Origin of the sequence: Chromohalobacter beijerinckii (assembly GCF_023061185.1) — a bacterium.
Taxonomy (GTDB): domain Bacteria; phylum Pseudomonadota; class Gammaproteobacteria; order Pseudomonadales; family Halomonadaceae; genus Chromohalobacter; species Chromohalobacter beijerinckii.
Map to the genome: position 1 here is coordinate 1 of NZ_JAKGAK010000016.1, position 55,149 is coordinate 55,149.

A 55,149-nucleotide genomic window follows, 5' to 3' on the forward strand; every position below is an offset into this window, starting at 1 on the left:
CACCGGGCCGAAGGCGCCGGCGGGTGGCGCCCAACTGGGCTGCGTGAGTTCGGCGTAGAACTGCGTGGCATCCACTGATGCGATGGCGCCGATCCCGGCGGTAATGAAGCTGACCACCAGCCAGCCGATCAGACCGAGAACCTGGTGGCGAGTCGAAAATGCTTGCATGGCGGTATCCCTTCCCCGTCGAAACGGTCTTCAGAATGTGCGATATGGCGATGATATGCCAAGCGTTTTTCAGATATTGCGCTGAAACGTCGCAGTGCGTTTGCTTTTCCCTATAAATCGCAAGGGATTGTTAAACCTTGGTTATTCATTCGAAGCATGCTCGCAGAGTATTAACCGCCACGATACTGATCAATCTAGGTTAATTTTTGCTTTATTTTCAGGTAGTTATTGTTATTCAGGGGTGTCGGGTATAGGCTGTTTGAAAAGTTGACAAAAATAATCGGGTTTAGGGAGTGAAGATGCGTTCTCAGCATCGCCTGCTGTGCATTATGGAGACCACATGAATCCTGCGTCGTTGATTCTGTTGGCATTCGCCATGTCGACAGACGCCTTTGCCGCTTCTATCGGCCGGGGCGCCGAGTTGAGCAAGGTACGCTTCATCAGCGCGCTACGCATAGGCATTGTGTTTGGCGTGGTGGAAGCGATCATGCCGTTGGTGGGGTGGGCGCTCGGCCATGTCGCGATGCGTTTCGTCTCCGGTGTCGACCACTGGATTGCCTTTGCCATGCTGGCGTTGCTGGGCGGGCATATGATCTGGGAAGGATTAAAGAACGGCGGTGCCGATGCGATAAAGGTCGCCGGGGTTCAGCAGGAAGACAAGTCCATATGGTTGATTGCCGTCACAGCCCTGGCCACCAGCATCGACGCCATGGCCGTGGGGATTACGTTAGCGCTGACGGATATCAACATCGTCGTGGCCTCCCTGGCCATCGGCCTGGCGACGACCTTGATGGTCACCTGCGGCACGTTGCTCGGTCGTGCTATTGGCACCGTCGTCGGCAAGTGGGCTGAGGTGCTGGGTGGCCTGATCCTCATCGCCATTGGCGTTGCCGTGCTCTATGAGCATCTGGCCGGCGTTGTATCGGCGTGAACGTTTCATAGCCTGTTGGTCGGGGCTACAAGATCTGACCACAAAGACGCGAGCCAATAAAAACGGGGTGGGCCCATTTGGGCCCACCCCGTCTGCTTTCTACGTTACTGCTGTCTTGCCTTCTATCGCTGACCGTCAGACGTTACTCGTCGTCTTCCGGCAGCGCGTAGACGACGACCTGGTCGCCGACCTGATCCTTCAGGATCGAGTTGCCGCCTGCCACGAAGGCGACGTATTCGCGGCCTTCATACTCGTAGACGGCGGGATTGGCGACGGCGGGCGCTTCGGCCTGGTCTTCCCACAGCTCTTCGCCGCTGTCGAGCGAGTAGGCGCGCAGTTTGGCGTCCATCGAGGCACCGATGAAGACCAGGTTGCCGGCCGTGACTGCAGGACCACCGATGGTGGGCGAGCCCCAGCTTTCAGGCATGAAGAAGCCGTACTGCTGCGAGGAGCCGATCGGACGACGCCATTTCACATCGCCGGTTTTCATGTCGAGCGCGACGACTTCGCCGAAGGGCGGTTCCCAGCACGGCATGCCGAGCCAGTTACGTGCCACTTCGAGACGCATACCGTAAGGCGCCCCTGTCTGCGGTGCGAAGCCACTTTCGTTGCCCGAGCCACTATCGGCTTTCTCGTACGCTTCACGCTCGTAGAGCTTTACGTACTGCACGATGTGCGAGGTGTTGACGATGGCCGTCTGGCTGACGGGATCAAAGGCAACACCGCCCCATTGCACGCCACCGGAGCTATCAGGATAGGTCAGTGCACCTTCACCCTTGGTGGTGGGCGGCGTGTACATGCCTTCATACGTCAGGTTGTCCCAGAGCTTGGAACACTGGCCACCGCCAACGACATCGGCGAGTTTCCAGATCTTCGGCTTCTCGGATTGGTCGAGCAGCGGGGCGGGCTTGGTCGGGAAGGGTTGCGTATCCGCGTATTCTTCGCCTTTGACGGAGCCATCACCCTGCGGTACCGGACGCTCCTCGATCGGCCAGACGTCCTCACCGGTCAGGCGGTTGACGACGAACAGGAAGCCTTGCTTGGTGGCCTGGATCAATGCCGGAATTTCCTCGCCATCCACCGTGATGTCCATCAGTGTTGGCGCGGAGTTGATGTCATAGTCCCAGACGTCGTGGTGGACCCACTGGCGTGACCAGACGACTTCGCCGGTATCGACGTCAAGCGCGGTGGTCGAGGTCGCCAGGGGCGCTTCCTCGGTGCGGTTGCCGCCCCAGTAGTTGGGCGACGGTGAGGAGATCGGCAGATACACGAGGCCGTTTTCCTCGTCGGCGGACATGTGCGTCCACACGTTGGCGGTACCGCTCTTCTCACGCATCTCTTCGGAAAGGGCGTTGAAGCTCCATTCGCGCTCGCCGGTGCGGGCATTGATGGAGAACACGGTGCCGGGAGGCGCTTGCTCGAACGCCCAGTCTTTGCCGGCCCAACCGATAAGCAGGTGATCGTCTACCACGGTCGGTGGCTGCAGCAGCGACAGCGGCCACTTATTGTGGGTGTCGTTCCACTGGTTGACGTCGAGTACGCCGTTATCGGCGAAGCTGGTGCACTTCTCGCCAGTGTCGGCATCGACGGCGAAGAGCTGCGCGTCCATGGTGCCGAGATAGACGATTTTCTGGCAGGACTCGCCTTCGACCGGGTCATCCGCTTCCCAGTAGGCGACGCCGCGGCTCTTGAGCGCGGGCTGCGTCATTGCTTCAAGCGTGGACTCGGTGTCGAAGCTCCACTTCTGCTCGCCGGTGGCGGGGTCGAGCGCGAGAATGCGATAGAACGGCGTGCCGATATAGAGCGTGTCGTTGGCGAACACCGGCGTCGCGGACCAGACAGTGGGCGGCAGGTCGCCGGAGCCGTCGGAGACATCGCCAGTGTGCACTTCCCAGACCTTTTCCAGGTCACCGACGTTATCGGCGTTGATCTGGTCGAGGGGGCTGTATTTCTGCGCGTTGAGCTGGCCGTGGAAGCTATCCCAGGTCGGTGTGCCGGGGACCAGCGGTATCGATTCGGACGAAGCTTGTTGGGATGAAGCTTGCGACGTCGCGCCCTCTTGTGCACTCGAGGCGTCCTGATCGGCGTCCTGATCCTGCGCCAGAAGCGGCAAAGGCGTCAGGAAAAGCGCCAGCGCCGTGGCCGTGCCCAGGCGTTGCGCGGTGGTTCTCAATGTCGGCATGGGACGGCTCCTTATGGTTGGGCGGGATGAGCGGTGCGGTTCGCGAGGGCCACATCTAGAATCAGCCCGATTAGGCCGACCACCATGGCGACACAGATCCACCATTGATGTAGGAGGAGGGCTGCGAAGAAGGTGCCGGCCAGGCCCAGCAAAATCAGCACGCGCCACACGTTACGCGAGGCGTTCCCTTTCAATGCAGGCAAGATGAGCGCCATGACGGCCAGGGCGATGTTGGCCAGGATGGCGACAAGCGCGCCAAGTGTGCCATTGACCCCGGTCAGCGGGGTGAAATAGGCATAGAGTGCGATGGCAAACCCGACGATCGAGGCTACCAGCAGCACAATGGCGCCCAACCTTTGCGAGCGAGATTGTGGCATGGCGTTGTTGTCTCCTTGTGGGACAGGAATGATCACCTGGCTCTTTTATTCCGCCGTTGGGCTGGGGCACATAGCGCCAAGCTCAAAGGGGATGAGCGAAATGGTTGAGCCTTGGCTACGTCTTTGGTCGTAGCTCTCGGCTCCCATTTTAGTAAAAAACGTAGGACTTTTGTGGCCTTGTTTCAAAAAATTATTTTTCTGCTAACGAATTTGTGCGTGGAGGCGCCGTAAGGCGGTACATGGGGCTTGATGATCGAGAAGAACTTGACGCGCAGTGAATCTTTTAGCATGCTAATTGTGTAATGCGACAAAACGCCGCATCACCACCAAAATCCAGGAGTGGTCATGAAAGCACTCAACAAGCTGTTCTCGATGTTGGCAACCATCGTCGTCTCTGCATTGCTGCCGTTCTCTATGGTGGCGGAAAGCGAGGCTAATCAAAACGTTAGTGTCCATAACGACACGGCGAACGTCTCCACTCTGAACGCCAAACAGCGTCAAGATGACGAATCCCTGTAAGTTGCGTCGACTCCCGAGGCGCCGCCAATAGTGTAGTCTGTCGCGCATCATTCACGCGTCGTGCTCGGCGTGTCATGTCACGAGGGCTACACCATGCTGAGGATCTCCGATACGGTGACGCTCGCCGATTGGGAAATCGATATCAGCCAGATTCGCGCGCAAGGCGCCGGCGGCCAGAACGTCAACAAGGTCGCCTCGGCGGTGCATCTACGTTTCGATATTCCCCGCTCGTCATTGCCGCCGTTCTACAAAGAACGCTTGATGGCGCTGTCCGATCAGCGTATTAGCAAGGATGGTGTGATCATCCTCAAGGCGCAGCGTTATCGCACGCTTGAAGCCAACAAGGAAGAAGCGCTGGCGCGTCTCAAGGCACTCATCCAGGACGCGGTAAAGCAGCACAAGGTGCGCCGCCCCACCCAGCCTTCCAAGGGCGCGAAGCGCCGCCGTGTCGACAAGAAAACCCGCAAGGGCAAGACCAAGGCCTTGCGTGGCAAGGTAGAGACGTAACACCGCTGTCAGCCGGCGGAGCGCTTCACGCCGGCTAATCTTTCAGAAAATCAGTAAAGGTCTGCATTTAGTGGCTTGATACTGACGTCAAAAAATGAAGGCTCTAGTTTTCGGTCCAGCGGTTCGAACATTGCATGCATAAAGTCCATGAGCTCATGGTTGGCGGAGATAGCAGAGGAGACGTCACGATTGAGGACCGCATCAAGAATTTTAATGTGAATTAGTATGTTCTTGTTGATTGAGGTGGCGTCTCCTAAATGGCTTTGGTAAAGAAAGCCTAAGCGCCGAAATATGGTATGTAATGGTCGTAGTGTGCGTGCTACAAAAGGCTCGTTGGCGGCTTCAAGAATGAGTTGATCCATCCGCTTATCAAGGTCGTTGAATCGACGCAAGTCATTATTCGACTCGGCTTCGTGCAAAGCTTGAATTAAATGGTGCATTTGGTTTCGCACTAAACCGCTTTCATTCTCAATAGCCATCTCAAGTACAAAACATTCAAGATCACGCCGGATCTTGAGTAATCGCTTCTCTCTTGCCAGGTCGATAGGAGTGATGCGTATCCCAATGCCTGCCTGCATCTCCAGCAAGGTATCATCAGTCAATTTGCGAGTAGCTTCCAAAACTGGGGTGCGGCCCAGCCCTACCTGCTTCTGCAAGTCGGCCATGGTCATGAAGGCGCCTGGCTGAATATCCATATGAGCAATGCTTGATTCAAGCCGCTCATAAGCCAGATTTCCCTGGGACTTACTGTAAGTTGCTGATTTTTTTGTATCAGACATTGTTTTACCTGTCCATCGTTAATCTTAAGTATTATGGAATACTTTGAAATTTGGCGATATATTTCTTATTAGACAACGAAATCTAAGGGCATAAAAGCAGCGTTAGACAAAGGTGGCATGTAGTGAATGCTTAGCCTTGGCTGCTCGGGGAATGACCGTGATGCTCCTTCTGAAGCCTTGAAAATTAGGGGTGACGATGCGGTTATTCAACAGCTTTAACTATCCTGATGCAAGGGAGTAAGCGGCTTATGACGCTTTTTGATCTATCGGGCAAGACAGCATTGATCACAGGCTCATCTGGTGGCCTGGGTTTTGCTATGGCAAGGGGGTTGGCACAAGCCGGGGCCCAAGTCATTTTGCATGGGCGCAACCAAGACAAGCTGCATGAGGCTCACTTAGCACTGTCCGGTGAAGGCTTCAATGTTTTGAAGATTTCCTTCGATATTACGGATGAAGCCGCTATCGAAAAGGCCCTTGGTAACCTCAAGGAGGATGGCGTATATGTTGATATTCTAGTCAACAACGCTGGCATGCAGCTGCGAAAGCCGCTGGTAGAGTTGACTCGCAATGAGTGGGATACGGTCATCAATACGAACTTGTCGAGCGCTTTCTTACTTGGCCGCAATGTCGCACGCCAAATGATAGCGCGCGGTCAGGGTGGCAAGGTAATCAATATTGGTTCGCTAATGAGCTCCGTAGCTCGTCCTACTGTAGGCGCCTATACGGCTGCTAAAGGCGGGGTACGGTTATTGACGCAATCGATGGCGGCGGAATGGGCAGAGCATGGTATCCAGTCTAACGCGATTGGTCCTGGTTACATGATTACCGAGATGACGCAACCGCTAGTCGATGATCCCGATTTCAATGGCTGGATCACTGGACGTACACCATCGCGGCGCTGGGGAACGCCTGAAGACTTGGTCGGGACGGTGGTGTACTTAGCGTCGCCTGCTTCCAACTATGTCAATGGACAGATTATCTACGTCGATGGCGGCATGCTCGCCGTACTTTGATGAGCTCCTACACAAGGGTTAGTGAATAGAGCTTACGCTCATGACAATGACAAGTTTCCTAACCTACACGTTGTAATGTAAACATAAGATCAATAGGACGTATCATGAAAATCAAACACTCCTTGCGTGGCCTACCGGTAATTACTGCACTGTTATCGACATTGGCTATTTCCGTTGCTAGCACATCGGCATTGGCAGCCGAGTACAACGCCAAGCTTTCGCTTGACGTGCCAGAGGGTAACACTAAGTACGTTGCGGCTAAAAAGTTTGCCGATATGGTGCGCGAGCGAACCGATGATAATGTCGATATTAAGCTGTTTCCCAACAGTGTCCTCGGCGGTGAGAGCGAATCGGCAGAAGGCATTAGGCTTGGCTCCGTACAGATGGGGATCATTACTAGCTCGGTGCTGACTTCTTGGGTACCCGAAGTTCAGGTTCTTGATCTACCTTATTTGATCAACAGTGACGAACAGGCGGTAGCGATTAACGAGCCTCTCACTGATGAATTGGCGCCCAAGTTTGAGGGTGAAGGTTTCCACCTCATGGGGTTTTCGGTCAATGGCATCCGTCAGTTGATGAGCAGCACTCCAATTCATTCGGTTGATGACGTTAAGGGGAAAAAGATGCGCGTCATCCAGAGTCCACTGCACGTCGCTATGTGGAAAGCCGCCGGTGCTAACCCTACGCCAATCCCAGCTCCCGAGATATATAACTCAATGCAGACAGGGGTGATCGACTTTTTTGATAATACAGCGACCAATTACCTTACCAATCGCTTCTATGAAGTTGCGCCTTACTACGTAAAAACTGGGCACGTTTATGCGATGGGGACTTGGGTAGTGTCACAAAGCTGGTGGCAGCGTTTGCCGGAGGAATACCAGCAAGAGATCACCAAGGCTGCCAACGAAGTTCAGGAGCAACTGCCTGCTATGCGTCAGCAAGATGATAAGGCGGCTCTAGCCAAGACTGTTGAGGATGGCGCCACCATCATTGAGATCGATGATAAAGGTCCGTGGAAAGAAGCCATGCAGCCAGTCAGGGAGGAGTACACCAAGAAAATTCCTAACGGCAAGGCACTCGTCTCGCTGATTGAGAACGCCGACTGAACCTTGGAAGCGATCCCGCCACCATGGCGGGGTCGCACGTTCCATCCCACCTCAATGGCGTTGCCATTCTGGAGCGTATCGAATGTCAGCCTATCGCCTTTCTCACACGCTGCCTTTGCTGAGTCTTGGTCGCGCCGCTGCTGGGCTGGAGTCGGTGGTCCGCCTGCTGATCTTCGTCAATTTGCTGGCGATGACGATAGACGTATTCGCTGGCGTAGTCTCGCGCTATGTATTCAATGACGCCTTTTCGTGGACCGCTGAGTTCGCGGTTTGGTCGTTCACCTGGTTGATCTTCCTCGGGGCGGCGTTAGGGATCCGACAGCAGCGCCACGTCGCTGCTGATTTTTTGACCAAGAATTTATCTGGTTGGTCGTCAGGCCTGCTGGGCTTCATCCAGAGCCTGATCTTGGCTCTGACGGTAATGATGATGATGTTCAGTGGCTACCAGCTTGCCGAGATGGTCGGCGGAGTCAGTGCCAGCTTGGAGTGGCCTAAGGTATATAAGTACGCGGTCATTCCGGTATTTGGCCTGATTGGCTTGGTATTCCTGCTTGCTCGAGATGCTGACAACACGCGTACCTTGGTCCGCAATTTCTTGGCACTTGGTATTGCTGGCCTGCTTTATCTTGGTCTCGATCATGGCTTGCTTGCTCCGTTACAGGGTGTTTCGCCTAGTCTGATCATGCTGGTCGCATTCTTCGTGGCTCTGGTAGTTGGTGTGCCGGTCTCTTTTTCTTTGATGTTCGGGGTCTTCCTGGCTAACTCGGCGTCGTTCATCCTTCCAGCGCCAGCGATCGTTCAGAATATGGTCACCGGTTCGACCAAGTTTATTCTATTGGCAATCCCGTTTTTCCTCTCGACCGGCTATCTACTCAATCTAGGAGGCCTGTCCACACGCTTGATCGACTTTGCCTCTAGCCTGGTTGGCCACTTACGTGGTGGCTTGGCCCATGTCAACGTACTCAATAGCCTGATGGTGGGCGGCATTTCCGGGTCGTCGAGCGCCGACGCTGCTAGTAGCACCAAGATCTTGGTCCCCGAGATGGTTCAGCGTGGCTATTCACCGGCATTCTCCTGTGCGGTCACGGCTTCATCGGCGATTCTGCCCAATGTCGTGCCGCCAGCGATTGCCATGCTGGTTTACGCTTCAGTGGCTAATGTCTCCATCGCTCGGCTGTTTATGGCCGGTATCCTGCCAGCGATCCTCTGTGCGGGCGTCCTGATGGGGGTCTCCTACTTGATCTCGGTGCGTCGTCAGTACCAAACGGCCACTGCTCGAGCCCCTTGGAACGACGTTTGGCGTAGCTTCCTGCGTGCCTTGCCGGTGTTGGTCATTACCGTTGGTGTGCTGGGGGGAATTCGGTTTGGCATTATCACCGCTACCGAGGCGGGAGTCATAGCGTTGCTCTGGACGTTCGTACTCGGCAAATTTGTATTCCGTGAATATGGCTGGAAGAAATTCTACCGTGCCTTCGCCGAGTGCGGGACCGATGCCGCCTTGGTGGGTTTTTTGATCGCCGCCTCGGTGCCCTTCGCCTGGGTCCTGATCGCCGAGCAAGTACCCCAAGAGATTGTCGCTTGGGCGAGTACCATCGTTGATGGCCAACTTGGGCTGTTCATCATCCTGCTGGTGGTCTTGGCCGCTGCGGGGATGTTTCTCGATCTGACCCCGGCGATGCTGATTATTGCGCCACTGTTCTTGCCAATGATGACTAACGCTGGGGTCGACCCTGTTCAGCTCGGTATCATTATGATCATTGTCCTGCAGCTCGGCGGCGTCTCCCCGCCAGTAGGTCTGTTGGTGTTTATCTCATCCCAAATTGCCAAGGTTTCACCTTCGGCAGTGTTCAGGGCGGTGGTGCCATTTATTGCTGGGGCTATGGTGGTAGTGGTTCTGCTATGTTTATTCCCGTTCCTGACGGTAGGCCTGTGGGAGCTTTTGGGATGACCATACAACTTATCTAAAGTATGTGGTTTGCGTACTGTGTGACAAGATAGATACGTGACCTGCTGTCAGCCGACGTGTCGTTTCACGCCGGCTGAGTGGGAAGCGCGAGTAGTTCACGTTCCAGGGCGAAGATGTGCGGGTCGTCGTGGCCCATGTCACGCAGCGCTTGGGCCAGGTTGAGCAGGTAATCGCGATTGGGGCCGCTGGGCCCGTGGGATTCGGCGATCTGCCGGGCGATCGCGGTGTCAGGTGCAGGGCCGAGGAAGGCGGCATTGTCCTCGCCGGCGAGATAGACCAGGCCCTCGCGGTTTTCCTCTTCCTCGACGTCATCGAAGTGCAGCGGCGTGACCACGCGCAGATAGCCATTTTTCTCGCGCACATCCAGCGGGCCGAGCACATCTTGGGTGATGCGGTAGGCCATGCCATGGCAGACCGCGCCAGGGCGTTCGGTCAGCGTGGCGACACGTCCCGGCGCCTGTGGCGTGCCGCGGTGGTCGTGCGAGCCCTGCCAGAAACGTCTTTCCCAGCCGATGATATGTGCAGGCCGACTTTCCAGAAACGAGAAATCCGCCTTCCAGATCAGCGAGCCATAGCCAAAAAGCCAGATCGCCTCATGGTCGTTGAAATGCGTCATTTGCTGGTTGATCGCGGTCGTATCGAGCGTCATGACTCTCTTGCGTACGTCGAGTGAATAAACGGGAATCTCTCCCCGATTATGCACGTTTTGGCGTCGATATGCGGCATACCTCTTTTTGCACCATCGCGGTGCGCATTCGATTCGGCTATGCTCAAGGGCCGATTCTTCGGGCCGTTTCCATTACACGTAGCGGGGCGCATTGTGATAGGCGCCGCGTGGTCTTTCTTCATGGAGGTGGGTATGTCGCCGTCCCTGCTGGGAATCTTGATCATGTGCGCCGGGGTGTTGTGCCTCGCGTTGGGCGATGCGATTTCCAAGTGGCTGGGCGCCACCTACGACCCGATTCAGATCATCTTCTTCCGCACCCTGATCTCGCTGCCGTTGATCGCGCTGCTGGCACGTTTCAACGGCGGCTGGCAAAAGCTCAAGACCCGGCGCCCGGGCGTGCATCTCATGCGCGGGTTGATCTTCACTGGCACGATGTTTTGCTTTGTCACCGGCCTGACTCTACTGCCATTGGCGGAAACTACCGCCATCGCCTTCGCCGCGCCGTTGTTCGTGACGCTGCTGTCTGGCCCGCTGCTCAAGGAACGCGTCGAACGTCTGCCGTTCATCGCCTCGCTGGTCGGCTTCGCCGGTGTTCTGGTCGTGGTGCGCCCCGGCGCGGCGGGCTTCCAGTGGGGTGCGCTGATCGTCGTCGGCGCCGCGGTGTGCTACGCGCTGATGATGATCACTGCGCGGCGCTATGGCGGTAAGGAAAGCCTTTGGGCGATGGTCTTCTACGCCACGCTGGTGCCCTTGATCGTTAGCGCTATGTTGCTGCCCAATGTTTGGCGGATGCCCGAGGGGGCGGCGTGGCTGGGCTTCATCGGGTCCGGCATCTTCGGCGTGGGCGCGGTGTCGTGCATCACGCTGGCGTTTCGTTACGCCCCGGCGGCGTTGGCGGCGCCGTTCGATTACACGGCTATGGTTTGGGCCGTGCTGCTGGGCTGGTGGTTGTGGGATGAAGTGCCGGATATCTGGGTCTTCATCGGCGCGTTGGTGATCATCGGCAGCGGCGTCGCCATCGCCTTGTATGAACGGCAGGTGTCAATCAAGGCCCGCCCGACGACCTGATACTGGCGGCCCATGCCGGTGAATCCTCGCGTACTTGACGTACATCAAGGTTTGCGATGCGTGCCCTGCCACAGTGGTGGAATGGTTTTCGACCACTCAAGAGGCAGGAACTCATGTTGATGACGCTAATGCGCCGTTTCTCGGTGCGCGTTCGCATGGTGGGCGCTATCGTCGTCGTTCTGGTGTTGCTGGGCATGCTGGGAGGAACCGGGGCATGGGGCATATACCGCTTGTACGACGCCAGTCTGGGACTGTTGGATCAGGGGGTCGTGCAGGAGACCCAGTCCGGTATCATGGCCACGCGGCTGGCCGAGGTGGCGCAAGGTTCGCTGTTGTTGTTCGTAGTCGCGGGGCTGGTGACGATCCTGGTCGTGGCGCCGCTGACCTGGCTCAACATGCGGGCGATCTGTGCGCCGGTGCGCGAGGCCAAGGACTATGCGACCGCCATCGCCGGGGGAGATCTCACTCAGCCGATCGCCTGCCAGGGGCGTGATGAAATCAGCGAGCTGCAGGAGGCCCTGGGCACCATGCAGACGGGCCTGGGCGGCATGGTCGCCCAGGTGCGCGACGCCAGCGATAGCGTCGCCATCGCCAGCGAGGAAATCGCCCTGGGCAATCAGGACCTCGCCACGCGCACCGAACAATCGGTGGGCAACTTGCAGCAGAGCGTCGCCTCAATCGCCCAGTTGACCGAGAGCATCCAGCAGACCGCGCAGGCCGCGCAGCGAGCCGACGAGCTGGCCACGCATACCGCCGAGGCAGCCGTGCGCGGTGGCGAAGCGGTGAAGGACGTGGTCGCGCGCATGCATGCCATCGCCGAGGCGGAACGGCGTATCGGCGACATCGTCGGGCTGATCGACGACATCGCCTTCCAGACCAATCTGCTGGCCCTGAACGCCTCAGTCGAGGCCGCCCGCGCGGGAGGCCAGGGCCGCGGTTTCGCCGTGGTCGCCAGTGAGGTACGCAATCTCGCGGGACGTTCCGCCACGGCGGCCAACGAGATCAAGACGCTGATTCGCGACAGCGGCGAAACGGTGGCCGCCGGCGTGAGCCAGGCCGAAGCCACGGGAACGACCATCGAGGAGATCGTTGCCGGGGTGCAGCGGGTCAGTGGCGCGATCAGCGAGATCAGCAGCACCGCCAGCGAACAGTCCAGTGGTATCGAGCAGGTCAACCATGCGGTGGAGCGCATCGACCGCATGATCCAGCAGAACGCGGCCCTGGTCGAGCAGTCCGCGGCCGCGGCGGCCTCGCTGCACGATCAGTCATCCCGACTGGCCAGCGTGGTACACCGGTTCCGCCTCATGGAGACGTCGCAGGAGACACCCGCGTCGCGTGACGCAGCACCCCGCCGGGCCTTGCCAGCGCACCACCAGGTCGAGGCGCACGCCGCTTGGGCATAGCCGGCCCGTGCCGAGTATTTCGGCGCGTATCTTGCACCGTTATCGAGATCGATCCGGAACGGAGGCACGACCATGCAGACGTTTTTTCATGCCGAGCAGCGCCGCCACCACCCCCGGCTCTACTTTTCGCGCGGCAAGCTGCGCGAGCCTCAGGAGGTTCCCACGCGCCTCGATGGCTTGCTGGGTGCCGCTCGGCGCCTGGGATTCGAAGTGCGTACACCGCCGGATAGTGGCCTGGCGGCGATTCGCGCCGTGCACCATCTGCCGTACCTGCGCTTTCTGAAAAGCGCTCATCGTCGCTGGACGGCGCTGGGTGATGATTGGGGCGACGAGGTCATGTCCAATGTCTTCGTGCGCTCGCCCAATGCCATGCGTGGCATCTTGGCAGAAGCGGGGCGTTACCTGGCGGATGGCAGTGCGCCAATAGGGGAGGCGACCTGGGATTCCGCGTACTGGGCGGCGCAAAGCGCGATTGCCGGCGCCGATGCGCTCAATCATGGGGCACGCCAGGCTTATGCGCTGACGCGGCCGCCAGGGCACCACGCCCGCGCCGATGCCGCTGGCGGCTTCTGCTTTCTCAACAACACCGCCATCGCTGCACAGCATCTGACCGCACGTTACCCGCGCGTCGTGGTGCTGGATACCGACATGCACCACGGCCAAGGGGTGCAGGAAATCTTCTATGACCGCGCCGACGTGATGTACATCTCGGTGCATGGCGACACCACTAACTTCTATCCGGCGGTGACCGGTTTCGAGGATGAACGTGGTCATGGCGCGGGAGAGGGCTACAACCTCAATCTGGCGATGCCGCACGGATCACCAGAAGCGGTGTTCTTCGAGCGTCTGGATGAAGCCTGCCAGGCGCTTCGGTTGTTCGAGCCGGACGCGCTGGTGCTGGCGCTGGGTTTCGACATCCATGAGCAGGACCCGCAGGCCAAGGTGGCGGTTTCCACGCCGGGGTTTGGCAAGCTCGGGCGCGTGGTGGCCGAGCTCGACCTGCCGACGCTCGTGGTGCAGGAAGGCGGCTATTATCTCGAGGGGCTGGAAGCCAACGCGGTGAGCTTCTTCGAGGGCCTGACCCAAGGCTGATAGAGGGTCGAGTTTATCGGCAGGCATTGAATAAGAAAGTTTTTATAAAAAAGAGGTGTTCACGCTCAAGTATGCCTATGGGATGTCGATATTGGGTACAGCCGTCCACCATGGCGTCAACATTCCTTAACATCCCTCTGATTAACTCGTCGTACTCCTCCCCAATGAGACGCCGAGCCGGGTACGACGATGCGCATCAAGACCAGTTTCAAGATCGCTATCTTGTTGTTGTTCATCACCTATCGGGTGGTGTGTCTGGTGCGTGCCTGCCGTATGAAAGGGCGACGCCTCACCGGGCGGCGCGCCGCTAAACGACAATCGCCCGTGGCCTAGGCCTTGGAGAGCGGCGTCACGCGGGCAAGTGCGTGGCGATGCGTTCGGCCTGCCGATACCGGGATGCCTGCATGTCCGCCATGCCGTCGAGCACATGCGCATGTACGGACGCCGGTGCGGTATCTGGCCGCCCGGCGTCGAAGGGCGGCTCGGGTGCATATTCCAGCGTCAGTTGCGCCGCCTGGGCGGTCTCGTCACCCAGCAGCTCGGCGATGACCGTCAGCGCCAGATCGATGCCGGCCGTGACGCCTCCGCCCGTGATGAGGTTGCCGTCCCGCACGACGCGCCCCGCATCGGGGATGGCGCCGAAGAGTGGCAGCATGTCTCGCCAGGCCCAGTGACAGGCCGCACGTCTCCCCCGCAGAAGGCCGGCCGCGCCCAGGATCAATGAGCCGGTGCAGACCGATGTCAGGTACCGCGAGGTACTGGCGAGCCGCTGAATGGCGTGAAGGAATCGTGCATCCTCTGCGGCGTCGAGGCACCCCAGCCCGCCCGGTACGCACAGCACGTCGCATGCCTCGATAACGTCCAGGTCGGCCAGGTTGGTGAAGGTCAGCCCCTGGGCCTCTACCGGCAGGCCGCCGACGGAGGCGACCACGACCTCGGTTTGGGGCACACGCGAGAAGAATTGATGAGGTCCGGTGAAATCCAACTGCGTGACGCCGGGATAGATCGGTATCACGATATGTATTGTCGACGCCATGGCGGTATCCGTAGGCAAGGGTTGTCTCATACAGAATAGCGCGCATGAAAAAAATCGCCCGTGGTCCAGGAGGCCACGGGCGATCAAAGGTCATGGCACCGGACGGCGCCTGACCCAGTAGGTCACGTGTAACGGGTTACTTCTGCAGCTTGACCATGCGCAGGTACGGCTTCTTCTCGTCCCAGCCTTGCGGGAAGAGTTCCTTAGCCTTTTCGTTATCGACCGAGGGCACGATGATGCAGTCGTCGCCTTCGGTCCAGTTGACCGGTGTGGCGACCTTCTGGCTGTCGGTCAGCTGAAGGCTATCCAGCACGCGCAGGATCTCTGAGAAGTTGCGACCGGTACTGGCCGGGTAGGTCAGCGTCAGGCGCACTTTCTTGCTGGGGTCGATGATGAAGACGCTACGCACCGTCAGGGTGTCGTTGGCGTTGGGGTGAATCATTCCGTACAGCGAGCTGACCTTGCGGTCGGCGTCCGCCAGCAGCGGAAAGTTCAGGCCATGGCCCTGAGTTTCCTTGATGTCGCCTTCCCATGCCTTGTGATCGTCCAGCGGGTCGACGGACAGCCCCATGGCCTTGGCGTTGCGCTTCTCGAATTCAGGCTTCAGGCGCGACACTTCACCCAGCTCGGTGGTGCATACCGGCGTGAAATCCTTGGGATGCGAGAACAGGATGACCCAGTTGTCGCCTGCCCATTCGTGGAAGTTGATCGTGCCGTCGGTGCTATCTTGGGTGAAATCCGGGGCAATATCGCCGAGTTGTAGTGCCATGGCGTCCTCCTTTCACTGATTGGCGAAGCATTGAGCATCGCATCATAGACCAGGGCATGGGAAACAATGGATTTCGCTAAGCAAATGCATCTTGGATATTTGCCCATGCGTGGCGCTTCCCGCGCCCCTTCTTTTTATAAATATGGTGACGTGGGGCGGCCAACACAAGGGGATGGGCAGTGTCACGATAATCAAGCGCGGATATAGGCCCAGCCCTGTGCCTGCAGCTCGGCGAGCGTGACCACCGCGGCCTCGACTTCCTCGAGGCTGCCGGGGTTCTCCAACGACTGGGCCGTGAGGGTATTGCGGCAAAGCCGCAGCCAGGCATCGGTGGTCGAGTCGGGGGTTTCCAGGGCGGCGGCCACGGCGCCGCCATTGGCCACGATCAGCACCTCGGTGTCGGGTCGTGCCCGGGTCAGGTTGAGTGCATTGCGCCGGGCGCGGGCGAGGCCATCGGCGGTGGGGGCATGCAATACGACACGCAAGGCACTCATGACATCGTCTCCTCGGGGGTGGCGGCAACACCGATATGCTGCTCCAGGCGCTGCATGTGTTCACGAAAGCCACTCTGCTCGCGGCGTCGGGCGAGCGGCAGATCGATGGTGACGATCTCACGCACCGTGGCCGGCGCAGCTTTGTCGGGTTTGGCCAGTACCACGACGCGGTCGGCGAGGAGGACGGCCTCCTCGATGTCATGAGTGACGAAGACGATCGCCGCGTCGCTGCGCTGGCGCAGCTCGGTGAGTTCGCTCTGCAGGCGCTGGCGGGTCAGGGCGTCGAGTGCGGAGAACGGCTCGTCCATGAACAACACCCGAGGCCGTACCGCCAGTGCGCGGGCGATGCCCACGCGCTGTTGCTGACCGCCGGACAGCGTGCGTGGCCAGCGCTCGGCGAGTTCCTCGAGCCCGACCAACGACAGCGATTCCATGGCACGGGCACGGCGCTCGTCGCGCGATAGTCCCAGCCCTTCCAGACCCAGCTCGACATTGGCGCGCACGCGACGCCAGGGAAATAAGCGCGGCGCCTGGAAGACCATCGACCAGGCGCGGCTGGCCGACGCCTCGGCGGTGGAGAGATGGACGTCGCCACGCAGCGGGGCTAGCAAGCCGGCGAAAGCGCGCAGCAGGGTGGACTTGCCGACGCCCGAAGCGCCGACCATGGCCACGAATTCGCGCGGGGCCACCTCGAGATCGATGTCGTCGAGCACGACGTCGTCGGCAAAGCCCAGACGTACGCCGCGTGCCGTCAGGACGGGTGCGGACGCGTCATTCATTGCTGCCACCGTAGAACCCTCCGCTGAATGCGCATGAACAGGAAGTCGAACAGGGCGTAGAGCGCGGCGATGGTCAGCATGTAGACCACCACCACATCGGTGGCGAGCAGGCCCGAGGCTTCCATCATGCGCTGGCCGATGCCGGGAATGCCGAACAGCTCGGCGGCGACCACCGTCATCCAGCCTTGGCCCAGGCCGGCACGCAGTCCCCCGAGGATGCCCGGCGCCGCCGCCGGCAGGCTGATCTTGGCCAGCCGCGCGCTGAAACCGCCCTGGCCGAAGGCCCGGGCGACTTCGTAGTAGCCGTCGTCGATGGCGCGCACCGCGCTGTAGCTGGTGAAGTAATTGATCCAGAACACGCCGATGCTGATGATGAAAGCAGCGGCGGTTTCGGTCACGCCGAACCAGATGATCGCGAAGGGGATCCAGGCCAGCGGCGGAATCGGCCGCAGCAGGCGTGCCAGCCAGCTGTGGGCGGCATCGAACCGGGGCAGCAGCGCCGCGGCCATGCCGACCGCAATCCCCAGCACCGAGCCGATCACCAGGCCAATACTGTAATGGGAGAGGCTGGACAACACGACGTCGAGCCAGATGCCGTCCAGCACTTCCGCCCAGAGTACCCCGGGAATCTGCGAGGGCAACGGCACCAGGTTACTCGGCAGCCAGCCCACGCGCAGGGCCGTCTCCCAGAGCGCCACCAGGGCGGCAAGGCTGACGGCGCTGATCAGGGTGCGTCGATGGCGTGCGGGACGCGTCATGGCGCTGCGTTCTCCGTCGAGGACATCACGGCGTCATAGACCGACGTATCGAAGAGCGCATCCACGTCCACGGGCTTCTTCAGCGTGCCGATGCGACGCTGGAAGTCGGCCATGGTACGCGTGGCGTCGATGATCATGTGCGGGTCGGCCAGATAGTTGGACGACGGCGAGGACAAGGCGGCGGTGACAGTTTCCTCGTCGATGAGCCGCTTGCCGACGAACTCGCGCACGTACGGCGCGGCCTTCGCGGGCTCGTTCTCGAGCATCTCGGTGGCGCGGACGTGCTGCGCGACCAGAGCCTGGATCGCCTCGGGATGCTCCTCGAGCACGGCCTCGCGTACTGCCAGCACCGCGCCGGGCTGGTGAGGCAGCATGTCGTTGCCGCGTGCCACGACTCGAGCGTCGGGATCGCGTTGCTGCACGACACTGAGGATCGGCTCGAGGGTCGAGGCGGCGTCCACCGCGCCAGCCAGCAGCGATTGCTGAACCCTTGAGGCCCCCATGGTGACGATATCCACCGCGTCCGCGTCGACCCCGATCTGCTCTTCCAGCCAGTAGCGCAGCACGGTGTAGGGCACCGAGCCATTGGGGAAGGTGGCGATCTTGGGCTTGCGGCCCTGCGTCTCGGTGAACTGGGCGATGGCGGCCGCCGGATCATTGCCCTCGAAGGCATTGGCGAGCTCGCCGCGGGCGATCAGCCCGATCTGCTCCTGGATGCTGGCGGCGAGCACCTTGATCGGCACACCGTTGGCTCGGGCGACCATGGCCGGCCCAATGCCGAAGTTCATCACGTCGAGCTTGCCGGATGCCAGCGCCTGCACCATGGCCGGACCGCTGGAGAAGCGCGTCAACTCGAGATCCAGCCCCGCCTCGTCGGTCCAGCCGGCGCCCTCCATGACGAACAATTGCGCGACCGGCAGGATGGGCATGTAGCCGACCTCGAGAGTCGTCGTTTCGTCGTTCTGGGCCAGGGCCGTACTCGGCAGCAGGACGGTCAGCGCGAGCGCGCCGATCCAGTGAAACAGTCGTCGCATGGCGAGTCTCCGGGGGATAAGCGATAGGTTCGCCACTATAGCGACTTGCTGGGAATAACGAAAAAGACCCGAACGACGATTTGGTTATAAATATATGCGTGCTATCCGCGTAACGCTCACGGCGCCGGGCCGGCCGCGCCCAGGTAGTGCTTGCGCCAGTAGCGGATATCCAGCGAGGACACGGTCACTTCACGGCCGCTGCCGGGCGCGTGGATCATCCGTCGGTCGCCCAGGTAAATTCCCACGTGGGTGGCGCGATCCCCGGCTCCGAAGAACAGCAGATCCCCTGGTCGCGCCTGCTCGCGATGATCGAGCGTCTGGTACTGCTGATTGGAAGTGCGTGGTACATCGATCCCAGCCGCATGGTATGCAACTTGCACTAGCCCGGAACAATCCACCCCAGTCTCCAGCGAATTGCCGCCCCATTTATAAGGTGTGCCCAGCGCCTGCTTGGCGTTGGAAATGATCAGTGCCCGCTCGATGGAGAGGCCCTCCGCCGTGGTCGGGCCGGGATCGTGCGTCTCGATGCGTTGGCTCGACGAACACCCGGCCAGAACGAGCAAGCATAAAAGCAGCGCCAAAGTCGCTTGTAAGCGCGGCGCAGCCACTGCCGCGGACGATGAATGGGTGACAGGATCACTCTCCATGCGAGCTCCTACAGTCGGAATCCGATGAGCGACAAGAATGCCAGCAGTGTAGCCAAAGATGCTACGGGGGTGAGAGCGCCAGCTCATACTGGCGCCGCTTTGTTAAGGTCGACCGTTGATCGGGCCTGAATATGGGCTTGCAGGCTCAACGCGAGCTGACGCGCCGCCTCCTTGGGGCGTCCCGGGCTGCGGTGCAGAGCGATTTCGGTCATGGGCAGCTCGGGGAGCCCCTCGGCGCTATCGATGATGCTCAGGTCCGAGCCCAGCATGGAGGGTGTGAGCACCGTTATAGCCAAGCCCGCGCGTACCGCGGCCGTAAGGCCGGACAAACTGGCGCTGGTATAGGCGATTCGCCAGGGGATGCCTACGGCGTCGAGTGCCGCCAGGGCGCGTTCCCTGAAGATGCAAACCCCATCCGTAGAGACCGCCAGGGGCAGCGGTGTGCGGCGTTGGGTGTCATGTCCGGGGGCGCCGGCCCACACCGTGGGCTCCTGACACAGCACCTCGCCGCCGGGACTCTTGGGCTGACGCGTGGTGATCGCCAGGTCCAGGCTGCCGGCGCGCACGCTTTGCACTAGATCCACGCTGAGCCCGCAGTCCACCTGCAATTCGACTCCCGGATACTGGGCCTCGAACTCGGATAGCGCCTCGGGCAGATAGACCACGTAGTCGTCGGGTATTCCCAGGCGTACCACGCCATCCAGCCTTTGATCGCTGACATCCTGCCAGGCGAGCGCGTTCTGGCGCAGCATCTGCCGTGCGTGCGAGAGCAGACGTTCTCCCGCCGGCGTAGGGATCGGCGCTTTCCGCCCACGCTGCAACAAAGGCTGCTCGAAGGTTTCTTCCAGACGCTTCATGTGCGCACTGACGGTCGATTGCGCCAGGTGCAGGGCGTCCGCCGCCGCGGTGAATCCGCCCTTGTCCACCACCGTGACAAAGGTGTTGAGCACCACGAGATCCAAGGGTCGAAAGTTGGTCATTCAGCACCATCACGAATCATGATCGAAATATCGAAACTCTTCGTTTCCATGATAATTCATGCGGCCCCAGACTGCTCGCGTCACATACCACCCACGCCGATTCGGTATACACAGGAGCAGGCCATGACCAGCACACGCACCACCGCCGGACTACTGGCAGGCCTTCTGACCGTCACGCTTTGGGCCAGCCTGCCGGTATTGCGCGACCTGATCAATCTGCCGCCGATGTTGACGGCGGCCGTCGCCATGGGGGCGGCTGCGTTGATGGCACAGCTCATGGGATGGCGTGGTGCGCCGGCCGGCGCGGCCGCATGGCGCAGAAGGAAATTCTGGTTGATGGGTGTCGGTGGCCTGACGGGCGCGCTGTATTTCTATTTCTCCGCCCTGAGCAAAGGCGACCCGGCCAAGATCACGCTCGTGACGTACCTCTGGCCGTTGGGATTCATGCTCGTGGCAGACTTGCTGGCCGGGCGTGGTCTTAGGGCGCGTACCTTACTGGGGTCGGCCGTGGCGTTTGCGGGGCTGGTGCCGCTGGTGCTCTCGAACGCTCAGGGCGAACCGACCTCGGCACTGGGCTATATGCAGGGCATGGCCTCCGGCGCCTCCTGGATCATGTTCTCCCTCTATCTCCGGGGGCGCGCCGCCTTGTCCTGGGTGGACTACAAGCACCTGTTCGCCGTTGCCGCCGTCGCCTCCTGGGGGCTGCACCGTGCGTTCGAAACCGCTCCCGAGCACGCGACGGCGATGGACTGGGGCGTGGCGGCGCTCATCGGGATCGGCCCTTATGGGCTGGCGTTCATCACCTGGGGGTACGCCCTGTTGAGAAGCTCCTCCACGTTGCTGGGCGTGCTGACGTATTTCGTGCCCGTCATGTCGTCGGTGCTGCTGATCCTGGTGGGGCGTGCCGCGTTCAGTCTGCCGCTGGTCATCGCCTTCGTGGGCGTGCTGGGCAGCGCCGTGATTACGCAGATGAAGAGACGTCCCCAGGGGGCGGTGAGTTCTTGAGACGACAGCCGCTCCGTTCGGGGCGGCTGTCGCCGAGGATGCCGAGTGGCATGCACAGGTCCGGTCAATGCGCCATCATTTCCCGCGCGATGGCGTCACCGTCTAGATGGGAGGGGTAGTAGGTCGGCCAGTTCGTGACCTCGTCCAGCAGGGCGGCGCGATCGTCGCCCCAGTAAAGGTGGTAGTGGTCGGCATCCGTGGGATAGATGGCGTGGTCGCTGAACTGGATGTAGCGAGGCGCGTCGGCGCTGCCGCCGTCACGCTCGAAGATATAGCGCACGCCGCGATTGCCCGCCTCGTAGGTGAGGATTTCATGGCTGTCGTAGGTGTATTCCCCCGTGCGCTTGCCGTCGTCTCCGTAGAACGAGACCTGATCGCCCTCGATCACGATACGGTCGACGTCCGTGCGATAGCCGGTCGTGTAGTACTGCTTGTAGTCGGCCGCCGTCTTGTCATCGCTTTGTGCGGCCTTGTGCGCGAAGACGTCATTCAGCGTGCCGTCCTGCAGATAGGGATAGACCGACTGCCAGCCGCCCTCCCAGTCCGACAAGGCGCGGTCCTCGACCTGATCATCATCGAAGTAACCGGCGTAGATATCGCTGTCGTGATGATCGTGGGAGTGATCGTGCTCATGCTTATGCCCATGATCGTGGCTGTGATCGTGCTCATGTGCATGGTGGTCGTGGTCATCCTGCTGCGCGACGGCCGGTGGCACGCTCGCCAGCGATAGCAGGCCGAGCGTGAGAGCGGCATGAGTGGATAGGTGGCGCATCGTGATCTCCTTGTGTGAATCAGCGTTAGTACAGTGAAAAGCGTTTAATACGTTATAACATATCTTTTTGTGACGCTAGGCAAAAAGCAATGGCACGGGTGGTCGCGCGCTTCCATCAGGCATCGCTCGCGCACTGCGAGACGGCATCGGCAAGCTTGTGCATCAAGTTCGGGTAAAGATCGTCCCCCAGCGCGAGATTGGTGCCCAGCGGATCGATCACGATGGACGTGTTCACGCCGGTATCGCCAAAGACGCTTTTCACCAGTTCCGGGTTGTATTGGGGCTCGCTGAACACGCAGTCGATGTCATGCGTTTCGACGAGCGTATGGAGCGCTGCGATACGCGACGGGCTGGGCTTGCGCGCATCGCCCAGGGAGATGGCGCCAGCGGCATGGACATCAAAGCGGTGTTCGAAATACTGGTAGGCATCGTGAAAGACGATGAAATGGGCATCGCGGGCGTTGGCGAGCTGCTGTTGCAGCGCTTTGGTCAGGGTGTTCAGCTCGTCTTTGCCAAGGCGGGCGTTTTCCCGGTAAGTGGACGCATGTTCCGGATCGAGATGGGCCAGGGAGTCGGCAATGACGCCCAGCCAGGCCTGTGCATTTTCGGGATCGAGCCAGACATGGGGATTCAACCCGTCATGGGCGTGATCATGCTGATGGTCGTGGTCGTGGTCGTGGTCGTGGTCGTGGTCATGTCCGCCATGACCATGATGATGCGCTTCGAAGGTGGCGCCCTGGCGGTATTCGAGTGTCTGCGTTTCGGGTAAGTCCATCAGTTCGACACTGAGGGCGTCGTCACCCAGGGTGTCCATGGAATGCGCCAGCCACGGGGTCAGGTCCTCGCCGATCCAAAAGACGGCATCGGCGTTCTCGAGCGCTTCGGCTTCCGAGGGGCGCATGGCGTAACGGTGCGGTGAGGCGCCCTGCTGAATCAGCAGGGCCGGAGTGCCCAGATCTCCCATGACACGGTCGACCAGCGAGTAGACCGGCGGTATGTCCACTGCGACGGACGGGACGGCGGCGGAAGCGGCGGCCGGCGACATGAGTAGTGCCGCCAAGTAGGGACTGAAACGAGGCATCTAACGGTTCTCCAAGCATGTGTGAGCGAGTATTGAACACCAATATGTTATGTTATAACATATTTATTCACACAAGGAGCAACCCTTCTCTTTCATCCGTGGAGCCATCCATCAGTGGAGTAACGACGCATGTATCCGGAGTCCTCATGAAACTGCTGTCGATCGACGCGCTGGATGTCGCCTTCGGGGGGCACCTCGTGCTCGAGGACATTCATCTCGACCTCGCCCGGGGCGAAATCGTCACCATCGTCGGCCCCAACGGCTCGGGCAAAACCACCCTGCTGAAAAGCATCATCGGCGCATTGACGCCCCGTCGAGGGCGTATCGAGAAGGCTTCGGGCCTGGTCGTTGGCTACGTGCCCCAGCGCCTGCATCTCGATGCCACCTTGCCGATGACGGTATCGCGCTTGATGCGACTCCCGCGTCGGCACTCGGCACACGACATCGAATCGGCGCTCCGCCGAGCGGGGGTCACGCCACAGGCCGATAGCCAGATCAATGATCTCTCGGGCGGACAGTTTCAGCGTGTGCTGCTGGCGCGTGCACTGCTTTCGTCGCCCGATCTCCTGATCCTCGATGAGGCAACTCAGGGACTCGATCAGCAGGGAATGGCCGACTTTTATCGTCAAATCGAGCGGGTGCGCCAGGAACTGGGGTGTGCCGTGCTGATGGTCAGCCACGAATTGCATGTCGTGATGCGAACCTCGGATCGCGTGATATGCCTGAACCGATCCATCTGCTGTGCGGGAACCCCGGAAGGGGTCGCGGCCTCGCCGGCCTATCGCGCCATGTTCGGTCACGATGACGACGACGGCATGGCGCTCTACCGCCATCACCATACGCCGACCTCCCTGGAGCCTTCCCCGTGATTCTCGACGACTTTCTGGTACGTGCCACCCTGGCCGGTGTGGGCGTCGCCCTGGCGGCCGCACCGCTGGGTTGCCTGGTGGTCTGGCGGCGCATGGCGTTTTTCGGTGATGCGACCGCGCATGCGGCCATCCTGGGCGTCGCGCTTGCCCTGTTGATGTCGATGTCGATTTTCGCCGGTGTCCTGGTGGTCTCGTTGCTCATGGCCACGATCGTGTCGCTGCTGAGCGGTAAGGGGTATGCCATGGATACGCTGCTGGGAGTCATGGCACATTCGTCGCTGGCATTGGGCTTGGTGGCAGTGTCCTTCGTTTCCGGCGTGCGTCTCGATCTGATGGCCTACCTGTTCGGCGATATCCTCGCCGTCGGTAAGGCCGATCTTGCCGTCATCTGGGGAGGCGCGGCGCTGGTCATGGCGTTGATGGGGTGGCGCTGGTCGCGCCTGCTGACCGCGACGCTCAATGCGGATCTGGCCTTTGCCAGCGGCATCGATCCACGCCGCGAACAGCTCATCCTCACCTTGTCGCTGGCCATCGTGGTGGCCGTTGCGTTGAAGGTCGTAGGGGTCTTGCTGATCGCCGCCCTGTTGATCATTCCCGCGGCGACGGCACGCACGTTCAGCCGCACGCCGGAGACCATGGTGGTGGCCGCGGCCCTGGTCGGCATGACGGCTGCCGTCGGCGGGCTGCAGACGGCTTATTGGTTCGATACGCCGACGGGCCCTACCATCGTCAGTCTCGCGGCGGCCTTGTTTGCGCTGGCGGGCGTGATCGCGAATGCCCGGCGCTTGCTGTGGCGGGCCATGGCATCCCGCGCCGGGAGGTGAGACGCCGAGCCCGCCTCCATTGGGCGGGCTCGGGAGAGAGGAACTGCACGCCCCGGCATCAGGGGTACGCGGATGTCCAGTTCCATTCGGCATGCGCGACCGCATCATGCGCATGCAGGCTTTCGGCGTGCACGATGCGTACCTGGAAGCCCTGCACCTCGTCGCGCGCTTGCAGGGCATGCCGTACACGGCGCGCCGCATCCTCGCAGAACATCAAGTTATGACCGTTGGCCAGGGCGAACGCCTGCTCATCGACACGTTTGACGGCCGTCTGCAGGGCCGTGCCCAGGGCGTCCTCGACCGTGTCGATCAGCGCCGTCACGGGCAGAGTCTCGAGGTCGTCGGCCAGGCGCAGTGAGAGGTGCGCCTGGCTGCGCTGGCTATGCGGCGTCGCCAGGATACCCTGCTCGCTTCCCAGCCACGTCCTGACGGCATCGTGGCTGATCGGCATGTCGGTAAAGTCCTCGTCGAACGCTTGCTGGATCGATTGGCGCGCGAGGGCCGCCGAGCAAGGACAGGTCGAGGAGTAACCGATCGTCACCTCGAGAATCGCCTGCATGCCCTGTGCATCTTGGCGGCAGCGCAATGCGCAGGGGTACGCCTTCCAGCCGGCGCGTGGGCTGATCAATGCAGGGCGCTTGATCAGAACGTCACCGCTCAGGTCGAGAAAGGCCGTGCGGGCCAAACCATCATGGCTCGTCAGGAAGCGCTGCAATACCGCGCCCAGGCCTGACAGCGTCACCTCCTCATTTTCCAGGGCCTCCAGTGCCAGATAAAGGCGTGACATGTGAATGCCTCGCGCCGAGGTTGCATCCAGGGAAACACCGGCCGAGGCGCGACCGTTGACGGCACTGTTCGCCAGACGAAACGGTAGCGCGATGTCTTCCATTCCCACCCAGGCCAGCGGGCCTTCCAGGTCGGATGCGCCGTTTGCCACGTCGTGCAATGTCTGTGAATTCATGGGCTCTTGCATGCGTTTCTCAGTCCCAGGCTGGAAAGGGGTCGGGCAGTGTCTGCCAATGTGTTTTGCCGGCGAGCATCTCCTCTTCACTCAACAAGCAGGCGTCGAGTGCCTGGCGCATTTGTGCCTGATTCAGGCGTTGGCCGATGAAGACCAATTCCTGGCGCATGTCGCCGAATGGCTCCTGCCATTTCTCCATGATCGCCTCCCGATACTCGGGGTCGTCGGGCCAATGCGATTCGGGTACGGCTTTCCAAAACAGGCCCGCGAAGCCGTAATGGGCGATGCCACCGGCTTGACTCCATTGCCCGACGTGTTGCGGCCGTGTGGCCAGCCAGAAGAAACCCTTGGAACGTAGTAGCGTGGCGTCGAAGCCATCGCCATGAATTAGCTCGTAGAATTTCTGCGGATGAAAAGGGCGCCGGGCATGATAGGTGAAGCTTGAGATACCGTATTCTTCGGTTTCCGGCACGTGCTCGCCGCGCATTTCCTTCAACCACCCCGGGGCCTGCTGGGCGCGTTCGAAACTGAAACGCCCGGTATCCAGGACCTTATCCAGCGGCACTTGGCCATGCGTCATGGGGATCAACTCAGCCTCCGGGTTGAGTGAGCGCAGCACCGCCGTCAGTTCATTGAGCTGCTCGGTATCGAGCAGGTCCGTCTTGCTGATCAGCAAGACATCGCAGAACTCGACCTGATCGACCAACAGGTCGGCGACATTGCGTTCGTCTTCCTCGCCCAGGCTTTCTCCGGCCTCGGCCAATGATTGAGCCTCATGATATTGGGAAAGGAAATTGGCGCCATCCACCACGGTAACCAGCGTATCCAGCCGAGCGACTTGGGAGAGGCTTTGCCCGCCTTCGTCCGTGAAGGTAAAGGTTTCAGCCACCGGCAGTGGTTCGGAAACGCCCGTGGATTCGATCACCAGATGATCGAAGCGCCCCTCGGCGGCCAGACGCCGCACCTCGACCAGCAGGTCTTCGCGCAGGGTGCAGCAAATGCAGCCATTGCTCATCTCGACCAGGCGCTCCTCGGCCCGGTTGAGCGTCACCGCATTCGTATCCGAGTGCTCCTTGTCAGGCGCCCCCCGGACCAGCGAAGCATCGATGTTGACCTCGCTCATGTCGTTGACGATCACCGCCACGCGACGTCCTTCACGGTTGGCGAGGATGTGATTGAGTAGCGTGGTTTTGCCGGCCCCAAGAAAGCCGGATAGCACGGTGACCGGAAGTGTTGGCTGCGATGACGCCATCCTGTTTTCCCTCATGTTTGGTGATAATGCATTTCCCGCGACGTCTCGATGTACGTGGCAGCATATATAGATATGTTATACCATAACATATCTATGGCCCAAGCATTCCAGCGGCCATGCTTTTGAAGCATGATATCGGTTCAGGAATTTGGCTTATCGATATGGGAGCAGGAAGCGCAATGAAAGGATGGCTGCTGGGAGTATCGCTGACGTTACTGGCGGGAAGTGGCGCGGCGCTGGCGCAGGACAAGGCATCGAACAAGCAGGTTCGCGAGGTGCTCGACCCGATCGTCGAATCCTTGATGGAGGCGCAGAAGATCCCCGGCATGGCGGTCGCTCTCGTCGGGCCAAGGGGCACGACGATTGCCCATTACGGCGTCGCCGACCGCGAAACAGGTACAGCGGTCGACGACGACACCCTGTTCGAGATCGGCTCGCTGAGCAAGACGTTCACCGCGACACTCGCTTCCCAGGCCGCCACTCAGGGCGAGCTCGACCTCGAGGCGCCCGTCAGCCGTTATCTTCCCGAACTCGAGGGCAGTGCCTTCGATGAAATCAGCGGCCTTAACCTCGGCACGCATACCACCGGCGGGCTGCCGCTGTTCGTACCGGATGAAGTCACCGACCGCGCGTCGCTGATGAACTGGTTCCGCCAGTGGCAACCGCCGGAAACGATGGGCGAAGTCCGCACCTACTCCAATCTGGGGATCGGCCTGTTGGGGCTGGAGACGGCGGCGAGTCTGGATAGCGAGTTCGTGCCGGCAATGCGTTCGCATGTGCTGGAACCGCTGGGATTGCAGCATACCTGGTACGAGGTTCCCGACGATCAAATGGCGCATTACGCCATGGGCGAGAACAAGGACGGTCAGCCGATTCGTGTGGCCCCCGGTGTGCTCGACGATGAAGCCTACGGCATCAAGACGACGGTCGGCGATCTGGCCAAACTGGTACGAGCCAACCTGCATCTCGCGGATGTCGACGCCGAGCTCCAGCAGGCCATCGACGCCACCCGCCAGGATTATTATCGGGTTGGCGACATGACGCAGGATCTGATCTGGGAGCAGTATCCGCTCCCCGTCGCGCTCGATACCCTGCGCGCCGGCAATGGTTACGACATGATCCTCGAACCCAACGCGGCCGAGGCAATCGCGCCGCCGCAAGCGCCACGCGATGATGTCTGGATCAACAAGACCGGCTCCACCAACGGCTTCGGCGGCTATGTCGTAATGCTTCCCGGCGAACAGATGGGGCTGGTGATGCTGGCCAACAAGAACTATCCCAACGATGCGCGCGTCGACGCCGCGTACCGCATTCTCTCCGGCCTTGATGTGATCGATGCGCTCTAGTGAGTCGGTGCGCGTCTTAGCTCGGCATCAACAGGCCCCACCACGCCACGCCCAGCAGCAGAAGGGCCAGCCCTCGGTTGAACCATTGCCACTGCCGCCTCGTACGGAACAGCCGGCCAACGCCGCTGCCTATCTGTGGCCCAGCTTGGCGTTGACAATGCCAAACTAGGGAGAATTGTTTACACTAGAGGAAGTAAGAGGAGGAGACCCTATGAGTACCCAGCTAGATCCTATTGTCTCGGAGTTTGCGACCCAGGAGCAGGCCGATAGCTATGATCGCTGGTTCCGGGCCAAGGTGCAGCACAGCCTCGACAATCCCGGTCAGGGAATGCCTCATGACCAAGTCATGGCCAAGGCCGACGGGATTATCGCCGCCGCAGAGCGGCGCCAGGATGGCAAGGCTTTGTGAGCCTACTGATCCACTGGCATGACGATGCCATTGCCGATCTGATTGAACTGATCACCTATATCGCCGAACGCGATCCACAAGCTGCCCAACGGTTGCGCACCCGCCTGGAGGTGGCCATTGCCTCAGTGGCTGAATATCCCTATCTGCATCAGGTTGGCCGCGTGCCTGGCACGCGGGAGATTGTTGCTCATCCGAATTTCATCGTGGTCTACCAAGTAACCGACCGCATTGAGGTTACGTCTGTGGTCCACGCTCGCCAGAACTATCCATGATGGGTTCTTCGTCACTTCGCGTCTCAAAGGTTCGAGCAGCGACGTGATTCAGACTCGCTGCGAGACGCGACGGCGGGCTCAGTCCGGCACTGGCGTTTCGAAGGTCTCGCGCCGGCGCACCGTCAGCGTGGTGCCGATCGAGGCGACGATGATCAGGCCGATGGCCATCCACTGCAGGCCACTCAAAAGCTGGCTCAGGAACAGCAGGCCGGAGAGCGCGCCGATCGCTGGTTCCAGACTCATCAGCGTGCCGAAGGTCTGGGTCGGCAGGCGCGGCAGTGCCACCATTTCGAGCGTGTAGGGCAGGGCGGTGGAAAGCACGGCGACGGCGAGTGCCAGCGGGAGGACCTCCGGCGCGAAAATCGCCGGGCCGACATCGATCAGGCCGACGGGCGCGATTACCACCGCGGCGATGGTAATGCCCAGCGTGGCGCTTTGGGCGCCGTTGACCGAGCCCGCCTTTTGCCCAAACAGGATATACAGTGCCCAGCAGACCCCGGCCCCCAGCGCGCAAGCCGCGCCGTAGGGATCGACCGCGCCGTTGCTGTCATCGCCCAGCAACAGAAGACATGTCAGGCCGAGCACGGCGAATGCCACCCACAGCAGATCCAGCCAACGCCGCGAGGAGAGCATCGCCACCGTCAGCGGCCCGGTGAACTCCAGCGCCACCGCGATCCCCAGCGGAACCGTCTGCAGCGCCTGGTAGAACAGCAGGTTCATGACGCCCAGGGCGACGCCGTAGATCACGGTTGACTTCCAGGCACGGCGACTGAACCGCTGGCGCCAGGGCCGCATCACGACCAGCAGTATCAGCGCGGCGAGGATTAGGCGAATCGAGGTCGTGCCGGTGGCGCCGATGACCGGAAACAAGGTCTTGGCGATGGACGCCCCGGTCTGGATGGAGCACATTGCCACGATCAGCATGGCCACCGGCCAAACCCTGGCCACGAATTCGCGCATGGCGACTGACATGACACCTCCTTTGTTCTGCGGCATGCTGCCCTTCTGACGGCGCCAGTCGCATCCTGCCGACATGGTCGGACGCTGGCATTCGAGAGAACCGCGATTGTACGGATGGGCAATATAGTGCACAAGTCTAGCGAGCGCCCCGATGTCCTGGTGCACGTCGCCGCCAACGTGAGGCGTCTGCGTCAGGGGGCGTCGCTGAGCCAGCAGGCATTGGCCGAGCGGGCCGGCGTGAGCCGGCGGATGCTGGTCAATATCGAAAAGGGCGACGTCAATGTCAGCCTGAGCACGCTGGATCGACTCGCCGAGGCGCTGGGGGTGCTGTTCTACGCCCTGGTTCAGCCGCCGGGCAGCGAGGACTCGGCGCGCATCGACGAAGTCGCCTGGGTGGGGCGATTCCCCGACAGTCACGCCCGGCTGCTGGCGAGCAAGCCGGCGCGACAGGAAGTCGAGCTGTGGTCCTGGGCGATGGAGCCCGGAGACACTTACGAGTCCGTCGCCGATGGTACCGGCTGGCACGAGATGCTGGTGGTGATCGAGGGCACGCTGACCCTGGAACTCGCGGATCGCGAGGTGACGATCGAGGCTGGTGACTTTCACGTCTACCCCAGCGACCAGTTCCACCGTTATCGCAACGAAGGCGCGGGGCGGCTACGTTTCATCCGCAACGTGGTGCATTGACGTCAAGTCTCCATTCAAGCACCGGTCCAAGTGCCAATGGCGATCTGTGTAGCCTCGTGACCGGCTGATGGCCCGCGCACGTGCACGCTTACCCGGCGTCCACCTGCACCGTCACCACGCTGTCATCGAAGGCCAGCCGGCCGGCAATCGCTGCCATGCCCGCCAGTGGCTCGGCGTATTGCCAGGCGACGTCGGGATGCTCGTCAGTGCTGTAGTACGTGGCGTCGCCCTTGAAGGGGCAGTGCGTCACGGTGGTGGAGCGGACGAGTTGCGACATCTGCACGTCGCTTTCGGGAAGGTATTGGCGCGCGGGATACCCTTTCTCGCGCAGCTCGACGGCGCGCGTGCTGTCGGCGAGCAAGGTGTCGCCGTCCCATACCCGCACGCGATGCGTGTGGGGGTGCAGGCTGATGCGGTCTTGCGTAGTGTCTGCTGACATGGAGCCTCCCGGGCTATGGAGTGTCTTCCGACAAGAGGGAGCCGGAGAGGGCGCGTTTCACGGCGGCCTGGGCATGCAACGCCGTGGTGTCGTAGAGCGGTACCTGAGTGTCGGTTGCCTTGATCAACATGGCGATTTCGGTACAGCCGAGAATCACCGCCTGCGCGCCCCGCGCATGCAAGGCGTCGATCACGGCGAGAAATGCCTCTCGCGAGGCGGGTTCGATGCGCCCGAGGCACAGCTCCTCGAAAATCACCCGATGCACGTGTTCGCGCTGGGTGTCGTCGGGCACGATCACGTCGATACCGTAATGCTCGCTCAGGCGTTGCTTGTAGAAGTCCTGCTCCATGGTGAAGCGCGTGCCCAAGAGCCCGACTCGGGTGATGCCGTCGGCGACCAGGCTTTCGGCCGTGGCGTCGGCGATGTGCAACAGCGGGATGTCGATGGCCGCTTCCACCTGTGGCGCTACCTTGTGCATGGTGTTCGTGGCGATCAGCAGAAAATCCGCTCCGGCACGCTCGATCTGGCGCGCGGCGGCGGCCAGCGCCTCCCCGGCCGCGTCCCAGCGTCCGTCGCGCTGCAGGGTCTCGATCTCGGCGAAGTCGACGCTCACCATCGCGATCTTCGCCGAGTGAAAGCCGCCCAGCGCCTGTTTTACGCCGTCGTTCAGCGCCCGATAGTAGCTCTCGGTGGACTCCCAGCTCATTCCGCCGAGCAAACCGATGGTGCGCATGATGAACTCTCCTTGCGTGAAAAAGCGAAATAAAGCGCCGCGACGCGCGGTCGATCCACGAGGCGGATTGTCGCACCCCATCTTGCATCATAACGCTGCAGGCCGTCTCTGGCCCGGGTTGCGTGAAGAGCCCTCGCCCCCATCCGTGAACACGCGCGATCATTCGGCTGTGTAGGAAAGAGGGCTGCGATAGTATGGAATGCGTCTGACGACCCCACGGCCGAGTCCATGCCTTTTTCCCCGCGTACATCCATGCGTCGTTTTACCGCCTGGCTGAGCCTGTTCGCCATGCTGCTGGTGGTGTGCGGCCCGGTGGTCGGGCAGGCCAGTGCCTCCCTGCGGCACGATGCGATGCCTGCGCACGCCGAGGCCGGGCACGGTGATCACTCGCGGGACGGTCACGTCGCATCGGTCGGCCTGCACGATCAGTGCCCCTACTGCTCCCTATTCGGCCATTTCCCGGTCATCGAGGGGGCTTTCACCGCCTCGGTAGTGGACAACGCCGCCGTCATCGCGCCGCATGCGCCAAGAGTGCTCGCATCTCAGGCGGTGACGACCACCTTCCCCAACGCGCTGACCCGCGCTCCCCCGTTGGCGTGCCATCACGCATAAGCGGTCTCGACTTCGAACTTGGTGCGTTTGCACGCCGCGCCTGCGCCGGAGTCGTCGGCCACAGGATGGATTCGGCTACCGAACGGTAGCCATGGCACGCTACTCGGGGGCTTCATGTCTCGTACTTCTGCGCGTTCTTCACGTGACGCCAGCGACCTCTACCGGGCGGTCTGGCGCTGGCATTTCTACGCGGGTCTCATCGCGATTCCCTTTCTGATCTCGTTGGCGGTGACTGGCGGGCTCTACCTCTTCAAGGATGAGATCGACCAGTGGCTCAACGCGGACATCGTGCGCGTCGAGGCGCAATCGTCAGCGGCGGTGTCGCCGCAGCAACAATTGGATGCTGCCATGGCGGCGCATCCCGGCGAGGCGTTTCGTTACGTGCCTCCTGCTGCCTCCAACCTTGCCGCGGAGGTCGACATCACCACCGCCGACGGCAAGCAAGCCGTCTACGTCGATCCTTACACCGGCGAGGTCACCGGCACGATTCCCTATCGCGGCAGCGTGATGTGGATCGTGCGCACCATCCACAGCCTCAACTACTTCGGCGAGACGGCGAGCCTGATCATCGAGATCGTCGGTGGCTGGTCGATCCTGCTCGTGCTGACCGGGATCTATCTGTGGTGGCCGCGTGGCCGACGCGGCGGCGTGATATCGGTACGTGCGACCCCGTCGAAGCGAATGTTCTGGCGTGACCTTCACGCCGTCACCGGCATTTTCGTCGGGGGCTTCATTCTCTTTCTGGCGATTACCGGCATGCCGTGGTCCACGGTATGGGGCAGCAAGGTCAACGAACTCGCCAACGGTCACAACTTCGGCTATCCGGATGGCGTGCGCGTCAACGTGCCGGTCTCCGATGAACGCCTGGCGGAGCGGGAGACGACCACCTGGTCGCTGGAGCAGGCACGGCTGCCGGAATCGACGCCTGGACGCGAGGGCGCGCCGGGCATCGGCCTCAACGGCGCGGTGGCGGAATTCGATGAGCTGGGGCTGGCTCCCGGTTATGGCGTCAATCTGCCGAGCGGTCCTACCGGCGTCTATACCGGCTCGATCTACCCCGACGATCTTTCACGACAGCGGGTCGTGCATCTGGACCGGTATAGCGGCGAGCCACTGCTGGACATGAACTACGCCGACTACGGCCCGCTGGGCAAGTCGCTGGAGTGGGGCATCAACGTGCACATGGGTCAGCAATACGGACTCGCCAATCAGTTGATTCTGGCGCTGGCCTGCGCGGGGATCGTGCTGCTGTGCGTCTCGTCGGGCGTGATGTGGTGGAAGCGTCGACCGAGCGGCAAGCTGGGGATTCCCCCCGAACCCAAGGATCCCCGCCGCTTGCGCGGCGTGCTGGCGTTGCTCGCCATCGGTGGCGTGATCTTCCCGCTGGTGGGGGCCTCGATGATCGTCATGGCGGTGGTGGATGCGCTGGTGCGACGTCGCGGCGCCAGACGCGCCGCGACGACCGCCTAGCCAGGCAGTCGCCGATGACCGTTGCGCCCGCCCGTCTCACGCGGGGGCGGGCGCGGCCGTCATTCATTTCATCTCGAAGCCGCGCGAGACGAGGAAGTCACGCATGTGCGGGCGCACCTTGTGCTCGAACAGCGGGGTGAGGTTCTGCGACCAGGTGGTGTCTTTTTGCGTGTTGCTGCGCGCTTGGTAGTACTCGCGCATGGAAGCGTCGAAGGCGTCGACCTGGGCCTGATCGTCGCGGTAGTAGTCTTCCTTGAGGATGGCCTCGACCGGGAGGCGCGGTTTGACTTCCGAGGTCTGATCCGGATAACCGAGGCACAGGCCGAAGACCGGATAGACGTGCTCGGGCAGGCGCAGCAGGTCGCTCACGGCCTGCGGGTTATTGCGAATGCCGCCGATGTAGCAGATGCCCAGTCCTTCGGATTCGGCGGCCACGACGACGTTCTGCGCCATGAGCGCGGTGTCCACGCTGGCGACCAGCAACTGTTCGGTCATGCCGCGGGTGGCGTTGGCGCCAGCGCGTTCGGCGGCCTCGGCGGGGCGCTTCATGTCGGCGCAGAACACCAGGAAATCGGAACAGGTGGCGATGTAGTCTTGTCCGCCCGCCAGTTCGGCGAGGGTCTCGCGGTTGGCCGGATTCTTCACGTGGATGACGCTGTAGGCCTGAACATGGCTGGACGTCGCGGCGCTTTGCCCGGCCTGGATGAGTTCCCGCAGCAGTTCAGGCGCGATCTTGCGATCGGTGAAGCGGCGGATCGAGCGGTGGGCGTTGAGCAGTTCGATGACGGGATTCATGCAACCTCGTGTCGGATAATTTAATTAGTTTGCTAATTAGTGTACCGCATGTCTTCGTCCTCGCTCAACCGGGAATGGCCGCGTCATGTTCCCCGCCAGCAAAGGGAATTATCCTGAGGTAGTGATGCTATCTCACTGGCCATGGATCGATGCGATGAATGCTACTACTGCCAGCCGCCCTACCACCTTGTCTGCCGCCTGGAGCCTATGGACGCTGCTGCTCGGCGTAGGGCTTCTGATGATGGGCAATGGCCTGCAAGGCTCGCTACTCGGGGTGCGGGCCTCGGCGGCGGATTTCGGCAACACGGTCACGGGACTGGTGATGTCGTCCTACTTCGTGGGCTTTCTGGTCGGCTCGGTGCTGACGCCCCGCAAGCTGCGCGAGGTCGGGCACGTGCGGGTCTTCGCCGCGCTGGCCTCGATCACTTCGGTGGCGATCCTGATTCACGCCCTGTTCGTCGAGCCCCTGGTGTGGGCGGCCATGCGCTTCGTCACCGGCTTTACGTACGCCGGGCTCTACGTCGTCGCCGAAAGCTGGTTGAACGGTTATGCCTCCAACCGGCTGCGCGGGCGCCTGCTGGCGATCTACATGGTGATCAGCTATCTCGGCATGGGCGGTGGGCAACTGCTGCTGGGCAGTGCCGACCCCTCGGGCATGGCGTTGTTCCTGCTGGTGTCGATCCTGGTCTCGCTCGCCCTGGTGCCGATCTTGATCAGCTACACGCCGCAGCCCGAGCTCAGTCAGCCCGAGGCGATGAGCCTGCGCGCGTTATATCGGCTCTCGCCGCTGGGCACGGTAGGCTGCTTCATGACCGGCATCACCAACGGTGCCGTGTTCGGCATGGGGGCGGTGTTCGCCACCAATAGCGGCTTGAGCGTTGCCCAGGTCTCGATCTTCATGAGCGCCTTCATCTTCGGTGGTGCGATCCTGCAGTGGCCGCTGGGCAAGCTGTCCGACAAGGCCGACCGGCAGTGGGTGATCGTCGGCGTCGCCCTGGTCGCGGTGGTGCTGGCGCTGGTCGGTGCGCTCGTCAGCGGCTGGTCGCCGATGGCATTGACGCTGCTCGGGGCGTTGCTGGGTGCGACGACGCTCACGCTCTATTCGATCTTTCTGGCCTGCGCCAATGACTTCCTGACCGATCAGCAGACCGTGGCGGCCAGTGCGAGCCTCGTCCTGGCGTTGGGCATCGGTGCAATTCTGGGACCGGCCAGCGCCGGGGTGCTGATGGAATGGCTGGGGCCGGATGGTTTCCTGTGGGACCTGGCCGTCATGCATATCGTCATGGTGCTGTTCGGGCTTTACTGCATTCGCTATTACCCCACCAGCGAATCGCCCGAGCAGGGCCACTACGTGATGGTGGCCTCGGACACCACGCCGCTGGGCACGGCCTGGACGGAAGAAGCCGCGCAGGAAGAAGGCCAACTGGAACTGGCGCTGGAAATGGAGGCGGAACCGGAAGCCGAGACCGATGATGAAACGTCAGCGGGCCGCTGAGTGCCCCGCTGACGCGATCAATCCACTACAGGGGCAAATCGAGCCTCAAATACTGACCAGCGATTCCCACCAGCGGGTGAGGGTGCGTTGCCAACCGGGGGTGTCGTTGGCGTCCTCGCGGGTCTCGTTGAGGTAGACCGTGGCGGTGAGTCCGGCGGAGAGTTTGACGTCGTCGGGCAGGTGGTCGAACTCGATGCGTACGGGAATGCGCTGCGAGAGTCGCACCCAGTCGAACGAGGCATGCACTGCGGCGAGTCCGCTGTTCTGGTTGCTCAGGCTGTTGTCGGAGATGCCGCGTGCGTAGCTGTCGACGTGCCCCCAGATGGGGGTGTCATTAGACATCAGTTTTACCCGGGCCGGGGCACCGATGTGTACGTCGTCAAGCTTGGTTTCCTCGAAATAGCCCAGTGCATAGAAGCTATTGGCGTCGACCAGCGTCAGCGCATCCTCGCCTGCCGAGACGTATTGTCCCGGGCGTAGCAGCAGGTTGGTGACATAGCCATCTACCGGCGCCCGGACGGTAGCGCGCTTGAGGTCCAACTGCGCTTGCTCGACCTCGACTTTGGCCTGCTCGACCTCGGCCTGGGCGGTTGCCAGGGAGAAGCGCGCATCGTCCTTGTTCTCTTGGGAGACATAGTCCTTGAGCTTCTGGCGGCGGGCATTGGCCGCGCGGGCCTCGTCGCGCTGCTGCTGTAGGCGGTTCAGGTTGGCGCGCGCGTTGTCCAGCGCCAACTGATAGCGCTGGCGATCGATGGTGAACAATACCTCGCCGGCCTCGACGTAGTCGTTGTCCTCAGCTTGCAAGTTCTCGACCAGGCCGGCGACATCGGTGCCCAGATTGACCACATCGGCCCGGATGCGACCATCGCGTGTCCAGGGGTCGTGCATGTAGTGCTGCCAGATCTGCGCGATGGCGACGACGGCCAGGGCGAGTATCACGAGAGTCAGCAGCGGTCGCATGATCTTGCGAACGCTTGCGGGTAGGGTCATAACCTCATCCTTCCTTTGGAGGCGCGATCGGTAGGGCGCCGGCGAGGGCGAGCACCGACCACAACAACAGGGCGTAGAGTGCGATGTCCACGAGCACCGGTTGCCAGAACCAGTGATAGACACCCAGGCGCGTGAACACGCGCCGCAGCAGTAGATAGAGGCCGAGCGTGACGAGAACGGGAACGGCCAGTGGCGGTATCAGAAAACCGAGAAACGTCCATTCAGCGAACATGTGGCGTCTCCTGCCGGATGGGCGCCTCGTGGCGGTCGTGCGAGGCGGTTTGGGGCGCGTCGTCGGCTTGGGCCTCCAACGTGACGCCGGGCGCCTCACGCATGAGATGCCCCAGCATGGCGATTTCCCCCGCCGTGGCGACGGAGAGCTGGGGCGCGTGATAAAAGCGATCGACCCAGTCGCGGGCCTGATCGGCAAGCTCGTGCCAGACCTCGGGCGAGTGGTGTCGCCGCGCGACCAGGCGCTGGCCGATATCGTCCAACCAGGCCTCGAGCTCCCGGCGATGCGGCGCGAGATCCTCGCGCAGCCGCCGGATGCGCCACACGCACAAGGCGAGGGCATGCAGGTCGACGGCTTCGCGCAGCGTGTCATCCGTACCGCCTAAAGCGACGATGCGCCCTAGCCGGTCGTAGAGGCGGCTTTCCAGACGCGCCCGATTGGGTAACGCGGGCTCGCGCATCAAGCGCGCCACGCCTTGCCAATAGGCGCCGAGCAGGGTGCGGATACGCTCGGCGGGCGAGCGCTGGCGCATCAGTGCATAGGTGAACATCGCCGTGGTGGTGCCGATCACCGAGGCGAGACCGCCGTTGATGTAGGTCGCGGGCGCGAAGCTGTAAGTGCTGTGCAGATTCAAAAGCGTCATTAGCGTGACGGCCCCGGAGAGCCCCATGGCTGCCCAGCGGGGACGCGTCGTGAGCAGCGTGCCGACCATCACCGGGATGCCGATGGCGATGGCCAGCAGCGGAAAGCCACTAATGATTGGGAAGATCAGAAACAGCAGTATGCCGCCCAGCGTGACGGCGGCGAGCGTGCCCCACAGGAACTGGTAGACCACCGCGGCGGGGTTGGGCGCCTTGGCGAACAGCATGGTGAAAACGCCCAGCAGCATCATCGCCAGATAGCCGGATTGCCAACCGCTGTGTATCCAGAACAGGCCCAGCAACTCGAAGGCGACGAAGACGCGCAGGGCGTTGAAGCGGGCGACGAAGTGCTCGTTGTGCGTGGTGCGGGTACGCTTTTCTCGCGGCAAGGTGTGCACCTTGGCCGAGGCCGGGTCGTTCAGTGCATGGCGCAGGCGCCGGCCGTGCTGGAGCAGGCCGAGCACCTCCCCGAGACGTTGGCGGACCAGCTCGGCGCGCACCCGGCTGCGGGGGCTCACGCGCTCCGGGTCCCACGCGAAATCCGGCAGCGTCAGTTTTTCCAGCGGCTCGCCGGCCGGCTGTTCGGCGATGGTGGCAAGCAGCGGCGCGGCATGCGCGTTCAATTGCGCCAGCCAGTGCTCGCCGTCCTCGCAGGCGCGCAGGTAGTCGAGGGCGGTTTCCAGTTCGCGGATGGCCGTGATCAGCGCCAGGCTGTCACTGGCGAAGCGGTCCAGCGCGGGAATGAAACGACTCAAGCGCCGGGTTTCCAGGCGGGTGAGACCGCGTAGCTTCTCGAACTGCTGATAGTCGCCGAGCAGCGCCTTGAGACGTGCGTCCTGCGTCGCGCGGGGGCGTGGGCTGTCCAGGGTGGCCAGGGTTTCCTCGGCGGCGCGTTTCAGGAATCCGGAGAGCGCCTCGGGGAGCGCCCGGCTCCCGAAACGCGGTGCGATGAGCAGGTGCATCAAGACGCCGCAGCCGATGCCCAGTGCGGTTTCCGTAAAGCGCCCCAGCGCGATGGTCCAGATGTCCTCGACTCCCGTACCGAGGGCGGTCAACGACACCAGCGTGGCGGTATACCCGCTGAGCATCATCACGTAGCCCAGGTATTCGTCCTGCTCGAGCATCACCCAATACATGCAGAACGCCAGCCAGGCGCCGGAGAACAGCAGATATAACATCGGCTGCTGGCCGAAGAACGCGATCAGTACCAAGCCGGCGATGGCGCCGAACAGGGTGCCGAAGAAGCGTGCCACGCCACGCCCGATGATGATGCCGATGGGCGGCGTGCCGCCGGTGAACATTACCGGCTGCAGGGTGACGATCATCACCGCGAGGATGGCCCAGGCGGGCTGGTACAAGTCCAGCCGCAACGCCAGGAACAGTGCCAGCCAGACGGCCAGTACCGTGCGTAACGCCAATAGCCAATGATCGGTGGAAATGCGCAGCATAACGATATCCGGCCCCGGCCGAGCGGCCGAGGCGATCAGGGAAAAGGTCAGATAAATATTAGTCTGCGAATTATCTCAGTCCGTGCGACATTTGTCTAATGGGTCAGGCTCACGGTAGCCGGCGCCCCCTGGAAATTTCATCCAGCGCCCTCATCTTTCTTCCTAATCAGACACCGACTCATATTCCCGCGATCAGGAGGACGCCATGAGCTTCCAAGGCGAACAGTATCCCGGCGTGCAGACGCCGTCGGCCGAAACGCAGGGCTTTCGCTTCAATCACACCATGCTGCGGGTGAAGGACCCTGAGCGCTCGCTGGCCTTCTATTCGCGGGTCTTCGGCATGCGCGTGCTGCGCAAGCTCGACTTCCCGGAAATGCAGTTCACGCTCTACTTCCTCGCCAATCTCGGCGATGACGAGGACGTGCCGGAGGATCCGGCCGAGCGCAACGCCTATACCTTCGCGCAGAAGGGCATTCTCGAGCTGACCCACAATTGGGGCACCGAAGACCAGGAAGGTTTCGCCTACCACGACGGTAACGCCGAGCCCCAGGGTTTCGGGCATATCTGCTTCTCGGTGCCGGATCTTCCCGCTGCGGTGGCGTGGTTCGACGCCAACCAGGTCGAATTCAAGAAGCGCCCGGAAGACGGCAAGATGAAGGACGTTGCCTTCGTTAAAGACCCCGATGGCTATTGGATCGAGGTCGTTCAGCCTGAGCTTTCCAAAGGCTTGGGGCAGTAAGCCACGCGGTCGCATGAACCTGAAAACCCGATGCCAACGCATCGGGTTTTTTATATGCTAAGGAATGTGGATGGCGGAGATATTACGTTGAAAGTACGCAAGAGGCGCTTGATGCGGGAACCGTTTGCCTCGGGTAACGTCTGATGAAGGTGTTTGGCAAGGAACTCCCACCTTCTTGGTAGAGAAGCCCTATGATGGATCGACGGACCTTACTCAAGCGCTCGCTGGCCTTGGCGGCCTTTTATGGACTGCCCGCCGCGCCGCTGCTGGCGGCGACGCGCGACATGCCCGAGATCGCCGATGGCGAGCCCAGCGACTTCAGCTTCGAATGGTTGCAGCGCCTGGCCAAGGAAATGGCCAATTCCAGCTATCAAAACAACGTACGCGAGTTGCCCCCTACGCTCGCGAATATGACCCCGCAGGATTACAACGCCATCGGCTACGATGCCGGGCACTCGCTGTGGCATGACCTGGATGGCAAGCTCGACGTGCAGTTCTTCCACGTCGGCATGGGCTTCAATCAACCTGTGCGCATGTACGCCCTCGACCCGGATTCCCGACGCGCTCGCGAGATCCACTTCGATCCGTCGCTATTCCGTTATGACAAGGCAGACGTCGACGTCTCTCAGTTCGAGGACGAAGAGACGCTGGGTTTTGCCGGTTTCCGTGTCTTCAAAGCGCCTTCGCTCACCGAGCGCGATATCGTCTCCTTTTTGGGGGCAAGTTATTTCCGCGCCGTGGATGACACCTACCAATACGGTATTTCGGCACGCGGTCTGGCGGTCAATACCTTTGCCGAATCAACGAAGGAAGAATTCCCCACCTACACGCGCTTCTGGCTGGAGACGCCGGCCCAGGATAGCACCACCTTTACCGCCTATGCCCTGCTCGACTCGCCCAAGGTGGCCGGTGCCTATCGCTTCGTCATCCACTGCGAGGCAGAGCGCGTGGTCATGGAGATCGACAAGCACCTCTATCCGCGTGAGGCTATCGAACAGTTGGGAATCGCGCCGATGACCAGCATGTTCAGTTGCGGCACGCACCAGCGACGCATGTGCGACACCATTCATCCGCAGATTCACGATTCCGACCGTTTGACGATGTGGCGCGGTAACGGTGAATGGGTCTGCCGGCCGCTCAACAATCCGCCGGTATTGCAGTACAACGCCTTCGCCGACGATGCACCCAAAGGCTTCGGGTTGTTGCAGACCGAGCGTGATTTCGACGCCTATGAAGATGTAATCGGCAATTACCATGAGCGTCCCAGTCTCTGGGTCGAGCCACGAAATGACTGGGGGGCGGGCGAACTTCAGATGATGGAGATCCCCACCACTGGCGAAACCATGGACAACGTAGTGGCGTTCTGGAAACCCAGCAAAGCCGTCGAGCCGGGGGATTCATTGAATTTCGCGTACCGTCTTTACTGGAGTGCACAGCCGCCGGTCACCACGGATCTTGCGCGTATACGCGCAACCCGCAGCGGCATGGGGGGCTTCACCGAAGGCTGGGCGCCCGGCGAGCACTATCCTGAGGAGTGGGCGCGGCGCTTCGCGGTGGATTACGTGGGCGGCGACATCCTGCGTATTGCCAAGAATGGGCCCCCGATCATGGCGCAGCTGGAAGTATCGCGCGGCAAGACGAGCGACATTCAGATTTTCCAGGTCGAAGAGTTCGAGGGTATCCGTGTGATTTTCGACTGGTATCCCACGGAGGATTCGGTCGATCCCATCGACATGAGAATGGTCCTTGAAGGCGACGGCGACACTCTGAGCGAAACTTGGCTCTATCAGTACTTCCCGCCACCCCCGGATCAGCGCGAGCACCCGCCGCATCCGCTCGATGACTGATCGTTCGACATCGCCGAGGGGGTGGTCGTCTAGAAATCGCACTCACATAAAATAGTGTTATCATGCTGGCCGCTCCCAATAAAAACCAATTAGGCAAGGAGAACTGGCATGAACGCATCACCCTCTCTGGCTACCCGCAGTACGCGTGCCGTACTGCTCGGCGCTTGTCTGGCCGCCGCCCCGCTGGGGATGGCGCAGGCTCAGGACGATACCACCGAGGTGCGCTTTTCGGTGCCGCCGTGGCCGGGGGTCACGGTAAAGACCGAACTCGCCGCGCAACTGCTGGAAACGCTGGGGTACTCCCCGCAGCAGGAACAGCTCGGCACCACCATCACCTATCAGGCGCTCAACGAAAATGAGCTCGACGCCTTCCTGGCGGGCTGGTTGCCAGCGCAACAAGGCATGTACGACACCGCCATGGAAAAAGGCACTTTGGTTGATCTGGGCAATAACGTCGACGGCGCACGCATCGGCTTCGCGGTGCCGCGTTATGTGGCCGAGGCCGGCGTGACCTCCGCCGAGGATCTCGACACGCCGGAAAACGCTGAGCGTTTCGGCCGCACGGTGTATTCCATCGAGACCGGCACGGGTATGAGCGAACAGCTCAACGCCGGCGTCGACAGCGACACATACGGCCTGGGCGACTGGGAACTATCAGAGACCTCCACACCGGGCATGCTGGGCGCCGCCGATAGCGCTATCAACAACCAGGAGTGGATCGTCTTCGCCGGTTGGACGCCGCACTGGATGAACATCAAGTATGACCTCGCCTACCTCGATGACCCCAAAGATCTATGGGGTGAAGACGGCGGCCGCAGCGATGTGCGCACCTTGGTCACGAAGGAATTTTCCGAGGCGCACCCCAACGCCACCAAGTTGCTCGATCAGTTGGACTTCACCGCCGACGACCAGAGCGACATGATCCGCCGCTACGATCAGGACGAAATGCCCAAGGACGAAGCCGCCATCGCCTGGATGCACGATAACGCCGACAAGGTGGAAGGCTTCCTGGATGGCGTCACCACTCGCGACGGCGAGCCCGCCTGGCCGGTGGTGAAAAAAGCGTTCGATCTTTAATCACGCGTGACAAAATGCGACACGCAAAAGGGCGGTGCCACGGCATCGCCCTTTTGCGTTTTCGGGATGGGCTTAGTCGTCGAGGGCTTGCGTCAGCTTATCGACGTTGTGCTTGAACATGCCGAGGTAAGTGCTGGCCTCGCCGTCGCTGGCCAGGGCGCCGGCGTAGAGCGTGCCGCCGATGGCGACGCCGGTTTCGTCCGCGAGTTGTTCGAGTAAGGCGGGGCTGGTCATGTTTTCCAGGAACAGCGCCTTGACGTCGCGTTTCTGGATTTGTTCGATCAGTTTGGCCATATCGGCGGCGCTGGGCTCGGCGGCCGTGGAAAGGCCTACTGGGGAGAGAACGTCCAGCCCATAGGCGTTGGCGAAATAGCCGAAGGCATCGTGGTTGGTGATCAGCACGCGATTGGCCTCGGGAATCTCGCCGATCCGCTGGTGCACCTTGGCATCCAAGGCGTCGATGGCCTCGATGTATTGCCCGGCATTGTCCCGATAGTCAGCAGCGTGCGCGGGGTCCGCTTCGACGAGCGCGTCGCGGATGTTCTCCACGTACTGCTTGCCGTTTTGCAGGTCCTGCCAGGCATGCGGGTCTTCCGGGCCATGATCGTCGCCATGGCTATGATCGTGGTCATGGTCATGGTCATGGTCGTGGCCGGTATCATGGTCGTGCCCATGCCCTTCATGGCCATGGTCGTGTGCCGTACGCTCTTCGTCGAAGCTCAGGGCGTCGATGCCTTGGCTGGCGACAACGATCGGCCCCTCATAGCCGCTGGCTTCCACCAGGCGGTCCAGCCAGCCTTCGAAATGCAGGCCGTTGACGACGAACAGATCCGCCTCACCGACGGCGCGGGCATCGGTAGGGCTGGGCGAGAAGACGTGGGCGTCGCCGTCCGGGCCGACCAGCGTGGTGACGTCGACATGCTCACCGCCGACTTCCTCGACCATATCACCGAGAATGCTGAAGCTGGCGACCACATTCATCGGCGCCTCGGCGCGCGCTGTGCTGGAAAGCGTCAGGGCGGCGGCGCCGAGGAGTAACGTCAAAGACTTGGACATGCAGATTCCCTCTTGTCGATAAATAAGCCGGTCGGGCGTAAGGCGCTCATTACGGCGTACAAGTGTTCTCGTCTGTTTCCAACGGTGTGGCGCGACGGCGCAGACGTGCCAGCAGGCTGCCGTGGTGACCGCATAGCGCAGAGGCGAGATAGGCAATGCCGGCGACTAGGATGATGCATGGGCCGGAGGGCAGGCCCAGATGGTATGAGACCAGCAAGCCGCCGGTGCTCGAGACCATGGCGATGAGGATCGCCAGCCCGATCAAGCCCTCGAGCCGTTGCGACCAGAAGCGCGCAGTGGTGGCGGGCAGCATCATCAGTCCCACCGCCATTAGCGTACCCAGCGTCTGAAACCCAGCCGTCAGGTTGAGCACCATCAGTCCCAGGAAAACGCCGTGTACCAAGCCGCCACGAATGCCCTGGCCGCGCAGGAAGAGCGGATCGAGGCATTCGACCACCAGCACACGAAAGATCAGTGCCATGACCAGCAGTGTGGCGCTGGCCACCGAGGCGATCAGCCATAGCGCGGTGTCATCGATGGCAAGGATCGAGCCGAACAGCACGTGGGTGAGATCGACGCTACTACCGCGCAGCGAGACCAGCATCACCCCCAGCGCCAGGGAAATCAGATAGAAACTGGCCATCGCTGAGTCTTCGCGGTGGCCGGTCATGCGCGACACGCTGCCCGCCAAACCGGCCACCAACAAGCCCGCGACCAGGCCGCCGAGGCTCATCGCGGGCAGCGAGAAGCCCGCCAGCACGAAGCCCAGTGCCACGCCTGGCAGTACCGCGTGGGCCATGGCGTCGCCCACCAAGCTCATGCCGCGCAGCATCAGGAACACGCCCAGCGGGGGTGCGGCCAACGACAGCGCCAAACCGCCGACCAGGGCGCGGCGCATGAAAGCGTAGTCGGTCAGCGGGGCGACGAGCCACGCATCCAGCGTGGTCAATAGGTCGAGCATGGCGGGACATCCGGCAAATTCAGAGAAATAAAGGGCGCATGGGCATGGCGACGCGCCGGTGCATGATGGCGTTCGAGCAGCGTCTCGGGTTCGACCCACTGGCCGTGTCCGCCAGCCAGCAACAAGACGCAATTGGCCAACTGCGCCAATTGTTCCATGTCATGCAAAACCACGATCACCGTGGCGCCAGCACTGGCCATCTCGCGTAGGGTGTCGCAGAGGATTTCCACGGTATGCGTATCGACGTTGGCGAACGGCTCGTCGAGGAGCAGCAATTCCGCCTCCTGCATCAGCGTGCGACCGAGTAGCGCCCGCTGACGCTGGCCGCCGGAAAGCTCACCGAGCGGACGGTGTGCCAGGCCGCTCAGCCCCAGGCGCTGCATGATGGTGTGCATGCGCCGGTAATCCTGCGGCCCGTAGCGCTTGAAGGTGCCATGAGTGGGCCAGCAGCCACTGAGCATCAACTCTTCGACACTCATCGGAAAGGTCAAATCCAACGCCAGTTGCTGCGGTAGCCAGGCGCGGCGCTCCTTGGGCATGGAACAATGCACCTGGCCGGAAAGCGGCGACAGCAATCCCATGATGGCCTGGATCAAGGTGCTCTTGCCGGCCCCGTTAGCGCCGACCAGCGCGGTGATCGCGCCATCCTCGAATGTCCCGCTGATATTCTCCAGCACCGTGCGCCCGCCTTGAGCGAGGGTCAGCGCCTCGAGGCTCAAGCGACTCATGCAAAGACTCCCATGGCCCACGCCACGGCCAACCACAACAGGCCCAGCGGCAGCAGTGCCAAAAGCACGCGGCGCCCGGCGCCCATCGACATCAGTGAAAAGTGACAAGGCCCATCCGGGCGGTGACGATGTGACATAACAACTCCTTTGAATGCCGAGGAGGTTATAACATAACAAAACGCTTGCCAAGCGCTTAGCTCAACTAATTGGCAGGGAGATCGTCGAGGCTGGAAAAGCATCCGATCAAGGACGCGAAAACGCAATAGGATAGCGTTTTCGGCAGGAGAGAGGGAAGTATGGAAAGGCTCTGTCACTGAGTACTGCGGAGCTACCATGTCAGGATGACCAATGGTCCAGCGTGCGGCACAAGGCTTGACTGAGGCATAAAGAATTGTTTTCTTTATACGCCTGTTCAATAAACGGCACTTTTCCGTATTGCTTCTAAGCTAGTAAAAGCGGCGTGCCGAGTCGTGCGTCTGCTGCCGTGAACGCAAACCTTGCCTGAATCAGATCAGGAATTCCTATGACGACACAATCTAATAATGAGGCGCCGTCACGCGATCGCCTCAATGGGCCGGTGTTCTACAGCTCGGTGGTTGGCATCGTCGCCTTCTCGCTGTGGGCGATGATCGCTACCGACCAGGCCAACTCGGTCATCAATGCCATCCTCGGCTGGATCTCCAATACCTTCGGCTGGTACTACTTCTTGACGGTGGTGATCTACCTGGTCTTCGTGATTTATCTGGGGTTGTCACGCTATGGCAATATCCGCCTAGGGCCTGAACACTCACGACCCGACTTCAATATCTTCTCGTGGTCGGCGATGCTGTTCTCCGCGGGGATCGGCATCGGCGTGATTTTCTTCGCGCTGGCCGAGCCGCTGACGCAGTTCTATAACGCGCCAAACGCGCCCGATGATCAAGTCGCCGCGGCACGCCACGCGATGGAGCTGACCTTCCTGCACTGGGGGCTTTCCGGCTGGGGTATCTACACCCTGGTAGGCATGTCACTAGCCTTCTTCAGCTACCGGCACAACCTGCCGCTGACCATCCGTAGCGCGCTCTATCCGATCTTCGGCGACCGGATCTACGGCATGATCGGCCACGTAGTCGATACCGCTGCCGTGATGGGGACGGTATTCGGCATTGCCGCTAGCCTTGGGATCGGGGTCATCCAGCTCAACTTCGGGCTGGACTATATGTTCGGCATCCCAAAAGGCACCTGGACCCAGGTGGTGCTGGTACTGGGCATCGTGCTGTTCGCGACCATCTCCGCGGTGACCGGGGTGGAGCGTGGCATCCGCCGCCTTTCCGAGTTCAACATCCTGCTCGCGGTATTGCTGCTGCTGTTCGTGCTGTTCGCCGGCAAGACGATCTTCCTGCTCAATGCGCTGGTGATGAACATCGGCGACTACCTGACCAACTTCGTCAGCCTGTCGTTCAATACCTATGCCTTCGACCGGCCGACCGGCTGGCTGAACGGCTGGACGCTGTTCTTCTGGGCTTGGTGGATTGCCTGGGGTCCGTTCGTCGGGCTGTTCCTGGCGCGTATCTCGCGTGGCCGTACCATCCGCACCTTCGTGCTCGGTACCATGACGCTGCCGATCATCTTCATGTTCCTGTGGATGTCGTTGCTGGGTAACAGTGCCATCGACATGGCGATGAACGGCGCCAGCGAGTTCGGCGAGCAAGTGATGAACAATCCGCCTGCGGGGATCTACTTGTTCCTCGAATCGTATCCGCTGCCAATCCTGACTACTGCGGCGGTGAGTATTCTGGCGATCGTGTTCTTTATTACCTCCGGGGACTCCGGGGCGCTGGTACTCTCGAACTTCACCTCGAAGCTCAAGAACGTCAACAGCGACGCGCCGATTTGGATGCGCATTCTGTGGTCGGCGGTGATCGGTGTGCTGACCCTGTCGCTGATACTCGCTGGGGGACTAACGACGCTGCAGAGTGCGGTGGTGATCACCGGCTTGCCGTTCTCGGTCGTGCTGTTCTTCATGATGGCAGGACTGCTCAAAGCACTGAAGCTCGAGGCCTTCAAGGAAGACAGCCGGCGTCTGAGCCTGGCCGGCCAACTTTCCGGGCGTACCGGTGGCGGTGGAGAACGCGATACCCGCAACTGGCAGCAGCGTCTCCGGCGCGCCATGAGCTTTCCTGGCAAGAAGCAGGCGCGGCGCTTCATGGACGAAACCTGTAAGCCGGCCATGGAAGCCGTGCGCGATTCGTTGCAGGAGCAAGGCGTATTCGTCGAAATTAATGAAGGCGTGCAGAATGGCGACGACTACATGTCGCTCAACGTCGACTTCGAAGACGAGCAGAACTTCACCTACCAGATCTGGAGTCAGGGTTTCTCGACGCCTGGGTTCGCGATGCATGCGCCGCATGCCGATTCGCGCTACTACCGGCTGGAGGTCTATCTGCTCGAGGGCAGCCAGGGTTACGACCTGATGGGCTACACCCGCGATCAGGTGATCGGCGACATCCTCGACCAGTACGAACTGCACATGCAGTTCCTGCACCTCAACCGGATCGAGCCGGGCAACATCAACATGCCCGACAGCCCGGAACAGCCGCCTTCATAAGGTGTGCTAGGTCGGCCGCCACCGTTAGGCGGCCGGTCTTCTTAAAAAGCCTGAGCCCCCGGTCGCGATGCGGCCGGGGGTTTTTGCGTGGGAGGGGCGAGTAATACCAAAGGCTGCGGATCGTCTGGGCGTGCGGTTACCGAGTACGATCCTTTGTTTTTCGTATACCGAGTCTATACACTATACGAATGATCAAGAGCTTCCGACACAAAGGTCTGCGCAAGTTCTTTGAAACCGGCTCCACTGCTGGCATTCAGGCAAAGCACGCAACCAAGCTGCAAATACAGCTAACTGCGCTGGATAGCGCGACAGGCCCTGATGACATGAATGCGCCGGGTTGGAGGCTGCACCCCTTGTCCCGAAGCCTGAAAGGGCACTGGGCTATCATCGTCAACGGGAACTGGCGCCTCACCTTCACTTTCGAGGGTGAGGACGCCATTTTGGTTGATTATCAGGATTACCACTAGGAGGTCGTCGCATGAAGCGTATGCATAATCCTGCGCACCCTGGCGCCGTCTTGCGCGAGTACATTGGCGATCTCTCTATTACCGAGGCCGCCAAGCGACTGGGTGTAACGCGCGCTACGCTATCTCGGATTCTCAATGGCAGCGCCGGCATCTCGGCGGATATGGCGTTACGCCTCGAGCAAGCCCTGGGTACCAGCGCAGAGATGTGGCTGGAGATGCAGCTCAAGTATGAACTGTGGCAAGCATCGCAGCTGCCTCGCGCCCAGGTGACACCACTGCACGCGACGGGGTGATCGGGAGGTGAAGGACTGCTTGCTCACGCTTATAGGAAGTCTCCCGAATCAATAAAGCCACTGGCGTAGGGCTTCGCGATTGCCGAGTTCGATTTGCTGGGCACGGGGATCGCCTTCCACGTGGCGATGATTGATGCCGTATTCGCGCAACACGTATTGGGCGAGCGCGCAGCGGCAGGTGATCGCCAGCATGTGCTCTTCCATGGCGTAGTCCTGCGCGATGGCAATGCCTCCAATGAGCCGTTCCCCGCAGGCGCAGGGATGAACCGTCTCGAAACATGATCCGGTAGGGTTTGCGGATCCGTTCCCCGCAGGCGCGGGGGTGAACCGTAAGCGCAAAATAGTCGGTGGGATTCAGGGTAGGGTGCGTTAGGCGTCGTCTTCTGGTGGCTGGCTACCTTTGCGTTGCTTTTCCAGAATGCGAGGAGCAACGAATATCGCGACCATGCCCACGAGATCCAGCGTTCCGATGACGCCCGCAGCAACAGAACTGAAGGGTGCGATCACGGTGGCTGCCACGAGGCCGACGATGGCAACGGTCAACCCGTATCGTTGTCCACGTTCATCTTTCTTGATAGCACCCTCTAAACCCTTGCTACGCATGTCGTGCGTATGGTGCTGCTCGTCGACGGCCATATTTACGATGAGGCGACGTGTTTCCTCATCATAGGCATTCAGTTGCTCTGGAGGCGGGAGAGGGCCTTGATAGCTCACTTGCCGCATCATGGCGACAGATTGGTTTTGTGGCTCGGGTGTGGGGGCACTGACGATCAGGTCGCCTAACCGTACCTGCTCTTCCTCGGAAAGCTGTCCATGATGCAACTGCTCAATAAGGCCGACGAGCTCCTTTTGAGTTTCCTCGTCGACCTGTTGCCCGTCTTGAAGGGAGAGGTCGCGTTGAGAAGGCTGCTCACCGTTTGGTGGCGTGGTTGAAGGCATATTGGCTCAAGGCTGAACGGAGGTGACTGCCAACAGTTGTCCAATGTTGGGCAATACGTTCTTGATCACTGCCCTTGGGCATGTATTGGGCGTAGTTTTCGACTGGCCAAACATCCATCACGGAGCCTGCTGCACGCAGGGTACGGCTGCTCGTTACGCGACGTTTCATGACCTTACTCCTGAATAATGTTTTCCAACGCTATACGTTCAGCACGTTATCTTGCCGACGTTGCAGCGCTAGGAAGATAGAATCCTATGTCAAAGATAGCGCAAAATAAACCGTACAGTGCGAGACCATTTTCGCGTGACTTGGCCATATGCGTGTTATCACTGTGCGAATCTCAAAGCGCCAGGCTTCATCGTCCAAGCCCCGCAAACGCAGGTGTCGCTTGCCTCAATAAAGCCACTGGCGGAGGGCTTCGCGATTGCCGAGTTCGATTTGCTGGGCACGCGGATCGCCTTCCACGTGGCGATGGTTGATGCCGTATTCGCGCAACACGTATTGGGCGAGCGCACGTCGGCAGGTGATCGCCAGCATGTGTTCCTCCATGGCGTAATCCTGCGCGATGAGCTCGCGTTCCGCATCGCTGAGGCGTCGATCGGGGATGAACCGTGAGGGCGCGCGATGGCAATGCCTCCAATGAGCCGTTCCCCGCAGACGCGGGGATAAACCGCGCAACATCCTGCTACGCACGTTCGAGCCGCACCGTTCCCCGCAGACGCGGGGATGAACCGATTTTCGGCACCGTCGACGTGCAGAAGAGCCGCCGTTCCCCGCAGACGCGGGATGAACCGCACGCGTAGCAGTAGACTCCCCGTCCGCGAGGCCGTTCCCCGCAGGCGCGGGGATGAACCATCGATCTCGATAGTGCTGGACGAAGCGGCCCGCTGTTCCCCGCATACGCGAAGCCCCATTCTGCTTTATGGTCCTTCAGGTAAAAGGGAGTGACGTGACCAGCGCTAATTCAATCAACGTGCTGCGTCGCCGATAGTCATTGAAAGGAGATGAGTATGCCGCCAGAAAATGACTCGATTGCTTTTTATCACCGCTACGCGGGCAAGGCGATGCCGGGCCAGCCGGGAGACAGCTGCCACCTGTTGGCTTGGCACAGCCTTGATGTCGCGGCCGTCGGCTGGCATTTATTGGCCCCCGGGCGCCCGCTGACGCAACAGCTGGCCGCGCAGCTGGGCATCGAGCCCGAAGCGCTACGGTGTTTGTTAGTGTTTCTATTGGGGCTTCACGATCTCGGCAAGTTTTCCCGGGCCTTTCAGGAGGTGCTGAAGCTCTCGCTGGACGGCATGGCCTCGCCGCAAGGAAAACCTTACTGCCAGCGCCACGACCGCCTGGGCGTCCTGCTCTGGGACGCCTGCTGGAGCACCTGGCGCCGAGACGGCGTATTGCACTGGCCAGAGGACGCAGAGATTTCCGCCAGAAAGCTGCTGCCCCCCATGAATAGCCTGATGGCACCGTTCTTCGGCCATCACGGCCAACCTGTAGCGACCGGGCAACTGACGCTGGCGGACTTCTTCGTCGATGATGGCGAACTCGACGATACCGCCGCCGCGCGGGACTTCGTGGCCGACTGGGCCGCGCTGATCGCGCCTCACTGGCCGCTCGATAGGCTGGTGGACAAGCAGTGGCTGGCGCGTTTCAAGACGCTGAGCTGGACGGTGGCCGGGTGGGCGACGCTCAGCGACTGGTTGGGCTCCCACCGCGACTATTTTCCCTACTGCCAAAGGGCCATGCCGCTGGCTGACTACTGGCTGCGGGCGCTCACCCAGGCTGAAGCGGTGCTCGATGTCACCGGCTTCGGCCGACCGCCCGAGCCGATAGCTTACGCCGGGCTTACCCACTGGTTTGCGGGCACTGTCACTCCGACGCCGCTGCAGCAGAAGGCGGAAAACCTGCCGCTCCAGGCCGGGCCGCAGCTGTTCATCCTCGAAGACGTGACCGGCGCGGGCAAGACCGAAGCCGCCTGTATTCTGGCCCAGCGGCTGCTGGCCGACGGCCACGGAGAGGGGCTCTATTTAGCCCTGCCCACCATGGCGACCTCCAATGCCATGTACACCCGGCTGGGTGATTTGCACCACCGCTTTTACAGCAGCGCCTCACGGCCCTCGCTAGTGCTCGCCCATGGCGCCCGAGAACTCAACGAAGCGTTCGAGCGCGCCGTGATGGCCGCTCAGCCGGAAAACGACAACTACACTGCCTGGGAAGGAAGTGCCTCGACCCAGTGCAACCGCTGGCTGGCTGATTCGAACAAGAAAGCGCTGCTGGCCGATGTGGGCGTTGGCACCATCGACCAGGCTCTGATGGGCGCGCTGCCGTTTCGCCACCAGTCGCTGCGCCTGCTGGGGCTGGCACGCAAGGTGCTGATCATCGACGAAGTCCACGCCTTCGATCACTATATGCAGACCCTGCTGCACCAGTTGCTGGCCCATCACGCCCGCCAGGGCGGCAGCGCCATTCTGTTGACGGCAACGCTCCCCCACGCCATGCGCCAGGCGCTCACGGCAGCTTGGTGCCATGGCTTGGAGGCTGAGGCTAGCCCGCTCGTGACCCACGATTATCCCCTGCTGACCCACTGCGGTGAGGGTAATGTCAACGAGTACCCCGTCGAAACCCGCCTGGCGGTCGAGCGCAGCGTCGCCATCGCATGGCTTGAAAGCGAAAACGAGGCTATCGAGCGTGTGCTGGCAGCGGTGGCGGCTGGTGAGTGTATCGTCTGGGTGCGCAATACCGTCGACGACGCCATCCGCGCCTATCAAGCGCTGGGCGAGCGCCACTCGGACCCCGAGCGCTGCCTGCTCTTCCACGCCCGTTTTGCCATGGTGGATCGCCAGCGGATCGAATCCGAGGTCATCCGCCGCTTTGGCAAGGATTCCACGCCGTCACTCAGATGCGGTCAAGTGCTTGTCACTACTCAGGTTTTTCAGGAAAGCCTCGACTGCGATGCTGACCAAATGGTCAGTGATATCGCGCCCATCGACCTCTTGATTCAGCGCGCCGGGCGTCTGCAACGCCACCAGCGTGGTGAACGCCCCGAACCCGTTCTGCAGGTGCTCGCGCCCGCGTGGAGTGATACCCCCGGTGCCGACTGGCTGAGCCAGGCGCACCGAGGCACCCAGGCGGTCTACCAGGACACCTCGCTGGTCTGGCTGACCCAGCGCGTGCTGCGTGAGCAGGGGGCCATTACCATGCCGGGTGAGGCGCGAACTCTGATCGAAAGCGTCTACGCCTTTCCGGTGGACGACATTCCCGAGGCGCTGGATCAGGCACGCTTCGAACGCACGGGGATGGACAGGCTCGCGGTCTCGATGGCCACCCACAATGCACTAGATCTTGAGGCCGGATACCAGCTCGATAGCGATTTCGATCCGTGGCAGGAGGAGCGCGAGTTTGGCACTCGGCTCAGCGACGAACGCAGTGTCGAGGTTGTGCTGCTCAAACGCCAGGGCGAGTCGCTAGTGCTATGGGCTGAAGACCACCGGCACGCCGACCGCTTGAGCCGATGTCGCCTAAGGGAGAGCCAGGTCAAGAAACTCGCCGCGCTGCCAGGGCACTATGCGGAGCAGTGGGAAGCGATCCAGCAACGCCACCGGGGCTTGCGTTTCGTCCATCCCTGGCTGCCGGAGGAGGATGCCAAATGTGGCTATGACGAACAGTGGGGCGTGAGTTTTGGAAATGAAAATCCCCGCTGACGCGGGGAACGGCTAGCACTGTGTACCTATGACGGTTCATCCCCTGTCTAAGAGGAACGCTTCATTATACAAACCAGATGACTAATGCGCATTTATTTTCATGTGTCCTTATGACTTGTTGATTCCGTTTTGGTGCTTTAAGCTGATCTCCATATTCAGTTGAAGGGGCAGCTATGCGCGACTGGTTTAAAGATCTATTTCGTGAAGCGGGGCATTGGGATTGGACAGAGATCGCTTTGAACGGGCTTGGACGTCTGTTTTTTCAAGCGGTTATTTCGATAGTTCTGAGAAATAAGAGGGACAAATGAATCTACTCACAGCCTCCTGGCTGCCCTTTCGCTGTCGAGGTGGTCGAATCGAGTATCGCCCACCCTCGGCGCTTGCCGACCATGATGTTATCGACCTGGCGCTGCCCCGCGCTGACTTTCAGGGAGCGGCCTGGCAATTCCTGATCGCGCTGTTGCAGACGGCAATGACGCCGGAAGATACCGATGCCTGGCTGGATCGTTACCAGACGCCGCCAAGCGTGACCGAACTTGATGAGTTGTTGGCCCCCTTTGCCTCCGCCTTCGAGCTGGATGGCGACGGCCCGCGCTTCATGCAGGATCTGGATCCGCTTGACGACGTCAAGGAAGCGCCGGTTGCCGGTCTGCTGATCGACTCGCCCGGCGCCAACGGCATCAAGAACAATACCGATTTCTTCGTCAAGCGCGGTCGGGTGGAAACCGTCTGCCCGAAGTGCGCGGCGCTGGCACTTTTTACCATGCAGATCAACGCCCCCGCCGGTGGGGCCGGGATTCGCGTTGGTCTGCGCGGTGGCGGGCCACTGACCACGCTGATTCTGCCGGAAGACGAGAGAAAATTGCTGTGGGCGCGGCTCTGGCCCAACGTGATGCCCGCCGATGCGGTGGGCCAGCCGGGGCAGGCCTGTCGCGCCCCCAGGGTCGATGATAGCGATCTGTTCTTCTGGATGGCCGAGACGCGCATCAGCGACAAGAAGGGCAAAGAGGTGTTGCCCGAACAGGTTCACCCGCTGCACGCCTTCTGGTCGATGCCCAGGCGCTACCGGCTTTTGTTTGACGACACGCCGGGAACTTGCGACCTCTGCGGCCGCGAGGCCGCGCGCCCGGTGCGCCGTTTGCGCGCCAAGAAGCAGGGTGCCAACTACGACGGCCCCTGGCGGCA

Annotated in this window: 59 protein-coding genes (1 of these 59 only partly in view); 28 read left to right on the forward strand and 31 right to left on the reverse strand. The window is 61.3% G+C overall.

The features are described from left to right. The first annotated feature begins 508 nt into the window (after positions 1-508). Positions 509-1,099 (forward strand): manganese efflux pump MntP, encoded by a 591-nt coding sequence (locus L1075_RS11960; protein WP_246895214.1) that lies wholly within the window; start codon positions 509-511, stop codon positions 1,097-1,099. Positions 1,100-1,241: 142 nt separating this feature from the next. Here the strand turns inward: L1075_RS11960 and L1075_RS11965 are convergent, their stop codons facing one another. Together L1075_RS11965 and L1075_RS11970 are read right to left on the reverse strand one after the other, a co-directional pair. Next, on the reverse strand, positions 1,242-3,281 hold the full coding sequence (locus L1075_RS11965) for a pyrroloquinoline quinone-dependent dehydrogenase (RefSeq protein WP_246895213.1): 2,040 nt from the start codon (positions 3,279-3,281) through the stop codon (positions 1,242-1,244). An 11-nt stretch (positions 3,282-3,292) separates the two neighbouring features. Beyond that, positions 3,293-3,658 carry a hypothetical protein gene (locus L1075_RS11970; protein WP_246895212.1) on the reverse strand — a complete coding sequence of 122 codons (366 nt, stop codon included), beginning with the start codon at positions 3,656-3,658 and terminating at the stop codon, positions 3,293-3,295. Positions 3,659-4,003: 345 nt separating this feature from the next. On the opposite strand from L1075_RS11970, the gene L1075_RS11975 reads away from it, so the two are divergent. Both L1075_RS11975 and arfB read left to right on the forward strand, forming a co-directional pair. Continuing rightward, entirely contained in the window at positions 4,004-4,177 is a 174-nt protein-coding gene (locus tag L1075_RS11975; protein WP_246895211.1) for a hypothetical protein, read from the forward strand. A 93-nt stretch (positions 4,178-4,270) separates the two neighbouring features. Further along, a complete protein-coding gene (arfB, locus tag L1075_RS11980) occupies positions 4,271-4,684 on the forward strand; it encodes an alternative ribosome rescue aminoacyl-tRNA hydrolase ArfB (RefSeq protein ID WP_246895210.1) in 414 nt (137 codons plus the stop codon). A gap of 50 nt (positions 4,685-4,734) precedes the next feature. Here arfB and L1075_RS11985 read toward each other — a convergent pair whose 3' ends face one another. Further along, positions 4,735-5,463 carry a GntR family transcriptional regulator gene (locus tag L1075_RS11985; protein WP_246942041.1) on the reverse strand — a complete coding sequence of 243 codons (729 nt, stop codon included), beginning with the start codon at positions 5,461-5,463 and terminating at the stop codon, positions 4,735-4,737. Between the two features lie 248 nt (positions 5,464-5,711). Here L1075_RS11985 and L1075_RS11990 point away from each other — a divergent pair, with 248 nt between their 5' ends. The 3 genes from L1075_RS11990 to L1075_RS12000 all read left to right on the forward strand — a co-directional run bounded on the left by L1075_RS11990 (position 5,712) and on the right by L1075_RS12000 (position 9,530). After that, entirely contained in the window at positions 5,712-6,476 is a 765-nt protein-coding gene (locus L1075_RS11990; protein ID WP_040240652.1) for an SDR family oxidoreductase, read from the forward strand. A 104-nt stretch (positions 6,477-6,580) separates the two neighbouring features. After that, the gene (locus L1075_RS11995; RefSeq protein WP_052444916.1) at positions 6,581-7,582 is read left to right on the forward strand and encodes a TRAP transporter substrate-binding protein; all 1,002 of its coding nucleotides are present in this window, start codon (positions 6,581-6,583) and stop codon (positions 7,580-7,582) included. Between the two features lie 82 nt (positions 7,583-7,664). Beyond that, complete coding sequence (locus tag L1075_RS12000) at positions 7,665-9,530, forward strand: TRAP transporter large permease (RefSeq protein WP_040240654.1); 1,866 nt, start codon at positions 7,665-7,667, stop codon at positions 9,528-9,530. An 82-nt stretch (positions 9,531-9,612) separates the two neighbouring features. Here L1075_RS12000 and L1075_RS12005 read toward each other — a convergent pair whose 3' ends face one another. Further along, positions 9,613-10,197, reverse strand: coding sequence for a gamma-glutamylcyclotransferase (locus tag L1075_RS12005; protein WP_040240656.1), 585 nt, complete (start codon positions 10,195-10,197; stop codon positions 9,613-9,615). Positions 10,198-10,407: 210 nt separating this feature from the next. Here L1075_RS12005 and L1075_RS12010 point away from each other — a divergent pair, with 210 nt between their 5' ends. The 4 genes from L1075_RS12010 (at position 10,408) to L1075_RS12025 (ending at position 14,111) form a co-directional block, all read left to right on the forward strand. Further along, positions 10,408-11,283 (forward strand): DMT family transporter, encoded by an 876-nt coding sequence (locus L1075_RS12010; RefSeq protein ID WP_040240657.1) that lies wholly within the window; start codon positions 10,408-10,410, stop codon positions 11,281-11,283. 113 nt (positions 11,284-11,396) lie between these two features. Next, positions 11,397-12,686, forward strand: a complete 1,290-nt coding sequence (locus tag L1075_RS12015) for a methyl-accepting chemotaxis protein (protein ID WP_246894952.1) — start codon at positions 11,397-11,399, stop codon at positions 12,684-12,686. A gap of 72 nt (positions 12,687-12,758) precedes the next feature. Then, a complete protein-coding gene (locus L1075_RS12020) occupies positions 12,759-13,778 on the forward strand; it encodes a histone deacetylase family protein (RefSeq protein WP_246894953.1) in 1,020 nt (339 codons plus the stop codon). Between the two features lie 189 nt (positions 13,779-13,967). Further along, complete coding sequence (locus tag L1075_RS12025; RefSeq protein WP_246894954.1) at positions 13,968-14,111, forward strand: hypothetical protein; 144 nt, start codon at positions 13,968-13,970, stop codon at positions 14,109-14,111. Between the two features lie 16 nt (positions 14,112-14,127). Here L1075_RS12025 and L1075_RS12030 read toward each other — a convergent pair whose 3' ends face one another. The 8 genes from L1075_RS12030 to L1075_RS12065 all read right to left on the reverse strand — a co-directional run bounded on the left by L1075_RS12030 (position 14,128) and on the right by L1075_RS12065 (position 20,275). Continuing rightward, entirely contained in the window at positions 14,128-14,814 is a 687-nt protein-coding gene (locus L1075_RS12030) for a DJ-1/PfpI family protein (protein ID WP_246894955.1), read from the reverse strand. Positions 14,815-14,950: 136 nt separating this feature from the next. Further along, positions 14,951-15,583, reverse strand: a complete 633-nt coding sequence (locus L1075_RS12035) for a peroxiredoxin (RefSeq protein ID WP_097021666.1) — start codon at positions 15,581-15,583, stop codon at positions 14,951-14,953. A gap of 191 nt (positions 15,584-15,774) precedes the next feature. Then, entirely contained in the window at positions 15,775-16,077 is a 303-nt protein-coding gene (locus L1075_RS12040; RefSeq protein WP_246942043.1) for a hypothetical protein, read from the reverse strand. Beyond that, on the reverse strand, positions 16,074-16,856 hold the full coding sequence (locus tag L1075_RS12045) for an ABC transporter ATP-binding protein (protein ID WP_246942045.1): 783 nt from the start codon (positions 16,854-16,856) through the stop codon (positions 16,074-16,076). The genes L1075_RS12040 and L1075_RS12045 overlap by 4 nt, the downstream gene beginning before the upstream one ends. Further along, the gene (locus tag L1075_RS12050; RefSeq protein ID WP_246942047.1) at positions 16,853-17,614 is read right to left on the reverse strand and encodes an ABC transporter permease; all 762 of its coding nucleotides are present in this window, start codon (positions 17,612-17,614) and stop codon (positions 16,853-16,855) included. Before L1075_RS12050 ends, L1075_RS12045 begins: the two co-directional genes overlap by 4 nt. Next, a complete protein-coding gene (locus tag L1075_RS12055; protein WP_246942049.1) occupies positions 17,611-18,648 on the reverse strand; it encodes an ABC transporter substrate-binding protein in 1,038 nt (345 codons plus the stop codon). The genes L1075_RS12050 and L1075_RS12055 overlap by 4 nt, the downstream gene beginning before the upstream one ends. A 116-nt stretch (positions 18,649-18,764) precedes the next feature. Continuing rightward, complete coding sequence (locus tag L1075_RS12060; protein ID WP_178998373.1) at positions 18,765-19,295, reverse strand: C40 family peptidase; 531 nt, start codon at positions 19,293-19,295, stop codon at positions 18,765-18,767. A gap of 83 nt (positions 19,296-19,378) precedes the next feature. Further along, positions 19,379-20,275 (reverse strand): LysR substrate-binding domain-containing protein, encoded by an 897-nt coding sequence (locus L1075_RS12065; protein ID WP_246942050.1) that lies wholly within the window; start codon positions 20,273-20,275, stop codon positions 19,379-19,381. A gap of 123 nt (positions 20,276-20,398) precedes the next feature. Here L1075_RS12065 and L1075_RS12070 point away from each other — a divergent pair, with 123 nt between their 5' ends. Then, positions 20,399-21,280: a DMT family transporter gene (locus L1075_RS12070; protein ID WP_040240676.1), complete on the forward strand. Its 882-nt coding sequence runs from the start codon at positions 20,399-20,401 to the stop codon at positions 21,278-21,280. Positions 21,281-21,344: 64 nt separating this feature from the next. Here L1075_RS12070 and L1075_RS12075 read toward each other — a convergent pair whose 3' ends face one another. Further along, positions 21,345-22,052, reverse strand: a complete 708-nt coding sequence (locus tag L1075_RS12075) for a ZinT family metal-binding protein (protein ID WP_246894962.1) — start codon at positions 22,050-22,052, stop codon at positions 21,345-21,347. A gap of 115 nt (positions 22,053-22,167) precedes the next feature. Then, positions 22,168-23,133, reverse strand: coding sequence for a zinc ABC transporter substrate-binding protein (locus L1075_RS12080; protein ID WP_246894963.1), 966 nt, complete (start codon positions 23,131-23,133; stop codon positions 22,168-22,170). Positions 23,134-23,279: 146 nt separating this feature from the next. Between L1075_RS12080 and L1075_RS12085 the strand changes: the two genes are divergently transcribed. After that, positions 23,280-24,002 (forward strand): metal ABC transporter ATP-binding protein, encoded by a 723-nt coding sequence (locus tag L1075_RS12085; protein ID WP_246894964.1) that lies wholly within the window; start codon positions 23,280-23,282, stop codon positions 24,000-24,002. After that, entirely contained in the window at positions 23,999-24,826 is an 828-nt protein-coding gene (locus L1075_RS12090; protein ID WP_246894965.1) for a metal ABC transporter permease, read from the forward strand. Before L1075_RS12085 ends, L1075_RS12090 begins: the two co-directional genes overlap by 4 nt. Before the next feature lie 58 nt (positions 24,827-24,884). Here the strand turns inward: L1075_RS12090 and folE2 are convergent, their stop codons facing one another. After that, positions 24,885-25,799, reverse strand: a complete 915-nt coding sequence (folE2, locus tag L1075_RS12095) for a GTP cyclohydrolase FolE2 (protein WP_082021252.1) — start codon at positions 25,797-25,799, stop codon at positions 24,885-24,887. 7 nt (positions 25,800-25,806) lie between these two features. Next, entirely contained in the window at positions 25,807-27,039 is a 1,233-nt protein-coding gene (gene zigA / locus L1075_RS12100; protein WP_246894966.1) for a zinc metallochaperone GTPase ZigA, read from the reverse strand. Between the two features lie 179 nt (positions 27,040-27,218). Between zigA and ampC the strand changes: the two genes are divergently transcribed. From ampC to L1075_RS12115, 3 genes are all read left to right on the forward strand, one after another. Then, complete coding sequence (gene ampC / locus L1075_RS12105) at positions 27,219-28,385, forward strand: class C beta-lactamase (protein ID WP_052444918.1); 1,167 nt, start codon at positions 27,219-27,221, stop codon at positions 28,383-28,385. Between the two features lie 211 nt (positions 28,386-28,596). Then, a complete protein-coding gene (gene relB, locus L1075_RS12110; RefSeq protein WP_011505504.1) occupies positions 28,597-28,794 on the forward strand; it encodes a type II toxin-antitoxin system RelB family antitoxin in 198 nt (65 codons plus the stop codon). Next, positions 28,791-29,066 carry a type II toxin-antitoxin system RelE/ParE family toxin gene (locus L1075_RS12115; RefSeq protein WP_011505505.1) on the forward strand — a complete coding sequence of 92 codons (276 nt, stop codon included), beginning with the start codon at positions 28,791-28,793 and terminating at the stop codon, positions 29,064-29,066. Before relB ends, L1075_RS12115 begins: the two co-directional genes overlap by 4 nt. 78 nt (positions 29,067-29,144) lie before the next feature. On the opposite strand, the gene rhtA is transcribed toward L1075_RS12115, so the two are convergent. Continuing rightward, complete coding sequence (gene rhtA, locus L1075_RS12120; RefSeq protein ID WP_040240688.1) at positions 29,145-30,038, reverse strand: threonine/homoserine exporter RhtA; 894 nt, start codon at positions 30,036-30,038, stop codon at positions 29,145-29,147. Positions 30,039-30,152: 114 nt separating this feature from the next. On the opposite strand from rhtA, the gene L1075_RS12125 reads away from it, so the two are divergent. Beyond that, positions 30,153-30,713 (forward strand): helix-turn-helix domain-containing protein, encoded by a 561-nt coding sequence (locus L1075_RS12125; protein ID WP_246894967.1) that lies wholly within the window; start codon positions 30,153-30,155, stop codon positions 30,711-30,713. Between the two features lie 88 nt (positions 30,714-30,801). Here the strand turns inward: L1075_RS12125 and L1075_RS12130 are convergent, their stop codons facing one another. Beyond that, a complete protein-coding gene (locus L1075_RS12130) occupies positions 30,802-31,152 on the reverse strand; it encodes a DUF427 domain-containing protein (protein ID WP_246942053.1) in 351 nt (116 codons plus the stop codon). Positions 31,153-31,165: 13 nt separating this feature from the next. Beyond that, positions 31,166-31,885: an aspartate/glutamate racemase family protein gene (locus tag L1075_RS12135; protein ID WP_246894969.1), complete on the reverse strand. Its 720-nt coding sequence runs from the start codon at positions 31,883-31,885 to the stop codon at positions 31,166-31,168. 252 nt (positions 31,886-32,137) lie between these two features. Here L1075_RS12135 and L1075_RS12140 point away from each other — a divergent pair, with 252 nt between their 5' ends. Further along, the gene (locus L1075_RS12140) at positions 32,138-32,497 is read left to right on the forward strand and encodes a DUF2946 domain-containing protein (protein WP_246894970.1); all 360 of its coding nucleotides are present in this window, start codon (positions 32,138-32,140) and stop codon (positions 32,495-32,497) included. 114 nt (positions 32,498-32,611) lie between these two features. Further along, the gene (locus L1075_RS12145) at positions 32,612-33,967 is read left to right on the forward strand and encodes a PepSY-associated TM helix domain-containing protein (protein ID WP_246942055.1); all 1,356 of its coding nucleotides are present in this window, start codon (positions 32,612-32,614) and stop codon (positions 33,965-33,967) included. Positions 33,968-34,030: 63 nt separating this feature from the next. Here the strand turns inward: L1075_RS12145 and nfsA are convergent, their stop codons facing one another. After that, on the reverse strand, positions 34,031-34,762 hold the full coding sequence (nfsA, locus tag L1075_RS12150; RefSeq protein WP_246942057.1) for an oxygen-insensitive NADPH nitroreductase: 732 nt from the start codon (positions 34,760-34,762) through the stop codon (positions 34,031-34,033). 154 nt (positions 34,763-34,916) lie between these two features. Between nfsA and L1075_RS12155 the strand changes: the two genes are divergently transcribed. Next, positions 34,917-36,257: an MFS transporter gene (locus L1075_RS12155; RefSeq protein WP_246942059.1), complete on the forward strand. Its 1,341-nt coding sequence runs from the start codon at positions 34,917-34,919 to the stop codon at positions 36,255-36,257. A gap of 45 nt (positions 36,258-36,302) precedes the next feature. Here the strand turns inward: L1075_RS12155 and L1075_RS12160 are convergent, their stop codons facing one another. The 3 genes from L1075_RS12160 to L1075_RS12170 are packed head-to-tail and all read right to left on the reverse strand — an operon-like array spanning position 36,303 to position 39,568. Next, positions 36,303-37,247 (reverse strand): efflux RND transporter periplasmic adaptor subunit, encoded by a 945-nt coding sequence (locus L1075_RS12160; RefSeq protein WP_040240703.1) that lies wholly within the window; start codon positions 37,245-37,247, stop codon positions 36,303-36,305. Between the two features lie 4 nt (positions 37,248-37,251). After that, a complete protein-coding gene (locus L1075_RS12165; protein WP_040240705.1) occupies positions 37,252-37,479 on the reverse strand; it encodes a DUF1656 domain-containing protein in 228 nt (75 codons plus the stop codon). Further along, the gene (locus L1075_RS12170) at positions 37,469-39,568 is read right to left on the reverse strand and encodes an FUSC family protein (RefSeq protein ID WP_040240707.1); all 2,100 of its coding nucleotides are present in this window, start codon (positions 39,566-39,568) and stop codon (positions 37,469-37,471) included. The genes L1075_RS12165 and L1075_RS12170 overlap by 11 nt, the downstream gene beginning before the upstream one ends. 205 nt (positions 39,569-39,773) lie before the next feature. Here L1075_RS12170 and gloA point away from each other — a divergent pair, with 205 nt between their 5' ends. The 3 genes from gloA to L1075_RS12185 all read left to right on the forward strand — a co-directional run bounded on the left by gloA (position 39,774) and on the right by L1075_RS12185 (position 43,231). Then, positions 39,774-40,307 (forward strand): lactoylglutathione lyase, encoded by a 534-nt coding sequence (gene gloA / locus L1075_RS12175; RefSeq protein WP_075370306.1) that lies wholly within the window; start codon positions 39,774-39,776, stop codon positions 40,305-40,307. Between the two features lie 191 nt (positions 40,308-40,498). Further along, positions 40,499-42,154 (forward strand): OpgD/OpgG family glucan biosynthesis protein, encoded by a 1,656-nt coding sequence (locus tag L1075_RS12180; RefSeq protein WP_281504169.1) that lies wholly within the window; start codon positions 40,499-40,501, stop codon positions 42,152-42,154. Between the two features lie 108 nt (positions 42,155-42,262). Continuing rightward, the gene (locus tag L1075_RS12185; RefSeq protein WP_246942060.1) at positions 42,263-43,231 is read left to right on the forward strand and encodes an ABC transporter substrate-binding protein; all 969 of its coding nucleotides are present in this window, start codon (positions 42,263-42,265) and stop codon (positions 43,229-43,231) included. Positions 43,232-43,303: 72 nt separating this feature from the next. Here the strand turns inward: L1075_RS12185 and L1075_RS12190 are convergent, their stop codons facing one another. Genes L1075_RS12190 through L1075_RS12205 form a run of 4 tightly spaced genes read right to left on the reverse strand, consistent with a single transcriptional unit; the run spans position 43,304 to position 46,113 of the window. Then, positions 43,304-44,287, reverse strand: a complete 984-nt coding sequence (locus L1075_RS12190; protein ID WP_246942062.1) for a metal ABC transporter substrate-binding protein — start codon at positions 44,285-44,287, stop codon at positions 43,304-43,306. 49 nt (positions 44,288-44,336) lie between these two features. Further along, positions 44,337-45,248 (reverse strand): metal ABC transporter permease, encoded by a 912-nt coding sequence (locus tag L1075_RS12195; protein WP_246942064.1) that lies wholly within the window; start codon positions 45,246-45,248, stop codon positions 44,337-44,339. Then, positions 45,233-45,976, reverse strand: a complete 744-nt coding sequence (locus L1075_RS12200; protein WP_040240732.1) for a metal ABC transporter ATP-binding protein — start codon at positions 45,974-45,976, stop codon at positions 45,233-45,235. The genes L1075_RS12195 and L1075_RS12200 overlap by 16 nt, the downstream gene beginning before the upstream one ends. Next, positions 45,973-46,113, reverse strand: a complete 141-nt coding sequence (locus L1075_RS12205) for a hypothetical protein (protein WP_175575924.1) — start codon at positions 46,111-46,113, stop codon at positions 45,973-45,975. The genes L1075_RS12200 and L1075_RS12205 overlap by 4 nt, the downstream gene beginning before the upstream one ends. A gap of 386 nt (positions 46,114-46,499) precedes the next feature. On the opposite strand from L1075_RS12205, the gene L1075_RS12210 reads away from it, so the two are divergent. The 3 genes from L1075_RS12210 to L1075_RS12220 all read left to right on the forward strand — a co-directional run bounded on the left by L1075_RS12210 (position 46,500) and on the right by L1075_RS12220 (position 49,323). After that, entirely contained in the window at positions 46,500-48,563 is a 2,064-nt protein-coding gene (locus L1075_RS12210; RefSeq protein ID WP_246894978.1) for a choline transporter, read from the forward strand. A 188-nt stretch (positions 48,564-48,751) separates the two neighbouring features. After that, positions 48,752-49,030 carry a type II toxin-antitoxin system RelE/ParE family toxin gene (locus L1075_RS12215; RefSeq protein WP_040240736.1) on the forward strand — a complete coding sequence of 93 codons (279 nt, stop codon included), beginning with the start codon at positions 48,752-48,754 and terminating at the stop codon, positions 49,028-49,030. A gap of 11 nt (positions 49,031-49,041) precedes the next feature. Continuing rightward, positions 49,042-49,323: a HigA family addiction module antitoxin gene (locus L1075_RS12220; RefSeq protein ID WP_040240739.1), complete on the forward strand. Its 282-nt coding sequence runs from the start codon at positions 49,042-49,044 to the stop codon at positions 49,321-49,323. Between the two features lie 48 nt (positions 49,324-49,371). Here L1075_RS12220 and L1075_RS15920 read toward each other — a convergent pair whose 3' ends face one another. The 4 genes from L1075_RS15920 to L1075_RS12240 all read right to left on the reverse strand — a co-directional run bounded on the left by L1075_RS15920 (position 49,372) and on the right by L1075_RS12240 (position 50,812). Next, entirely contained in the window at positions 49,372-49,662 is a 291-nt protein-coding gene (locus L1075_RS15920; protein ID WP_465251365.1) for a BrxR family transcriptional regulator, read from the reverse strand. Positions 49,663-49,692: 30 nt separating this feature from the next. Further along, positions 49,693-50,262 (reverse strand): DUF2335 domain-containing protein, encoded by a 570-nt coding sequence (locus L1075_RS12230; protein WP_246894979.1) that lies wholly within the window; start codon positions 50,260-50,262, stop codon positions 49,693-49,695. Continuing rightward, positions 50,234-50,431, reverse strand: a complete 198-nt coding sequence (locus tag L1075_RS12235) for a hypothetical protein (RefSeq protein WP_178998341.1) — start codon at positions 50,429-50,431, stop codon at positions 50,234-50,236. Before L1075_RS12235 ends, L1075_RS12230 begins: the two co-directional genes overlap by 29 nt. A gap of 225 nt (positions 50,432-50,656) precedes the next feature. After that, positions 50,657-50,812, reverse strand: a complete 156-nt coding sequence (locus tag L1075_RS12240) for a BrxR family transcriptional regulator (protein WP_246942066.1) — start codon at positions 50,810-50,812, stop codon at positions 50,657-50,659. 461 nt (positions 50,813-51,273) lie between these two features. Between L1075_RS12240 and cas3 the strand changes: the two genes are divergently transcribed. Together cas3 and casA are read left to right on the forward strand one after the other, a co-directional pair. Then, positions 51,274-53,964 (forward strand): CRISPR-associated helicase Cas3', encoded by a 2,691-nt coding sequence (gene cas3 / locus L1075_RS12245; protein WP_246942067.1) that lies wholly within the window; start codon positions 51,274-51,276, stop codon positions 53,962-53,964. A 304-nt stretch (positions 53,965-54,268) separates the two neighbouring features. Next, on the forward strand, positions 54,269-55,149 hold the 5' portion of the coding sequence (casA, locus tag L1075_RS12250; protein WP_246942069.1) for a type I-E CRISPR-associated protein Cse1/CasA. The gene runs 820 nt beyond the window's last position; the window shows 881 of its 1,701 coding nt (coding positions 1-881); it begins with the start codon at positions 54,269-54,271; its stop codon lies off the right edge, out of view.

Bases quoted from the DNA above. Each gene is read 5' to 3' on its own strand.
- L1075_RS11960 (WP_246895214.1), top strand. From the start codon at position 509: ATGAATCCTGCGTCGTTGATTCTGTTGGCATTCGCCATGTCGACAGAC.
- L1075_RS11965 (WP_246895213.1), bottom strand. From the start codon at position 3,281: ATGCCGACATTGAGAACCACCGCGCAACGCCTGGGCACGGCCACGGCG.
- L1075_RS11970 (WP_246895212.1), bottom strand. From the start codon at position 3,658: ATGCCACAATCTCGCTCGCAAAGGTTGGGCGCCATTGTGCTGCTGGTA.
- L1075_RS11975 (WP_246895211.1), top strand. From the start codon at position 4,004: ATGAAAGCACTCAACAAGCTGTTCTCGATGTTGGCAACCATCGTCGTC.
- arfB (WP_246895210.1), top strand. From the start codon at position 4,271: ATGCTGAGGATCTCCGATACGGTGACGCTCGCCGATTGGGAAATCGAT.
- L1075_RS11985 (WP_246942041.1), bottom strand. From the start codon at position 5,463: ATGTCTGATACAAAAAAATCAGCAACTTACAGTAAGTCCCAGGGAAAT.
- L1075_RS11990 (WP_040240652.1), top strand. From the start codon at position 5,712: ATGACGCTTTTTGATCTATCGGGCAAGACAGCATTGATCACAGGCTCA.
- L1075_RS11995 (WP_052444916.1), top strand. From the start codon at position 6,581: ATGAAAATCAAACACTCCTTGCGTGGCCTACCGGTAATTACTGCACTG.
- L1075_RS12000 (WP_040240654.1), top strand. From the start codon at position 7,665: ATGTCAGCCTATCGCCTTTCTCACACGCTGCCTTTGCTGAGTCTTGGT.
- L1075_RS12005 (WP_040240656.1), bottom strand. From the start codon at position 10,197: ATGACGCTCGATACGACCGCGATCAACCAGCAAATGACGCATTTCAAC.
- L1075_RS12010 (WP_040240657.1), top strand. From the start codon at position 10,408: ATGTCGCCGTCCCTGCTGGGAATCTTGATCATGTGCGCCGGGGTGTTG.
- L1075_RS12015 (WP_246894952.1), top strand. From the start codon at position 11,397: ATGTTGATGACGCTAATGCGCCGTTTCTCGGTGCGCGTTCGCATGGTG.
- L1075_RS12020 (WP_246894953.1), top strand. From the start codon at position 12,759: ATGCAGACGTTTTTTCATGCCGAGCAGCGCCGCCACCACCCCCGGCTC.
- L1075_RS12025 (WP_246894954.1), top strand. From the start codon at position 13,968: ATGCGCATCAAGACCAGTTTCAAGATCGCTATCTTGTTGTTGTTCATC.
- L1075_RS12030 (WP_246894955.1), bottom strand. From the start codon at position 14,814: ATGGCGTCGACAATACATATCGTGATACCGATCTATCCCGGCGTCACG.
- L1075_RS12035 (WP_097021666.1), bottom strand. From the start codon at position 15,583: ATGGCACTACAACTCGGCGATATTGCCCCGGATTTCACCCAAGATAGC.
- L1075_RS12040 (WP_246942043.1), bottom strand. From the start codon at position 16,077: ATGAGTGCCTTGCGTGTCGTATTGCATGCCCCCACCGCCGATGGCCTC.
- L1075_RS12045 (WP_246942045.1), bottom strand. From the start codon at position 16,856: ATGAATGACGCGTCCGCACCCGTCCTGACGGCACGCGGCGTACGTCTG.
- L1075_RS12050 (WP_246942047.1), bottom strand. From the start codon at position 17,614: ATGACGCGTCCCGCACGCCATCGACGCACCCTGATCAGCGCCGTCAGC.
- L1075_RS12055 (WP_246942049.1), bottom strand. From the start codon at position 18,648: ATGCGACGACTGTTTCACTGGATCGGCGCGCTCGCGCTGACCGTCCTG.
- L1075_RS12060 (WP_178998373.1), bottom strand. From the start codon at position 19,295: ATGGAGAGTGATCCTGTCACCCATTCATCGTCCGCGGCAGTGGCTGCG.
- L1075_RS12065 (WP_246942050.1), bottom strand. From the start codon at position 20,275: ATGACCAACTTTCGACCCTTGGATCTCGTGGTGCTCAACACCTTTGTC.
- L1075_RS12070 (WP_040240676.1), top strand. From the start codon at position 20,399: ATGACCAGCACACGCACCACCGCCGGACTACTGGCAGGCCTTCTGACC.
- L1075_RS12075 (WP_246894962.1), bottom strand. From the start codon at position 22,052: ATGCGCCACCTATCCACTCATGCCGCTCTCACGCTCGGCCTGCTATCG.
- L1075_RS12080 (WP_246894963.1), bottom strand. From the start codon at position 23,133: ATGCCTCGTTTCAGTCCCTACTTGGCGGCACTACTCATGTCGCCGGCC.
- L1075_RS12085 (WP_246894964.1), top strand. From the start codon at position 23,280: ATGAAACTGCTGTCGATCGACGCGCTGGATGTCGCCTTCGGGGGGCAC.
- folE2 (WP_082021252.1), bottom strand. From the start codon at position 25,799: ATGCAAGAGCCCATGAATTCACAGACATTGCACGACGTGGCAAACGGC.
- zigA (WP_246894966.1), bottom strand. From the start codon at position 27,039: ATGGCGTCATCGCAGCCAACACTTCCGGTCACCGTGCTATCCGGCTTT.
- ampC (WP_052444918.1), top strand. From the start codon at position 27,219: ATGAAAGGATGGCTGCTGGGAGTATCGCTGACGTTACTGGCGGGAAGT.
- relB (WP_011505504.1), top strand. From the start codon at position 28,597: ATGAGTACCCAGCTAGATCCTATTGTCTCGGAGTTTGCGACCCAGGAG.
- rhtA (WP_040240688.1), bottom strand. From the start codon at position 30,038: ATGTCAGTCGCCATGCGCGAATTCGTGGCCAGGGTTTGGCCGGTGGCC.
- L1075_RS12130 (WP_246942053.1), bottom strand. From the start codon at position 31,152: ATGTCAGCAGACACTACGCAAGACCGCATCAGCCTGCACCCCCACACG.
- L1075_RS12135 (WP_246894969.1), bottom strand. From the start codon at position 31,885: ATGCGCACCATCGGTTTGCTCGGCGGAATGAGCTGGGAGTCCACCGAG.
- L1075_RS12140 (WP_246894970.1), top strand. From the start codon at position 32,138: ATGCGTCGTTTTACCGCCTGGCTGAGCCTGTTCGCCATGCTGCTGGTG.
- L1075_RS12145 (WP_246942055.1), top strand. From the start codon at position 32,612: ATGTCTCGTACTTCTGCGCGTTCTTCACGTGACGCCAGCGACCTCTAC.
- nfsA (WP_246942057.1), bottom strand. From the start codon at position 34,762: ATGAATCCCGTCATCGAACTGCTCAACGCCCACCGCTCGATCCGCCGC.
- L1075_RS12155 (WP_246942059.1), top strand. From the start codon at position 34,917: ATGAATGCTACTACTGCCAGCCGCCCTACCACCTTGTCTGCCGCCTGG.
- L1075_RS12160 (WP_040240703.1), bottom strand. From the start codon at position 37,247: ATGACCCTACCCGCAAGCGTTCGCAAGATCATGCGACCGCTGCTGACT.
- L1075_RS12165 (WP_040240705.1), bottom strand. From the start codon at position 37,479: ATGTTCGCTGAATGGACGTTTCTCGGTTTTCTGATACCGCCACTGGCC.
- L1075_RS12170 (WP_040240707.1), bottom strand. From the start codon at position 39,568: ATGCTGCGCATTTCCACCGATCATTGGCTATTGGCGTTACGCACGGTA.
- gloA (WP_075370306.1), top strand. From the start codon at position 39,774: ATGAGCTTCCAAGGCGAACAGTATCCCGGCGTGCAGACGCCGTCGGCC.
- L1075_RS12180 (WP_281504169.1), top strand. From the start codon at position 40,499: ATGATGGATCGACGGACCTTACTCAAGCGCTCGCTGGCCTTGGCGGCC.
- L1075_RS12185 (WP_246942060.1), top strand. From the start codon at position 42,263: ATGAACGCATCACCCTCTCTGGCTACCCGCAGTACGCGTGCCGTACTG.
- L1075_RS12190 (WP_246942062.1), bottom strand. From the start codon at position 44,287: ATGTCCAAGTCTTTGACGTTACTCCTCGGCGCCGCCGCCCTGACGCTT.
- L1075_RS12195 (WP_246942064.1), bottom strand. From the start codon at position 45,248: ATGCTCGACCTATTGACCACGCTGGATGCGTGGCTCGTCGCCCCGCTG.
- L1075_RS12200 (WP_040240732.1), bottom strand. From the start codon at position 45,976: ATGAGTCGCTTGAGCCTCGAGGCGCTGACCCTCGCTCAAGGCGGGCGC.
- L1075_RS12205 (WP_175575924.1), bottom strand. From the start codon at position 46,113: ATGTCACATCGTCACCGCCCGGATGGGCCTTGTCACTTTTCACTGATG.
- L1075_RS12210 (WP_246894978.1), top strand. From the start codon at position 46,500: ATGACGACACAATCTAATAATGAGGCGCCGTCACGCGATCGCCTCAAT.
- L1075_RS12215 (WP_040240736.1), top strand. From the start codon at position 48,752: ATGATCAAGAGCTTCCGACACAAAGGTCTGCGCAAGTTCTTTGAAACC.
- L1075_RS12220 (WP_040240739.1), top strand. From the start codon at position 49,042: ATGAAGCGTATGCATAATCCTGCGCACCCTGGCGCCGTCTTGCGCGAG.
- L1075_RS12230 (WP_246894979.1), bottom strand. From the start codon at position 50,262: ATGCCTTCAACCACGCCACCAAACGGTGAGCAGCCTTCTCAACGCGAC.
- L1075_RS12235 (WP_178998341.1), bottom strand. From the start codon at position 50,431: ATGAAACGTCGCGTAACGAGCAGCCGTACCCTGCGTGCAGCAGGCTCC.
- L1075_RS12240 (WP_246942066.1), bottom strand. From the start codon at position 50,812: ATGGAGGAACACATGCTGGCGATCACCTGCCGACGTGCGCTCGCCCAA.
- cas3 (WP_246942067.1), top strand. From the start codon at position 51,274: ATGCCGCCAGAAAATGACTCGATTGCTTTTTATCACCGCTACGCGGGC.